General features: G+C 66.4%; 54 protein-coding genes and 1 tRNA gene (1 of these 55 running past the window's edge). 22 read left to right on the top strand and 33 right to left on the bottom strand.

The genetic code is table 11. From position 1 onward, the window contains the following. Positions 1-2,867, bottom strand: partial view of an aminomethyl-transferring glycine dehydrogenase gene (gene gcvP, locus CVV68_RS11630; RefSeq protein ID WP_110501170.1) — the 5' portion only. The gene continues 43 nt to the left of window position 1, outside the view; 2,867 of the gene's 2,910 nt are visible here — the first part of the coding sequence; the start codon lies at positions 2,865-2,867; its stop codon lies beyond the left edge, outside the window. A gap of 135 nt (positions 2,868-3,002) precedes the next feature. Here gcvP and CVV68_RS11625 point away from each other — a divergent pair, with 135 nt between their 5' ends. Next, positions 3,003-3,839, top strand: coding sequence for a ParA family protein (locus CVV68_RS11625; RefSeq protein ID WP_110501169.1), 837 nt, complete (start codon positions 3,003-3,005; stop codon positions 3,837-3,839). 645 nt (positions 3,840-4,484) lie between these two features. Here CVV68_RS11625 and CVV68_RS11620 read toward each other — a convergent pair. From CVV68_RS11620 to gcvH, 5 genes are all read right to left on the bottom strand, one after another. Beyond that, positions 4,485-5,078 carry a MerR family transcriptional regulator gene (locus tag CVV68_RS11620; protein ID WP_110501168.1) on the bottom strand — a complete coding sequence of 198 codons (594 nt, stop codon included), beginning with the start codon at positions 5,076-5,078 and terminating at the stop codon, positions 4,485-4,487. 268 nt (positions 5,079-5,346) lie between these two features. Next, positions 5,347-5,856, bottom strand: a complete 510-nt coding sequence (locus tag CVV68_RS11615; protein WP_110501167.1) for a bifunctional nuclease family protein — start codon at positions 5,854-5,856, stop codon at positions 5,347-5,349. After that, positions 5,853-6,611, bottom strand: a complete 759-nt coding sequence (ftsR, locus tag CVV68_RS11610; RefSeq protein WP_110501166.1) for a transcriptional regulator FtsR — start codon at positions 6,609-6,611, stop codon at positions 5,853-5,855. Before ftsR ends, CVV68_RS11615 begins: the two co-directional genes overlap by 4 nt. 16 nt (positions 6,612-6,627) lie before the next feature. After that, entirely contained in the window at positions 6,628-7,110 is a 483-nt protein-coding gene (locus CVV68_RS11605; protein WP_110501165.1) for an FHA domain-containing protein, read from the bottom strand. A 111-nt stretch (positions 7,111-7,221) separates the two neighbouring features. Next, a complete protein-coding gene (gene gcvH, locus CVV68_RS11600; RefSeq protein WP_110501164.1) occupies positions 7,222-7,608 on the bottom strand; it encodes a glycine cleavage system protein GcvH in 387 nt (128 codons plus the stop codon). Positions 7,609-7,848: 240 nt separating this feature from the next. On the opposite strand from gcvH, the gene CVV68_RS11595 reads away from it, so the two are divergent. The 4 genes from CVV68_RS11595 to crcB are packed head-to-tail and all read left to right on the top strand — an operon-like array spanning position 7,849 to position 10,024. Next, entirely contained in the window at positions 7,849-8,637 is a 789-nt protein-coding gene (locus CVV68_RS11595) for a hypothetical protein (protein ID WP_110501163.1), read from the top strand. Beyond that, positions 8,638-9,153, top strand: a complete 516-nt coding sequence (locus tag CVV68_RS11590; RefSeq protein WP_110501162.1) for a universal stress protein — start codon at positions 8,638-8,640, stop codon at positions 9,151-9,153. Continuing rightward, on the top strand, positions 9,150-9,644 hold the full coding sequence (locus CVV68_RS11585) for a fluoride efflux transporter FluC (RefSeq protein ID WP_211320806.1): 495 nt from the start codon (positions 9,150-9,152) through the stop codon (positions 9,642-9,644). Before CVV68_RS11590 ends, CVV68_RS11585 begins: the two co-directional genes overlap by 4 nt. Further along, complete coding sequence (gene crcB / locus CVV68_RS11580; RefSeq protein WP_110501161.1) at positions 9,641-10,024, top strand: fluoride efflux transporter CrcB; 384 nt, start codon at positions 9,641-9,643, stop codon at positions 10,022-10,024. The genes CVV68_RS11585 and crcB overlap by 4 nt, the downstream gene beginning before the upstream one ends. 388 nt (positions 10,025-10,412) lie before the next feature. Here the strand turns inward: crcB and CVV68_RS11575 are convergent, their stop codons facing one another. Further along, positions 10,413-11,051, bottom strand: a complete 639-nt coding sequence (locus tag CVV68_RS11575) for an NAD(P)-dependent oxidoreductase (RefSeq protein WP_110501160.1) — start codon at positions 11,049-11,051, stop codon at positions 10,413-10,415. Positions 11,052-11,160: 109 nt separating this feature from the next. On the opposite strand from CVV68_RS11575, the gene CVV68_RS11570 reads away from it, so the two are divergent. Then, positions 11,161-11,652: a MarR family winged helix-turn-helix transcriptional regulator gene (locus CVV68_RS11570; protein ID WP_110501159.1), complete on the top strand. Its 492-nt coding sequence runs from the start codon at positions 11,161-11,163 to the stop codon at positions 11,650-11,652. A gap of 30 nt (positions 11,653-11,682) precedes the next feature. Here the strand turns inward: CVV68_RS11570 and CVV68_RS11565 are convergent, their stop codons facing one another. After that, entirely contained in the window at positions 11,683-12,732 is a 1,050-nt protein-coding gene (locus CVV68_RS11565) for an FAD-dependent monooxygenase (protein WP_110501158.1), read from the bottom strand. Between the two features lie 472 nt (positions 12,733-13,204). Between CVV68_RS11565 and CVV68_RS11560 the strand changes: the two genes are divergently transcribed. Further along, positions 13,205-13,636, top strand: coding sequence for an SRPBCC family protein (locus tag CVV68_RS11560; protein WP_110501157.1), 432 nt, complete (start codon positions 13,205-13,207; stop codon positions 13,634-13,636). Further along, positions 13,633-13,956, top strand: coding sequence for an ArsR/SmtB family transcription factor (locus CVV68_RS11555; RefSeq protein WP_110501156.1), 324 nt, complete (start codon positions 13,633-13,635; stop codon positions 13,954-13,956). The genes CVV68_RS11560 and CVV68_RS11555 overlap by 4 nt, the downstream gene beginning before the upstream one ends. A 124-nt stretch (positions 13,957-14,080) precedes the next feature. Here CVV68_RS11555 and CVV68_RS11550 read toward each other — a convergent pair whose 3' ends face one another. Beyond that, the gene (locus tag CVV68_RS11550) at positions 14,081-14,707 is read right to left on the bottom strand and encodes a TetR/AcrR family transcriptional regulator (protein WP_110501155.1); all 627 of its coding nucleotides are present in this window, start codon (positions 14,705-14,707) and stop codon (positions 14,081-14,083) included. Positions 14,708-14,797: 90 nt separating this feature from the next. On the opposite strand from CVV68_RS11550, the gene CVV68_RS11545 reads away from it, so the two are divergent. Further along, positions 14,798-15,583, top strand: coding sequence for an SDR family oxidoreductase (locus CVV68_RS11545; RefSeq protein ID WP_110501154.1), 786 nt, complete (start codon positions 14,798-14,800; stop codon positions 15,581-15,583). 12 nt (positions 15,584-15,595) lie between these two features. On the opposite strand, the gene CVV68_RS23475 is transcribed toward CVV68_RS11545, so the two are convergent. Further along, positions 15,596-15,754 (bottom strand): hypothetical protein, encoded by a 159-nt coding sequence (locus tag CVV68_RS23475; protein ID WP_170133155.1) that lies wholly within the window; start codon positions 15,752-15,754, stop codon positions 15,596-15,598. Between the two features lie 147 nt (positions 15,755-15,901). Here CVV68_RS23475 and CVV68_RS11540 point away from each other — a divergent pair, with 147 nt between their 5' ends. After that, the gene (locus tag CVV68_RS11540; RefSeq protein WP_110501153.1) at positions 15,902-17,698 is read left to right on the top strand and encodes an acyl-CoA dehydrogenase; all 1,797 of its coding nucleotides are present in this window, start codon (positions 15,902-15,904) and stop codon (positions 17,696-17,698) included. 54 nt (positions 17,699-17,752) lie between these two features. Here the strand turns inward: CVV68_RS11540 and CVV68_RS11535 are convergent. From CVV68_RS11535 to CVV68_RS11495, 9 genes are all read right to left on the bottom strand, one after another. Next, positions 17,753-17,829, bottom strand: a tRNA-Pro gene (locus CVV68_RS11535). 104 nt (positions 17,830-17,933) lie between these two features. Beyond that, positions 17,934-19,490: a ribosome biogenesis GTPase Der gene (gene der, locus CVV68_RS11530; RefSeq protein ID WP_110501152.1), complete on the bottom strand. Its 1,557-nt coding sequence runs from the start codon at positions 19,488-19,490 to the stop codon at positions 17,934-17,936. A 2-nt stretch (positions 19,491-19,492) separates the two neighbouring features. Continuing rightward, positions 19,493-20,134 carry a lysophospholipid acyltransferase family protein gene (locus tag CVV68_RS11525; RefSeq protein ID WP_245933484.1) on the bottom strand — a complete coding sequence of 214 codons (642 nt, stop codon included), beginning with the start codon at positions 20,132-20,134 and terminating at the stop codon, positions 19,493-19,495. A gap of 83 nt (positions 20,135-20,217) precedes the next feature. Continuing rightward, positions 20,218-20,946 carry a (d)CMP kinase gene (cmk, locus tag CVV68_RS11520; RefSeq protein ID WP_110501232.1) on the bottom strand — a complete coding sequence of 243 codons (729 nt, stop codon included), beginning with the start codon at positions 20,944-20,946 and terminating at the stop codon, positions 20,218-20,220. Between the two features lie 5 nt (positions 20,947-20,951). Beyond that, positions 20,952-22,055 carry a prephenate dehydrogenase gene (locus CVV68_RS11515; RefSeq protein WP_110501150.1) on the bottom strand — a complete coding sequence of 368 codons (1,104 nt, stop codon included), beginning with the start codon at positions 22,053-22,055 and terminating at the stop codon, positions 20,952-20,954. A 7-nt stretch (positions 22,056-22,062) separates the two neighbouring features. Further along, positions 22,063-23,322 (bottom strand): pseudouridine synthase, encoded by a 1,260-nt coding sequence (locus tag CVV68_RS11510; protein WP_110501149.1) that lies wholly within the window; start codon positions 23,320-23,322, stop codon positions 22,063-22,065. 89 nt (positions 23,323-23,411) lie between these two features. Next, complete coding sequence (gene scpB / locus CVV68_RS11505) at positions 23,412-24,026, bottom strand: SMC-Scp complex subunit ScpB (RefSeq protein ID WP_110501231.1); 615 nt, start codon at positions 24,024-24,026, stop codon at positions 23,412-23,414. A 54-nt stretch (positions 24,027-24,080) separates the two neighbouring features. Continuing rightward, on the bottom strand, positions 24,081-24,989 hold the full coding sequence (locus CVV68_RS11500) for a segregation and condensation protein A (protein ID WP_245933495.1): 909 nt from the start codon (positions 24,987-24,989) through the stop codon (positions 24,081-24,083). 28 nt (positions 24,990-25,017) lie between these two features. Further along, positions 25,018-25,899 carry a ParA family protein gene (locus CVV68_RS11495; protein WP_110501147.1) on the bottom strand — a complete coding sequence of 294 codons (882 nt, stop codon included), beginning with the start codon at positions 25,897-25,899 and terminating at the stop codon, positions 25,018-25,020. A gap of 206 nt (positions 25,900-26,105) precedes the next feature. Here CVV68_RS11495 and CVV68_RS11490 point away from each other — a divergent pair, with 206 nt between their 5' ends. Next, on the top strand, positions 26,106-26,840 hold the full coding sequence (locus tag CVV68_RS11490; RefSeq protein WP_110501146.1) for an ABC transporter ATP-binding protein: 735 nt from the start codon (positions 26,106-26,108) through the stop codon (positions 26,838-26,840). 4 nt (positions 26,841-26,844) lie between these two features. Then, positions 26,845-28,518, top strand: a complete 1,674-nt coding sequence (locus tag CVV68_RS11485) for a DUF6297 family protein (protein ID WP_110501145.1) — start codon at positions 26,845-26,847, stop codon at positions 28,516-28,518. A 223-nt stretch (positions 28,519-28,741) separates the two neighbouring features. Here CVV68_RS11485 and CVV68_RS11480 read toward each other — a convergent pair whose 3' ends face one another. Next, complete coding sequence (locus CVV68_RS11480) at positions 28,742-30,103, bottom strand: cation:dicarboxylate symporter family transporter (protein WP_110501144.1); 1,362 nt, start codon at positions 30,101-30,103, stop codon at positions 28,742-28,744. Between the two features lie 132 nt (positions 30,104-30,235). On the opposite strand from CVV68_RS11480, the gene CVV68_RS11475 reads away from it, so the two are divergent. From CVV68_RS11475 to CVV68_RS23155, 3 genes are all read left to right on the top strand, one after another. Then, positions 30,236-31,978 (top strand): ATP-binding protein, encoded by a 1,743-nt coding sequence (locus CVV68_RS11475; protein WP_110501143.1) that lies wholly within the window; start codon positions 30,236-30,238, stop codon positions 31,976-31,978. After that, entirely contained in the window at positions 31,975-32,673 is a 699-nt protein-coding gene (locus CVV68_RS11470) for a response regulator (protein ID WP_110501142.1), read from the top strand. Before CVV68_RS11475 ends, CVV68_RS11470 begins: the two co-directional genes overlap by 4 nt. Positions 32,674-33,066: 393 nt before the next feature. Beyond that, a complete protein-coding gene (locus CVV68_RS23155) occupies positions 33,067-34,146 on the top strand; it encodes an endonuclease domain-containing protein (RefSeq protein WP_146238872.1) in 1,080 nt (359 codons plus the stop codon). Here the strand turns inward: CVV68_RS23155 and CVV68_RS11455 are convergent. The 3 genes from CVV68_RS11455 to CVV68_RS11445 all read right to left on the bottom strand — a co-directional run bounded on the left by CVV68_RS11455 (position 34,052) and on the right by CVV68_RS11445 (position 39,430). Further along, positions 34,052-35,317 (bottom strand): beta-ketoacyl-[acyl-carrier-protein] synthase family protein, encoded by a 1,266-nt coding sequence (locus CVV68_RS11455; RefSeq protein WP_211320805.1) that lies wholly within the window; start codon positions 35,315-35,317, stop codon positions 34,052-34,054. The genes CVV68_RS23155 and CVV68_RS11455 overlap by 95 nt on opposite strands. Next, complete coding sequence (locus tag CVV68_RS11450; protein WP_110501139.1) at positions 35,314-37,023, bottom strand: class I adenylate-forming enzyme family protein; 1,710 nt, start codon at positions 37,021-37,023, stop codon at positions 35,314-35,316. The genes CVV68_RS11455 and CVV68_RS11450 overlap by 4 nt, the downstream gene beginning before the upstream one ends. 496 nt (positions 37,024-37,519) lie before the next feature. Further along, positions 37,520-39,430: a propionyl-CoA synthetase gene (locus CVV68_RS11445; protein ID WP_110501138.1), complete on the bottom strand. Its 1,911-nt coding sequence runs from the start codon at positions 39,428-39,430 to the stop codon at positions 37,520-37,522. A 199-nt stretch (positions 39,431-39,629) separates the two neighbouring features. Here CVV68_RS11445 and CVV68_RS11440 point away from each other — a divergent pair, with 199 nt between their 5' ends. From CVV68_RS11440 to CVV68_RS11420, 5 genes are all read left to right on the top strand, one after another. After that, a complete protein-coding gene (locus tag CVV68_RS11440) occupies positions 39,630-40,271 on the top strand; it encodes a GntR family transcriptional regulator (protein WP_110501137.1) in 642 nt (213 codons plus the stop codon). A gap of 52 nt (positions 40,272-40,323) precedes the next feature. Continuing rightward, complete coding sequence (locus tag CVV68_RS11435; protein ID WP_110501136.1) at positions 40,324-41,844, top strand: MmgE/PrpD family protein; 1,521 nt, start codon at positions 40,324-40,326, stop codon at positions 41,842-41,844. Position 41,845: 1 nt separating this feature from the next. Next, a complete protein-coding gene (gene prpB / locus CVV68_RS11430; protein WP_110501135.1) occupies positions 41,846-42,775 on the top strand; it encodes a methylisocitrate lyase in 930 nt (309 codons plus the stop codon). Positions 42,776-42,810: 35 nt separating this feature from the next. Next, positions 42,811-43,950, top strand: a complete 1,140-nt coding sequence (locus tag CVV68_RS11425) for a bifunctional 2-methylcitrate synthase/citrate synthase (RefSeq protein WP_110501134.1) — start codon at positions 42,811-42,813, stop codon at positions 43,948-43,950. A 192-nt stretch (positions 43,951-44,142) separates the two neighbouring features. Continuing rightward, on the top strand, positions 44,143-44,472 hold the full coding sequence (locus CVV68_RS11420; protein WP_110501133.1) for a cupin domain-containing protein: 330 nt from the start codon (positions 44,143-44,145) through the stop codon (positions 44,470-44,472). Between the two features lie 51 nt (positions 44,473-44,523). On the opposite strand, the gene CVV68_RS11415 is transcribed toward CVV68_RS11420, so the two are convergent. Beyond that, entirely contained in the window at positions 44,524-45,006 is a 483-nt protein-coding gene (locus CVV68_RS11415; protein WP_110501132.1) for an 8-oxo-dGTP diphosphatase, read from the bottom strand. Positions 45,007-45,139: 133 nt separating this feature from the next. Between CVV68_RS11415 and CVV68_RS11410 the strand changes: the two genes are divergently transcribed. Both CVV68_RS11410 and fmdA read left to right on the top strand, forming a co-directional pair. After that, positions 45,140-45,427, top strand: a complete 288-nt coding sequence (locus CVV68_RS11410) for an FmdB family zinc ribbon protein (RefSeq protein WP_110501131.1) — start codon at positions 45,140-45,142, stop codon at positions 45,425-45,427. A 61-nt stretch (positions 45,428-45,488) separates the two neighbouring features. Then, the gene (fmdA, locus tag CVV68_RS11405; RefSeq protein WP_110501130.1) at positions 45,489-46,745 is read left to right on the top strand and encodes a formamidase; all 1,257 of its coding nucleotides are present in this window, start codon (positions 45,489-45,491) and stop codon (positions 46,743-46,745) included. On the opposite strand, the gene xerD is transcribed toward fmdA, so the two are convergent. The 9 genes from xerD to CVV68_RS24230 form a co-directional block, all read right to left on the bottom strand. Next, positions 46,742-47,722 (bottom strand): site-specific tyrosine recombinase XerD, encoded by a 981-nt coding sequence (gene xerD / locus CVV68_RS11400; protein WP_110501129.1) that lies wholly within the window; start codon positions 47,720-47,722, stop codon positions 46,742-46,744. The genes fmdA and xerD overlap by 4 nt on opposite strands. Beyond that, on the bottom strand, positions 47,719-48,405 hold the full coding sequence (locus tag CVV68_RS11395) for an NUDIX domain-containing protein (protein WP_438502632.1): 687 nt from the start codon (positions 48,403-48,405) through the stop codon (positions 47,719-47,721). The genes xerD and CVV68_RS11395 overlap by 4 nt, the downstream gene beginning before the upstream one ends. Continuing rightward, entirely contained in the window at positions 48,405-50,111 is a 1,707-nt protein-coding gene (gene pyrG / locus CVV68_RS11390; RefSeq protein WP_110501128.1) for a CTP synthase, read from the bottom strand. The genes CVV68_RS11395 and pyrG overlap by 1 nt, the downstream gene beginning before the upstream one ends. Positions 50,112-50,182: 71 nt before the next feature. Then, positions 50,183-51,913 carry a DNA repair protein RecN gene (recN, locus tag CVV68_RS11385; protein ID WP_110501127.1) on the bottom strand — a complete coding sequence of 577 codons (1,731 nt, stop codon included), beginning with the start codon at positions 51,911-51,913 and terminating at the stop codon, positions 50,183-50,185. Further along, positions 51,906-52,970, bottom strand: coding sequence for an NAD kinase (locus CVV68_RS11380; protein WP_110501126.1), 1,065 nt, complete (start codon positions 52,968-52,970; stop codon positions 51,906-51,908). The genes recN and CVV68_RS11380 overlap by 8 nt, the downstream gene beginning before the upstream one ends. Positions 52,971-52,997: 27 nt before the next feature. Further along, complete coding sequence (locus tag CVV68_RS11375) at positions 52,998-53,804, bottom strand: TlyA family RNA methyltransferase (protein WP_110501125.1); 807 nt, start codon at positions 53,802-53,804, stop codon at positions 52,998-53,000. After that, positions 53,801-54,025: a hypothetical protein gene (locus CVV68_RS11370; protein WP_110501124.1), complete on the bottom strand. Its 225-nt coding sequence runs from the start codon at positions 54,023-54,025 to the stop codon at positions 53,801-53,803. The genes CVV68_RS11375 and CVV68_RS11370 overlap by 4 nt, the downstream gene beginning before the upstream one ends. Next, positions 54,018-55,043, bottom strand: coding sequence for an HAD-IIA family hydrolase (locus CVV68_RS11365; RefSeq protein ID WP_110501123.1), 1,026 nt, complete (start codon positions 55,041-55,043; stop codon positions 54,018-54,020). The genes CVV68_RS11370 and CVV68_RS11365 overlap by 8 nt, the downstream gene beginning before the upstream one ends. Positions 55,044-55,047: 4 nt before the next feature. After that, the coding region (locus CVV68_RS24230; RefSeq protein WP_245933483.1) for a hypothetical protein at positions 55,048-56,735 on the bottom strand (1,688 nt) is incomplete at its 5' end.

Genomic DNA, 56,735 nt, shown 5'->3' with positions numbered 1-56,735 from the left:
ACCAGGTGCCGGTCGCCGTAGGCCTGGTCAACGCGGCGCACCACCGGCCAGTACTTGGCGCGCGGATCCACGCCTGCGGGGAACACTGCCTCCTCCCTGCTATACGGGTGGTCCCATTCCCGGGTCAGGCTCTGCGCCGTGTGCGGGGCGTTGGCCAGCGGGTTGTCCTCCGCCGGCCACAGCCCATCCTGCACGGCGGAGATTTCCTTGCGAATGGCGATCATGGCGTCAATGAACCTGTCAAGTTCCCCCAGGTCCTCGGATTCCGTGGGCTCCACCATCAAGGTGCCGGCCACCGGGAACGACATGGTGGGGGCGTGGAAGCCGTAGTCGATGAGGCGTTTGGCCACGTCATCCACACTTACGCCGGAGTCGGCGCTAATCCCGCGCAGGTCCAGGATGCACTCGTGGGCCACGAGGTCGTGGGCCCCCGTATAAAGCACCGGGTAGTGTTCGCTGAGCCGGCGGGCAATGTAGTTGGCGGACAGGATGGCTGTCTGGGTCGCCAGGCGCAGGCCGTCCGGGCCCATCATGCGGATGTAGGCCCAGGAGATCGGCAGGATCGACGCCGAGCCGTACGGTGCGCTGGACACCAGGCCCACGGAGGAGTCAAGGCCCAGTTCGCGCGCCGGCAGGTGCTTGGCCAGGTGCGCGCCGACGGCGACGGGTCCCACGCCGGGTCCGCCGCCGCCGTGCGGAATGCAGAACGTCTTGTGCAGGTTCAGGTGGGAGACGTCGGCACCGAACTTCCCCGGCCGCGCCAGCCCGACGAGGGCGTTGAGGTTGGCGCCGTCAACGTAAACCTGCCCGCCGGCGTCGTGCACCATGGCGCAGATGGTGCTGATGGAGGTCTCAAACACGCCGTGCGTGGACGGGTAGGTGACCATGATGGCCGCCAAGCGGTGTTCGTGGACGCTGATCCGACGCTTGAGGTCGTCGATGTCGATGTTGCCGAAGCCGTCCGTGGCGACTGGGACCACCTTGAGCCCGGCCATGACGGCGGAGGCTGCGTTGGTTCCGTGGGCGGAGGTGGGGATCAGCACCACGTCGCGATCCGGGTTGCCGTTTTCCACATGGAAGGCACGGATGGCCATGAGCCCGGCAAATTCGCCCTGCGAACCGGCATTGGGCTGGACGGACACGGCGTCGTAGCCGGTGATTTCGGCCAGCCATTCCTCGAGCTGCGTGGCCATCTCCACCATGCCCACGGTGTCCGAGGCGGGGGCAAACGGGTGCAGCTCGGAGAACTCGGGCCACGTGATCGCGGCCATCTCGGCGGTGGCGTTCAGCTTCATGGTGCACGAGCCCAGCGGGATCATGCCGCGGTCCAGCGCATAGTCGGCGTCTGAGAGCCTGCGCAGGTAGCGCAGCATCTGGGTTTCCGAGTTGTGCGTGTGGAACACCGCGTTGGCCATGTACTCCGTGGCGCGTGCGGGTGTGGGAAGGTCGACGCCGGACGCATCCGCGGGCAGGTCCGTGGCCCGTGCGCTGTTCCCACCCGAGGGGGCCCGGCCGGCGAGCAGCCCGGCCAGCGCCGCCACGTCGGCTTCGGTGGTGGTCTCGTCCACGGCGATTTGCAGGTGTCCGTGGTCGATCTGGCGCAGCAGGTAGCCGGCAGTGTGGGCGGCGGCGACCAGTTCAGCCGCTGAGTGGCCGCTGCCGGCGGCAATGCGGATCTTCACGGTGTCGAAGAAGTTCCCGTGGACCACGGCATGTCCGGCGGCCGTTGCGGCGTCCGCGACGGCCAGTGTCAGTGCGTGGACGCGGGTGGCGATCTTTCGCAGTCCCTCGGGGCCGTGGTAGACGGCGTACATGCCGGCCATGACGGCCAGCAGCACCTGGGCGGTGCAGATGTTGGACGTGGCCTTTTCGCGGCGGATGTGCTGCTCCCGGGTCTGCAGGGCCAGGCGGTAGGCCTGGTTGCCGGCGGCGTCCTTGGACACGCCCACCAGGCGACCGGGCAGCGAACGCTCCAGCCCCTGGCGCACGGCCATGTAGCCGGCGTGCGGGCCACCAAAGCCCATGGGCACGCCGAATCGCTGGGAGGTGCCCACGGCCAGGTCGGCCCCCAGGGCGCCGGGTGATTCCAGCAGTGTCAGGGCCAGCAGGTCGGCGGCAACAGCCACCACTGCCTTGCGTTCCTTGGCGGCGGCAATGACCGGGGCAAGGTCTCGGACCAGGCCGGAGTCGCCCGGGTATTGCAGGAGGAGGCCAAAAAACTCAACGTCCGGCAGGGCGCCGTCGTCCGCAAAGTCGTGGACCAGGACGGGGATGCCCATGGCCTTGGCGCGGGTGTTGATGACGGCCAGCGTCTGGGGGAAGACGTCGGCGTCGACCAGGATAACGGCGTCGGGCGCGGCCGTGCGGTTGCTGCGACGCATCAGGGCCACGGCCTCGGCGGCGGCGGTGCCTTCGTCGAGCATGGAGGCGTTGGCGGTGACCATGCCGGTCAGGTCCGCGACCACTGTCTGGAAGTTCAGCAGCGCCTCGAGGCGGCCCTGGGAAATTTCCGGCTGGTACGGCGTGTAGGCGGTGTACCAGGCGGGGCTTTCCAGGACGTTGCGCTGGATGACACCCGGGGTGTGCGTGCCGTAGTAGCCCTGCCCGATGAAGGATTTGTTGACCGTGTTCTTAGCGGCAAGTGCCTTTAATTCGGCCAGCATGGCCTCCTCAGACACCGCCGCCTGCAGGCTCAGGGGCTCCGTTGTATAAATCGATTCGGGCAACGCAGCCGCCGAAAGCTCCTCCAAAGAAGCAAATCCAAGCGTGCTCAACATATGATGAACGTGGGGCTGTGCACCAACCCCAATGTGCCGGTCACTGAAAAGGGCAGACACAAAGCTGTTTGGGTGCTGGCTGCCGGCCATGCTGTCTGGGGTGTTTGTCAATGGGTTCTCCAAGTCGCGAACGTTCCACAGCTATTGTATGTGTCACCCGGACATGGCCCGGCACACGCAAACAGCCCATGATTCAAAACGCGACGCAAAGGTAATGGTTCATCCGTGCAAGTAGTGAGCATCAGCAGCCTCAAGGGCGGCGTCGGCAAGACGTCGGTCACACTCGGCCTGGCTTCGGCAGCACTGGCCGCAGGCATCCCCACCCTCGTGATTGACCTTGATCCCCATGCGGACGCCACCACCGGCCTGGGTGTCCACCCGTCCGGGCAGCTGGACATCGGCCGCATGATCAAGGGCTCCCGCAAGGCCGACCTCGCCGCCAATGTGGTTCCGTCCGGCTGGCTCGCGGCACATAAGCACGACGGCGCGCCGTTGCCCGTGCTGGACGTCGCCATGGGCTCCGCGTTCAGCGGCATCTATGACCGCCCCGATCTGGGCCGCCGTGACCTGCGCCGGCTGGCCACCATCCTGGCCAACGCCGACCGCGACGGGAAGGCGCCGTACCAGCTGGTGCTCATTGACTGCCCGCCGTCGCTGAACGGGCTGACCCGCATGGCGTGGACGGCCAGCAGCCGCGTGCTGCTGGTGGCCGAGCCCGGGCTGTTTTCCGTGGCCGGCACGCAACGCACGCTGCGCGCCATCGAATTGTTCCGCACCGAGTTTGCCCCGGCACTGGTGCCGGCCGGCATTGTGGCCAACCGGGTCCGCAGCGGCTCCAACGAGCACACGTACCGGCTCGGGGAGATGAAGACCATGTTTGGCGAGCTGCTGCTCTCCCCCACCATTCCCGAACAGGCCAACTGGCAGCAGATCCAGGGTGCCGCGCACCCCATCCACCAGTGGCCAGGCGATTCCGCCAGGAACTCCTCGGCCCTCTTTGACAAGCTGCTCGATTCCGTACTGACCCAGGGCGCCACGAGAAGCCGCCTCCACCGCGGCTGACTCCCGAGGTTTGGCGCGCTGCGGTTAGCGGGTTGCGGTTGCTGTTGCTGTTGGCGAGCTGAGGTTAGCGGGTTGCCGTTTGCCGCCGGCGGGCTGCGACGAATAATGCGCCCGTTCCCGCTTTTCGCCACCGCATTCCGAAACTTCCAATCAACATGTGACGGTCGGTGGCCGCTCCGGCCTCCCAGCCGCGCGGGCAGACTCGCCGCCGGGCGCCATGCTGCGACCATGACGATAGAACTGGGGGTCGCCGTTGGTACTGGGGTTACAACGCCTTTTCGGGAGCTAACACCAGTCGAAACGTGATGCTTGATGCCAACTTCCGACAAGACGTCAAGACTCCGGTGTCACAAAGGGCCCGCGCGCCACATATCACTCGAAAACGGCGCACCGCCCAAGAGCTCCCCGCCCGCTGGAGAACCGCGTACGCCCGACGACCCCGCGTCCGCCCGAGAACGGCAGCCACCCGTCAACCGTGATACGTGGATGACCCTTCTATGGTTCAAGTCAAGAGGGTTTGAAGTTTTCTGAAGAGTTGCCTGGCGATGAAACGTTTGAGGCAGCGGCGGATCTCCTTGATGCCCTTGCCCTCGGCGGTGCGCCGCGCAATGTGGTGCCGGAAACCGCCACAGGCGCAGCAGCTTCTTAGGAGATCTTTCGCTCCGCGCGGCGCTTGCTGAGCTCGTCGCCGGGAAAGGACTGGACGGGAGCGTGCTCGCTGGGAAGCGCAGCGAGGCTGCCTTCAACCTCGCGCCACACACGCCCCACGGCAATGCCGAACACGCCTTGGCCGCCCTGGACCAGGTCGATAACCTCGTCGGCAGAGGTGCATTCATAGACGGAGGCTCCGTCGCTCATAAGCGTGATCTGCGCCAGGTCCTCCACCCCGCGCTCGCGCAGGTGGTCAACAGCCGAACGAATCTGCTGCAGGGAAACACCCGTGTCCAGCAGGCGCTTGACAACCTTCAGGACCAGGATGTCGCGGAAGCCGTACAAGCGCTGCGAACCGGAACCGGCTGCTCCGCGTACCGCGGGCTCCACCAGGCCGGTACGGGCCCAGTAGTCCAGCTGGCGGTAGGTGATTCCGGCCGCCTTGCACGCAATGGGTCCACGATAGCCGGCATCCTCGTCCAGAACCGGCAGATCCTCGGTGAAAAGCAGCCCCTGCGCACCTGCCCTGAGGGCGGTGCCGGGGACCGCAACGGCGTTGAGCTCGCCGGCGTCACTCTTCGGACTCACGTGGATCCTCCTGTTCGCGGTCCCCTGAACGGATAGCCGGCCAATGGGCGGGCGCAACACGATTGGTAAGGGCTCAGGGGCCCTGACCTCCAGTGTGACTGCACCAGCCACAGCTTGCAATGGGGAACTAATTACTTCGACGTTAGAACGGCGCGGGACCAAGGTCAAAGACGTCAACAAAACAATTTTGCCGTGTCGAAAGTTTCAGCCTCAGGTTTAACGTTAGGCACCCTCGGCAATATGCCGCGCGGCACAGCCAGGACCATGGCTATTTGTCGAAATCCTCGGGTTCCACGTCGTTGAGGAACTCGCGGAACTGGCGCACTTCGCGCTCCTTGGCCTCGGCGTCGTCATCCACGGTTTCGGAGGAATCGTGCTCGTCGTGGTCGGCAATGAGCACTCCGGCTTCCTCGACCAGCGGCTCGGACGCCCAGATGGAGCAGCCGGCACGCTGTGCCACGGCGATCGCATCCGAAGCCCGAGAGCCGACGGTGGTCCCGTCGTCAAACAGCAGCTCCGCGTAAAACACACCGTCTTGGACCTTGGTCAGGTTCACGCGCACTATCCGGTGGCCCAGTGCGGCCACCACGGCACACAAGAGGTCGTGGGTGAGCGGCCGCGGCGGCACCACGCCCTGTTCGGCCAGGGCGATGGCCGTGGCTTCCGAAGCCCCGATCCAAATGGGAATGTGACGTTCGCCCAGCCGTTCCTTCAAGAGGACCAGCGGCTGGTTGGACGGCATTTCAATGCGGACGCCGACGATCTCAACCTCGATCACGGGGCCTCCATGGAAGAGATCTTCGATTGCACCAGCGCGCTGTGCAGGCTCAGGCAGAGTTCGGCAATCTCCCTCGCGGCCTCCGCTGCACGCGCTGCGGAGGTACTGTCCCGGCGGGATGACAGCGGTGCCACAGCGCGTTCCACCAGGCCAAACTCACGGTCCGCCGCCGCCTGGAAGGGACGCAGATGGCGCGGTTCCAGGCCGTGCGCCGCCAGGTCGGTGCAGGCCTTGGCAACGCGCAGGGCATGGTCGTCAAAGCTGCCACCATGCATCTCCACCAAGCCGTAGCTGACCATGGCATCGAGCAGCTCGGCGCTGGCCCCGCATTCGGCCCGAAGCTGCTCCGCAGTGAGCCTGCGCGACCGGCCCTTGAGTTCGACGGCGAGTTCGTCCGAAACCATCCGGGGCGCGATGGACACACCCGGGGGAAGGTTCTTCGGCGCCTCCCCCTGGTCTATGGCGTCCAGGTACTCCCGGATCACCTTCAGCGGCAGGTAGTGGTCGCGCTGGAGTGCCAGCACGAAGCGCAGCCGTTCCACGTCCGCCTCACGGAACTGGCGGTAGCCGGCCGGTGTCCGTTGCGGGGCGATCAGCCCCTTTTCCTCGTAAAACCGAATCTTCGACGCCGTTACCGAGGGGAAGTCGTCCGTCAGCTGGGCCAGGACCTCGCCGATGTTGAAAATGACGGCAGCGCCGGGCCGGCGGCTGCTGGACTGCACGTCCACCAGCCGCCTGCCGGCGCCATGGTTCATACTCGCCACGTGGCCCTCAGGAATTCGTGGCGGCGTCTGCGGTACTGAAGTAGTACGTCAGGCGGAACTTGCCGATCTGCACCTCGTTGCCGGTGCGCAACAGCACGGAATCCACGCGGTCGCCGTTCACATACGTACCGTTCAGGCTGCCGGAGTCGGTGACTTCAAATCCGCCGTCAACCTTGAAGAACTGCACGTGCCTGCGGGATACAGTCACATCGTCGAGGAAGATGTCTGCATCCGGGTGCCGTCCCACGGTCGTCACCGCACTGTCCAGCAGGAAGCGCGCCCCGGCGTTGGGACCTGCGTGGGCAATTAACAGTGCCGAACCTGCCGGCAGCGAGTTCACCGCGTTTTGCTCGTCAAGTGCCAGGGCCGGCGTCTGGACGGGACCGCGTTGGACCGGAGGCAGCTGAATGGACGTGGTGTCTGAAGCACCCGGCTGATCCTGGGAATCCGCCTGACCATTCACTCCGGCGTCGTTACCCGTGTCAACCATTGGTACTCCTCCTTTAATTTCGTAGACAAAGACTGTGCATAAAAAGAACATAAGCCGCCCGGCTGGAAATCCACTGGGGTACCGGCACGGGCCTGCAGGCGTTCCTAACCTCTAGCCTACCTTTTCCTGATACGCGGCTGCGCTGAGCAGGGATGCGTGCGTGGTGGCGTCGGCCAGCGTGATTTCCATGAGCCAGCCCGCGCCGTAGGGATCCGAGTTGATCAGCGACGGATCGGCGTCCAGGGCGTCATTTCGTGCCGTGACGGTGCCGGTCAGCGGTGCGTAGATGTCGCTGACGCTCTTGGTGGACTCCACCTCGCCGACGACGGTGTCCGCGGTGACAGCCGTTCCGGCGTCGGGCATCTGGACGTAGACCACATCGCCCAGGGCGTCCTGCGCGAAGTCGGTGATGCCAACCCGGACCACGCCGTCCGCGTTCGGGGCACCAACCCATTCGTGTTCGGCGGTGTAGGACAGTTCTGCGGGAATGTTGCTCATGGGGCGCACCTTTCAAACGTTCATCGCGGCAGGCGAGGAATGTGAAGTTGTAAACAAGACGTTGTAGACAAGATGTTGTAGACAAGACCAAGCTTGGCCAACGGTGTTCCTTCCCTTGGCCACGTCCAGTCTTTAGTGTCGAGGCGTTCTTGACAAGTCGAAGGTTGATTCGATCCATTTTTCCTCCCGTTTCGGTGTTTGCTCTAACACGGGGCGCAATGGGGTGACATGATTTCTTATATGAGCGAATCAACCGCCCCGCTGCCGGACAAGGCGGCCCGCCCGACCGGGACCCCTGCCACCGCGGCGGCCAGGAGGAAGATGCCGGTATGGCTGGCGCGCACCATCATTGGTGCGGCGGCCGCCATCGTGCTGGTCATCGCGTATTTCATCGCATCGGTCACGGTGCCGCTGGCATGGGCCACGTCCATCAGGGACCAGACGGGCGGGAAGCTGGGCAACGCCATTCCGCTTGGCATGTTTTATGGCTTCGTATTTTCATTTGTTCCGGTATTGGTGGGCTGGCAGTCGCACCACAAACGGCTGAACAAGGGCGTGCGCATCGCCCTGCTGGTGGTCGCGGTGTTGTTGACCATCCCCAATCTGCTCACATTGGCCGTGCTGTACGGCACCACTGGCTCGGCCACTGATGCACGCTCCATCTGGACCACCGGGGGCGCCAACTGGTTCGGCACCTGGGGCCAGATCTTCATGGTGGCCGGCGTGGTTTGCGCGGTGGCCGTGATTGTCCTTGGCCGCGCTTGGGTGCGCCGGGGGCGGAAGATCCGGCAGATCAAGGCCGCGGAAAGGCTCGTGCGCCAGAACGAAGAGGCCAAGGCCGGCGCAGCCCGGGACGCCGCCCGCGCAGCGGAGAAGCGGGCGCGCGGGGACGCGCGCACCGCGGAGAAAACCGCCAGGGCAACCGCCCGTTCAAGCCGCCGCAACCCCTTTGGGACGTCCGGGCCCGTGGACGCCTCCGGCGTCTCCGGCAGGCCGGAAACCCCACCGTCCGACACCCCGCGGGCATAGATGGAGCTGCACCAGCCCCTCCCCGCCTCCATGCTGGCGGCCGTGTTCCCCGGCCAGTCCCCCTCCGTGGTCCGCGAGGCCGGCACCCTGGCCGCGGCCCTGGGCCATGAACTGGTCTGTGCCTACGTCAACCCGGGCCGCTACGTGGTCTCGGAGGCGAGCAATGGCACCGTGTTCTCGGCCTCCGTAGACCCGGACTTTGACGACGGCGCCGAGGCGTCCTTCCCGGCCGGTCTCACCGCGGCCTTGGACCAGCAGCTGGCCCCGCTGCACATCCGCTGGCGTCCCCTGTTGCTGGCCGGCGCCGTCGCCGAAGCCCTGGCCCATTGCGCCAACACAATTGACGCCTCGTTGATCGTGGTGGGCACCCACGGGGATTCCCACACGACCATGCACGAACTCTTCAATCATTCCGTGGCCACCCGCCTGGCCCGCCACCAGCACCGCCCGGTGCTGGTGGTCCCAACGCACCACGGCGATTCCTCCCGGCAAAAGCCGGAGGCCGGCCGCCAGTGACAGCGTCTTCACCGCGGCCCTTCCTGCGCCCGCAATCGTTGGCCCTGGTGGCGCTGGGCGGGACTTTTGGTGCTGCCGCGCGGGAGGGCCTGGTCCTGTCAGTGCCCGACGCCGGGCATCTTCCCTGGGCGATCGTCATTGCGAACCTGGCCGGTGCCTTCCTGCTGGGATTGCTCTACGAAGCACTGAACCGGAGTATTCCGGGCCGGGCCCGCGGACCGAGGCTGCGGCTGCTGCTGGGCACGGGTTTCTGCGGCGGCTTCACCACGTACAGCACCTTGGCCGTGGGGGCCGTGGCGCTGGCCGGATGGGGCGGTGGTCCCGCCGCGCCCGGGCTGGGGTGGGCTGCCGGGTATGCGTTTGGAACGGTGCTGGCCGGCGCCTTGGCCACTTGGTGCGGGATCCTCGCCGGCTCCAGGCGCACCGACACCAGTGCGGCGGCATCACCCGGAAGCAACAGCACGGGCGCGAACGCCGGTGACGTCCGGTGAGCCCGCTTGTTTTCGTAGCACTGGCCCTGGCCGGCGGTGTGGGCGCCGCGGCCCGGTTTGTGGTGGACGGACTCATCCGCACCCGGTTCAAAACTGTCTTTCCGTGGGCCACGTTTGCCATCAACGTCTCCGGGTCCCTTGCGCTGGGCGCCCTGACGGCGTTGACTGCCGGTTCCGTGCTCCCCGTGGAGTGGAGCTTTATTGCCGGCGCAGGGTTCCTCGGCGGCTACACGACGTTCAGCACGGCCAGCTACGAGACCGTCAGGCTGCTGGCCGAACGCCGTTACGCCGCGTCGCTTGGCAGTGCATTTGGCACGTTGCTGGTATGCGTCGCCGCTGCAGCCTTGGGCTACTGGGCCGGCTCCGCCTGGACCGGCTGAGGACGGCCCGGGCTGCTTCGGACCGGTCTGAATCGGTCCGGTGGAAGCCGGCCGGGATGTTTCCCGCCTTGACACATCGTTTTCCAGTTGTAAAGGCTGGTGGCCCAGCGGCAGCTGAGCAAACCGAGGCGGCTCCCCGCCGCGTCAGCGCCGCCGTCAGCAAGCTGCTGCCGGAGGTCATTGACGTATGGAGACAGGTAATGACGCCAGTCTGATGTCGTCATGGTGTCATGTCAGGGGTGCGTCGGTACAGGGTACTCGTTAAATAGGACAGCCTGTACAGAGACGGCGAATCGCTGTACAGGCCTAACCTCGACCTACTTTGAGAAAAGAGTCTTGGCTACCAGGAACTCTACATGGGCGGCAGCCAAAGCTTCGCATCGAACGGTCAGTAGGCGATACCCAGCGGCTCTCCAACCGTGGCGGCGTTGGCAAGGGCGGCCAGCATGGCGTGCGCCGCATCAGCCCGGGAAATGAACAGGCCGCGTGGCACGTTTGAGCCCACCGCCGTCCGGTACCTGCCGGTCAGGGGTCGGTTGACCAGTTTCGGCGGCCGCAGCACGGTCCAGTCGGTGGAACTTTGCCGGATCTCCTCTTCCATCAGGGAAAGGTCGGCATACACGTCATGCAGCAGCAATCCGATAAATGGCATCAGGATGCGGCGGTTGAGGAAGCTGTCCCCGTCTGGAACGGCTCCAACCGGCGCCGCGCTGACGGCCACGAACCGCCGGGCGCCGGACACCGCGAATCCCTGCAGAATCCCGCGGGTGGCGCTGGAGGCCACGGGACCGTCCTTCCGCTTCCGCGGCCCGACGGCGGACAAGGCCGCGTCGCTGCCCGCAAGCGCGGCGGCCACCGCCCGCACGTCATCCAGCCCGCGCACTGTGACGAGTTCCAGGCCGGGTCGCCGGAGTGTCAGCCGGGCCGGGTCCCGCACCACGGCGCTCACCTGGTGCCCGGCGTCGAGCGCCTGGTGCACCACGTGCCCGCCAATGCCGCCACTTGCGCCAAAGACCGTCAACTTCATTGCAGTCCCTTCCGTCGCCGGCACAATCCGGCCGCTCAAGCAAAGCGAATATAATCATCTTAAGTGACAATCACAGTTCTTGACAATCATCGTTTGCTACAGTGCTTTCATGACCAAGGACACCGACGCCGCCAACGCCACTACCCTAAGCGGCCGGGCAGGCTTCCTGCTCTCGGAGCTTGGCAGCCGGAGCGCAGGGCGGTTTGCAGTGCGATTGGGTCCGCTGGGCATCGCGCCGAAGCACTATGGGCTGATGGAGCTGCTGTCAAGGAATGAGGGCTTGACCCAGCAGCAGCTCGGAACCACGCTGGGCATCCACCGCAACGTCATGGTTGGTCTCGTGGACGATCTGGAGAAGCGCGGTCTCGCCGAGCGTCGGCGCCACCCCACGGACCGGCGGGCGCACGCCATCCACCTCACTGAGTCCGCACGCGGCCTGTTGCCTCTTGCCCGATCCATCGCCGATGAGCACGAGACGGAGCTGCTCAGCGTACTGGACGGCCCGGAACGCGCCCAGTTGCTCGCCCTCCTGCAACGCCTGGCGGCCCAGCCCGGCAGGCCGGCGGACGTCCACCCGGGACTCCGCGGCAGCCGCCCGTAACAGAGCCAGGGTTCAGCAACAGAAGGACGGTTAGCGGTGCCGCAGGGACGCCCCCAGCCGCAGCACTCCACCGGCGGCCCCCAGCGCCACATTCCGCGCCACGAAGCCGTGCCGCATCATGGCGAGCCGGCCCATCCGGCGGGACATGGCCGCCATGCGCTGGGTTTTCGCCCGCCGCAGGCGGTCATACGCCGCCAGCCCCTCGGCCACGGTGGCCGCTTCGCCGAGACAGCGGCCCAATGCCGCACCGTCAACCAAGGCTTCGCAGGCCCCGCGCCCCAGGAACGGCGCCATGGAGTGCGCGGCATCCCCCACCAGCGCCGTGTTGCCGTTGACGTAGGACGGGAGCGGCGGGATTTCAAACAATTCGTGGTGCAGGATCGACGCTTCATCGACCCGTTCCAGCACCTCGGCGACGCCGGACCGCCACGAGCCAAACACGTCCTGCAGGTGCTGTCGGTGCGGTGGCTTGAACGTCCCTCCGGCGTCAAGGCAGGCGTACCAGTTGCTCGAGTCGGGGCCGGCCGGCGTGATGCCGAACATGGCCCCCGGCGCCCATGTTTCGCCGTAGCTGCCAACTGTTCCATCCACCGTCCCGCGCCAGACCACGGCCCCGAGGGTGCGTGCCCCGTACCGCTCCCCGAAGACCATGCGCCGGGTCGCGCTGTTGGTGCCGTCGGCGCCGACCAGGAGATCGACGCCGGCCAGTCCGCGCTGGTCGGCCACCTCGTCGCCAAAGTCAAGGTCCACGCCGTCGGCCAGCACGGCAAGCAGGGCCGGCCGGGAGATCAGGTGCAGCCCTCCTCCGGCGTTCATCGAGACCAGGGTGCGCCCTCCCGGCGTGCGCAGGCCAGCCGTGCCGGCGTCAGCCACACGGGCGCTGGCGCTGCGGACCTTCTCCCCCACGCCCAATTCGTCGAGCGCTGCGAGAGCTTCGGGCCACAGGCCCAGGGCAGTTCCGGTTGCGGGCAGGGCCGGGGACCGCTCGCGCACGGCGACGCCCCACCCCTTGAGCGCAAGGGCCCTAGCCGCAGCCAGACCTCCCACTCCCCCACCAATGACCACTGCGTTTCCCTTCATGGCTAAGAGCCTACGCCCGTGATTTTCATGAGGGGGCCATCCATGTTCCTGTGATGCCTCGGGCCCGGCATGGATCCACTCCGCCACTTGGTGCCGGATCCGGACCGGAAAACGAGCAGGCAGCGATCTTTTTGGGTGCAGGGGGTAGCCGGGGTCAGTCGCCCCTGGTGCACCGTGCGCGAATGGTAATATCCACCCCCGCAACCACCAGGGGTGTCCGCAACGCCAAAGAATGACCACAACGCACCCTGCCCCCCCACCTTGACGACATCACGGCACACCCACCAGGCGACAAGCCCGCCCACCGCGGCCAAGCAAGACACTCACATCACGTCGGACACATGGAAGCCACTTGACGCGAATCGACTGCCGTCCAGACCTGCCAACACGCCGCAACCTGCAACCAATCTGTTGCGCCTCGGCTTTGAAGGTGCAACACTATGATTGCAGGTAAAAACCCTAGGAGACTGTCATGGAAACAAGCACGGACCGGATTGAACGCGAGATCAGCATCGCCGCCAGCGCGGAGAGGGTGTGGGAGCTCATCCGCCGCCCCGGCTGGTGGATCAACGAAGGCGAAGTGCTGGACCAGGCCTTCGATCCAGATAGCGAGGTCAACGTCATCACCCACCCGGTGCACGGCACCTTCCGAGTCAAGACCGTCGCCCTGGACGCGCCCCGCTATGCGGCCTTCCGTTGGCTGGGTGACGTTGACGGCGCGGCCACCACCCTTGTCGAATTCTGGATCGACGGCGCCGATTCCGGCGTGACCTTGCGCGTGTCGGAGAGCGGCTTCGACTTGCTGAGCGTCAGCGATGAGGAGCGGCGTCAGCAGGTTGAGGGCAACACCGAGGGTTGGCGGATTGAGCTGGACGCGGCCTTAAAGTGGGCACTGCAGTCATGACAGCAACCTCCACGGCGCCGGTGTTCGCCGCACTGGGTGACCCTCACCGGCAGCAGTTGCTCATGATGCTTGCGCGCGGAGGCGCGGCATCGGCATCGTCGCTGGCGCCGTCGCTTTCCGTATCGCGCCAGGCGGTGGACCGCCACCTGCGGGTGCTGTCGACTGCCGGGCTGCTGGAGCCACGACGCTCGGGGAGGGAGGTTCTCTACTCTGTCCGGCGCGATGAGCTGGACCGCTCCGCGGACTGGCTCCGGGAGTTGGCCGACGGCTGGGACAAACGACTCTCCGCAATCAAGTCTGCTGCGGAGGCGCCGAACTAGGTGGGCCACCCGGTCGGCGCATGCGAGCCGGACGGAACCCAGCCGCGGAAGGCGTTGCGACGCTGCGCCTTCGCCGGCACGCCACCGCCATGCCCGGCAGTGATACCGGCCGCACCAGCCCGCGCTAGTCGCCTTCAATTTGCGGCAATGTCCACAGTGAACGGACGACGCCGGCCACCACCTCGGCCGCAAAGTCGCGGATGCGCTCCTGCGTGGGCGGCGCGTCCCCAGCTCCGGCATGAAAGCTCCACAGGAATGCCCGGTGCATCGCGGCACCGGTCAGCGCCATGGCGACGCCACCCAGCGGCGCGTCTTCACGGATGCGTCCTGCCGCCTGTTCCTCCGCCAGGTAATTCCTGACCCCGTTGCTGATGTCCTCCGGCCCTGTTCCGTGGGACTGCACGGCGTCGCGGTGGCGCGCCAGCAACTCGTTGTCGGAAAAGATGGACATCCCAATCGGCAGCACCGTCAGGTAAAAGGTCGTTACCTCGGCCGCCACCAGCCGCAGATTGCCTTCCAACGTTCCGTGACCAATAAGGCCGGCACCCCCGCCGCCAAGCACTCCTACCGGAGGCAGCCGCTCGGCAAGCACGGCCAGAAAGAGCCCAATCTTGTCCTCAAAATGCCGGTACAGCAGGGGCTCGGAACAACCGCTGGCACGCGCAATCTCTTTGGTGGTGGTGCGCGCCAGCCCCTTCTCCCGCATAACCTGGAACGCCCCGTCCAGGATTGCCTCCCGCGTTGAATTCATCGCGCCCCCTTCCCTGTTAGTAACTACTAACCTACACTTAGTGAACACTAACAGCGACGTCCTGATGGGACGTTGATGCGGAGGAAAGCCATGGCACTGGCAATTTTGGTCACCGGCGGCACAGGGCGGCTGGGTTCACGGGTGGTTACCCGACTCGTAGAGGCCGGCGCCACGGTTCGGGTGCTCACGCACAGCAGGACCGGGCCCGACGGCGTCGAGCTCTTTGCGGGCGACCTCGCCACGGGCGTTGGGATCGACGACGCACTGGCCGGTGTGGGGACGGTTGTCCACTGCGCCGGGAGCGCCAAAGGCGACGAGGTCATGACCCGAACCCTCGTTGCGGCGGCGCAGAACGCCGGCGTGGGGCACGTGCTGTACATTTCCGTGGTCGGTGCGGAGCGGGTACCTGTGGTCAGCGGCCTTGACCGCATGGCGTTTGGCTACTTCGCGGCCAAGCGGGCCGCGGAGCTCTTGCTGGAAAATTCCAGACTTCCCTATTCAATCCTGCGCACCACGCAATTCCAGGAGTCGATGTTGGCCGTGGCCAGGCAGATGGCGAAGTCTCCCGTGATCCCGACGCCGACGGGATCACGCTTCCAGCCGGTCGCCGTCGATGAAGTAGCTGCCAGGCTGGCCGAGCTGGCCCTCGGCGAACCGGCAGGGTTGGTTGCGGAAATGGGCGGCCCCACTGCCTACCTCACCGGCGAACTGGTCCGTGGCTACCTGACTGCCACACACCGGCGCCGCCTGTTCGTGCCCGTGCACATGCCCGGCAGGGCTGCCGGTGCGATCCGGGCGGGAGCGAACCTCACACCGAACCAGGCCGTGGGTGTCCAGACATGGGAGGAACTGCTGGCCTCCGAGGCCGGCGTCTGAAGCCGACGGGCGCTATTTGTTCAACGCGTTGCGCCGTATCCAACCGATGACGCCCGTGGCCACGAACAGGATGATCCCGATCACCGCGAGCCAGAACAAGCCCTTGATGACGAACCCCAGAATTGCCAGGACAACCCAGATGACAAGCAGAGCAACTATTAATCCAATCATTGGCCCAAACTACACCCCCTGCAACGTGATTTCACACCTTGGCCCCCGGCGCGCCGCACCTGCCTGAAGTGCTGTAATCCAGAAAACATTACTGACAAGTAACAAACTCCTGTTGCAACGCCGCCCGCCCAAGGTACGCTGACAATCATGGACCACTACCAGCCTCCCCTTGCCGACATATCGTTCGCCCTGAAGCATGTTGTCGGGTACCCGGACATCGCCGCCCTGCCCGGATTTGAACACGCAGACCTCGGCACCGTGGTTGAGCTTCTTGAGCAGTGCGGTGACTTCATGTCAGTGGCCGTGGCACCAACCAACCGCCAGGGCGATATCCAGGGTTCGCAGCTCCAGCCGGACGGCACGGTGGTGACGCCGAATGGTTTCAAGGAGGTGTACCGCCAGTACGTCGAGGCCGGCTGGGGTTCCGTGCCGCTGCCGGAGGAATATGGCGGAGGAGGTTTTCCCCGGACCGTCGGAGTGGTGATCCAGGAGCTCATGACAAGCGCCAATATGGCATTCTCGCTGTGCCCGCTGCTGACCCAGGGAGCCATCGAAGCTCTCGTGCACTATGGGGACGACGCGCTGAAGAAACGCTATCTGCCCAAGATGGTGACCGGCGAGTGGACCGGCACCATGAACCTGACCGAGCCCCAAGCGGGTTCGGACGTTGGTGCGCTGACCACCCGCGCCGTGAAGAACGAAGACGGCAGCTACGCCATCACGGGCCAAAAGATCTTTATCACCTACGGCGACCACGACATGGCTGAGCAGATTGTTCACCTGGTGCTTGCCCGCACGCCCGGTGCCCCCGAAGGCACCCGGGGCATCTCCTGCTTTATTGTTCCCAAGTTCCTTGTCAACGACGATGGCTCCCTGGGCAGACGCAACACGGTGGAGACGCTTTCACTCGAACACAAGATGGGCATCCACGCCTCCCCCACGTGCGTGCTCTCCTACGAGGACGCCACCGGCTACCTCGTCGGCGAAGAGAACCGCGGCATGCGCATCATGTTCGTCATGATGAACAGCGCCCGGCTCGGCGTCGGCGTGCAGGGCCTGGCAGTGGCCGAACGTGCCTACCAGCAGTCCCTGGCCTACGCCCAGGACCGCAGGCAGGGGCTGGCCACCGGCGCCACGAACCCCAGCTCCGCCATCATCGACTTCCCCGATGTGCGCCGAATGCTGATGACGCAGCATGCCCACATTGCCGCCCTCCGGTACCTTATGCTGCTTGACGCCACCTATGTTGACCGCAGCACCAACGACCCGGACCCGGCCGTACGGGCCCGGGCGGACGAAATCGCGGGAATCCTGACACCCATCTGCAAATCCTTCGGCACCGACCTTGGCAACGAGCTGACGTCCCTGGCGCTGCAGATCCACGGCGGCATGGGCTTCATCGAGGAAACCGGGGCCGCGCAGCACCTGCGCGACATCCGCATCGCCGCCATCTACGAGGGCACCAATGGCATTCAGGCCGCGGACCTCGTCGGCAGGAAGCTCGGCGTGCGGGGCGGCGCCTCGATGCTGGAGTTCCTGGCCGACATGCGCGAAATCGAGTTTGAACTGACCAACGCAGGAGCGGAATTCGCTACCATCCGCAAGGAACTCAGCCGCCAGTTCGACGCCCTCGAAGAGGCCACCCGCTGGATGCTGGCCACCGGACAGGCCGACCCTGACGGTGTTCTTTCAGGCTCGACGCCGTACCTGCGCATGTGGGGGCTTTGCGCCGGGGCGTGGATGCTGGCACGTGCTGCGCTGGCGGCGCCCGCCACCGGTGACGCCGCATTGGCTGACAGTCAGCTGGTCCTGGCCCGCTTCCATGCCGAGCAGCTGCTGCCGCAATGCGCCAGTCTTCTAGGTGCCGCCACGGCCGGCTCCCGTGACTTGTTCGCGCTGGATGCTGACCAACTCGCGGGGGCGGCACGGCGCGTTCGCAGCTAGCCCCCAACTTAAAAACTTCAGGCAGCGTCCGAATGGACGCTGCCTGAAGTTGTTTGGTCGGGCTGACAGGATTTGAACCTGCGACCCCTTGACCCCCAGTCAAGTGCGCTACCAAGCTGCGCTACAGCCCGAAAGTTCAGCGTTTGGGAGGCATCTCCCGTGGCCGAACCACCTGAAAAAGCTTACCCCATAAATTTCACGGCAAAGACCATTTCCGGCCCAACTGTGAGCCCCGTTACTTCTTCCGGCTGCGCTTTTCACGCACGCGCATGCTGACCTCGATGGGCGTGCCCTCGAAGCCAAACGTTTCACGAAGCCGGCGTGTAATGAAGCGGCGGTAGCCGGGGTCCAGGAAGCCGGTGGTGAACAGCACAAATTTCGGCGGCCGGCTCGAAGCCTGCGTGCCGAAGAGAATGCGCGGCTGTTTGCCTCCCCGCACGGGGTGCGGGTGCTCCGAGACCAGCTCCCCCAGGAACGCGTTCAGGCGGCCCGTGGGGATGCGGCGGTCCCAGTTTGCGAGTGCCAGGTCCAGGGCCGGCACCAGCCTGTCCTTGTGCCAGCCGGTTTTGGCCGAGATGTTCACGCGCGGCGCCCACTCGACGTGCGCCAGGTCCTGCTCGATTTCACGTTCCAGGTACTTGCGGCGCTCGTCGTCCAGCAGGTCCCACTTGTTGAAGGCCAACACCAGTGCGCGGCCGGACTCGATGGCCAGCTGCAGGATGCGCACATCCTGCTCGCTGAGGATCTCATCGACGGCGAGCAGCACCACGGCCACCTCAGCCTTTTCCAGCGCGGTCTGGGTGCGCAGGGACGCATAGAAGTCCGCGCCCTGGGCCATGTGCTGGCGGCGGCGGATCCCGGCTGTATCCACGAAGCGCCAGGTGCGGTCGCCCAGCTCAATGAGTTCGTCAACAGGGTCCCGCGTGGTACCGGCAACATTGTCCACCACCACACGTTCGGTGCCCGCAAGCTTGTTCAGCAGCGACGACTTTCCCACGTTCGGGCGGCCGATGAGCGCGACGCGGCGCGGGCCGCCGGTGCGGTCCACTCCGGCGACGGCGGAGAACTCCGGCAGCACGTCCATGACGTGGTCCAGCATGTCGGCCACACCGCGGCCGTGCACGGCGGAGACCGGGTACGGTTCGCCCAGGCCCAGCCCCCACAAGGAAGCGTTGTCGGCTTCCTGGACAATGTCGTCCACCTTGTTGCCCACCAGGACCACGGGCTTGCCGGCCTTGCGGAGCATGCGCACAATGGCCTCGTCGGAGGCGGTGATGCCGACAACGGCGTCCACCACCAGCAGCACGACGTCGGCCATTTCGACAGCAATCTCAGCCTGTTCGGCCACGCGGAGGTGGATGCCGCGGGCATCGCGCTCCCAGCCGCCGGTGTCCACCAGCGTGAAGTTGCGCCCGTTCCAGTCCGCCGTGTACTGCACGCGGTCGCGCGTCACGCCGGGGGTGTCCTCCACCACGGCCTCGCGGCGGCCCAGAATACGGTTGACGAGGGTTGACTTACCGACGTTTGGCCGTCCCACAATGGCCAGGACGGGGTCCTGGCGCAGGGCATCCTCGGAGGTGCCGTCGTCGAACCCGCCGGCGAGCAGCGCGGCGTCTTCGTCATCAAGTTCATAGCTGGCCAGGCCAGCCAGAAGCCCGGCGGCACGGGTCTCGGCGTCCTCGTCGGTGATTTCCGCCAGCCGCTCGGCAACGCGGTCAGTACCCGTGGGCACGTAGTCCTGGTGGCTAAGCTCACCCTCACCGGGGTGCGCGGCAGACTTGGAGTCGCTCATGGTTACTGTCCTTTGTGCTTTGAAGGTAGGTGGTCATCCGCAGGCAATTGCTGCCCGGTGGCGGCCGTGGCGCCCAGTATGTGCCCGGCCAGTCGGAGCCGGATTCTTTCGGTTGCCCTGTCCATTGAAACACGGCCTGTAACTCCGGGCTCGCGCGCAATTTTCAGCGGTTCCCCAAACACCACGTGCAGATGCCGTCGGGGCTTGGGAATTGAGTTGCGTGGTTCGTGGCCCACGCGTGTGCCCAGAATGGCCACTGGCACGACGGCGGCGCCCGAGTTGAGCGCCAGCCACGCCACCCCGGCATTGACATGGGCGGCGTCGCCGGTTCCCCGGGTGCCTTCGGGCAGGATGCCCACGCAGTCCCCGCGGTCCAGCACATCCTTGGCGAACTGTAGGGCGCCGCGGTCGCCGTCGCGGTTCACGGGGATTTGCCCGGAGGTGTGCAGCACCCAGCCCAGGAAGCCCGTGAAAAGGTCGTATTTGACCATCACGTGCATGTACCGGCTGGCGGCGCCCACCATCACGGGGCCGTCCAGGAAGCTGAGGTGGTTGGCGGCGAAGATGACAGGGCCGTCAGCGGGGATGTTTTCACGACCGGACACGGTGGTGCGGTACACCACGTGGTCCAGCACCCTCCCCACCGGCCGGCTCCACCGCGTTTTCCACCGTGGAGGCGCCGCCGCCAGAACGCGCAGCGGCCTGCCTCCAGCCTTATCGCCGGGCCTCATGCAGCCGGGCCCTCGTTGACCGAGCGCCGCACCACATTGATCACGGCGTCCACCGTTTCCTCGAAATCCAGCTCGGAGGAATCGACAGTGTACACGCCGTCCGCGGCCCTCTGGAAGTCCACCACGGTGGCATCCTTCGCGTCGCGGCCCACCACCTGTTCGCGCAGCTGTGCCTGCGTCTGGGATCCACCCAGCTGGAGTCCGCGGCGCCGCAGCCGGGCCTCCTCACTGGCTGTGAGAATCAGCCGGGCCTCGGCGCGGGGTGCCACCACGGTGGTGATGTCGCGGCCCTCCACCACAATCCGGCTTCCGCACTGGGCAATGATTTCCTGCTGCCGGCGCACCAGTTCGCGGCGTGCACCCAGGTTGGTCGCCACGGCGCTGACGGCCTTGGAGATGTCCGGCTCGCGAATCGGTCCGGTGACGTTGATGCCGTTGACCCTGACAAAGTCCCCGTCCGGGGTCAGGCTCTGCTCAATCTTCACGGTGCGCGCGGCCGCCTCGACGGCGGCGGCGTTTTCCAGGTTGATGCGCCCGTTCAGGCAGTGCCACGTCAACGCCCGGTACATGGCCCCGGTGTCCAGGAACGCCAGGCCCAGCCGGCGCGCAACAGCCTTGCTGATGCTCGACTTGCCGGAGCCGGAAGGCCCGTCCACTGCCACCACCAGGGACTTGCCCAGGCGCAGGCGCTCCGGGATCACCGGCTCGGGAAAGGTCACAAACATGTCCGTCACAAAATTACCTTCCATCCACGTTCCGTCAGGTCCTCCACCAAGCTCACACGCTTGGACGGCAGCACCGAAATTTCCACCATGCCCACCTGCAGTCCGGCGGAGTGGTCCATGCGCAGGTCCTCAACATTGACGCCAATGTGGCCGATCTCTGTCAACAGCTTCGCAATCTGCCCCGGCTTGTCATCCACCAGTACCGTCAGCCACGTGTACTGCTGCGCCGGGCCGCCGTGCTTGCCCGGAATCCGGGTCTGCCCGGCATTTCCCTCAGCCATCAGCTGGGCCATGTCAAGCCGTGCGCCCGGCGCCGTCGGGGCGCTGAGCGTAGTGATCAGCCGGTCCAGGTCCGCCCGGACCCCCAGCATGATTTCCAGCAGCTTGGGTGCGTTGGCGCCGAGAATCTGCACCCACAAGGCCGGATCGCTCGCGGCAATCCGCGTCACGTCACGCAGTCCGTTGCCGGCCAGGGACAGCGCGTGGGGCGGCGTTTCCTGCAGCCGGCTGGCCACCAGCGAGCTCATGACCTGCGGCAGGTGACTCACCAGCGCCACGGCCGCGTCATGTTCATCAGGGGTAAAGCGAAACACCACGGCGTTGAGGTCGATCGCCAGTGAATGCGCCACCTTCACCGCGTGCTGGGAGCTCACCTCCGACGCGCACAGCACCCACGGCATCGAGTTGAACAGTTCCCCGAGCGCTGCCACCGGACCGGATTTCTCCCGCCCGGCCATGGGGTGCGTGCCCACATAGCGTTCCAGCATTCCCCGGTTCGGGCCCAGGATGTCCGCGAGTTCGGCGGCCACGGCCACCTTGACGCTGGCGATGTCAACCACGACGGCGGACGGGTACGTTTGCAGTGCCCCCGCCACAACGGCTGCGGTGACGTCCGGCGGGGCGGCAACCACCACGAGTTCGGGCTCGAGGTTTTCGGCGTCGTCAAAACCGCGGCCGGCACCGATGTCCACGGCCACGGCCTGCGCCGACGGCGAGGGATCGGAGACCACCACGTCAATGCCGTGCGCCCTCAGCCCCAGGCCGATGCTGGCCCCCAGCAGCCCGCTGCCAAGGACCAGCACGGGTCCCGCCAGATGCGTTGGATTCATCCGCTGCCTACATCCCCACTTCTGCGAGCAGGTGGCCCACCTCATGGCGGCCCAGGACACGGATGCTGCCCTGGCGCTGGTCGCCGAGGGCGATGGGGCCGAACTTCACGCGGACCAGGCGCTCCACCGGGTAGCCCACAGCGTCAAACATGCGGCGCACAATGCGGTTTTTGCCGGAGTGCAGAATGACCTCGGCCAGCACGTGGCCGGGGGTCGAATCCACGAGGCGGAAGGAGTCGACTTTTTGCCAGCCGTCCTCCAGTTCCACGCCGTCCTTCAGCTGCGCGCCAATGCCCTGGGCCATCGGCCCGCGGACTTGCACCAGATAGGTCTTGGGCACCGCATACTTGGGGTGGCTCAAGCGGTTGGAAAGCTCGCCGTCGTTGGTCAGGAGCAGCAGGCCCTCGGTGTTCGTGTCCAGTCGGCCCACGTGGAACAGGCGCTCCCGGGTCTGGCGCTTCTTGAGGAAGTCGCTGATGCAGGGACGGCCCTCCGGGTCATCCATGGTGGAGACAACGCCTTTGGGCTTGTTGAAGACCATGTAAACCATGGAGTCGTTGGTCTGGATGGTCATGCCGTCCACGGCGATGTCCGCCGTTTCCGGATCCACGCGCAGCCCCAGCTGGCTGACCGTCACGCCATCCACCTGGACGCGGCCCTCGAGGATCATGTCTTCGCACAGGCGGCGGGAGGCCACGCCGGCCATGGCCATGACCTTTTGCAGGCGAACGCCATCGGCGTTGTGGATGTCGACGTCGTCCGTGGTGGTCGCAGGGCGGCGGTTCTGCTCCGTGGGACGGTTTTTCACGGGACCCAGATTGCGGCCGTACTGCTCATTCTTGTAGGGGCGGGCGCCGGTCTGCGAGGGCTTGCGCGGTCCTGACGGGCGCTGGCCGCCTGCACGGGCGTCCGCACGGGCGGCAAACTTTCCCGCACCCGCCGTGGCTGCGGACTTGGGGCCGCCAAACTTGCCGCCGGTCCGCGGGGCGCCGGAGCGGAAGCCGTCGCTGCCGCCCCTGTAACCCTCGGAACGGGGAGCGCCGGAGCCGCCTGCGCTGCCGCCCCTGTAACCCTCGGAACGGGGAGCGCCGGAGCCGCCTGCGCTGCCGGAGCGGAAGCCCCCGGACTTGGGCGCGCCGGAGCGGGGCGCGCCGGACTTGTAGCCGCCGGTCTTCGGGGCGCCTGAGCGGGGCGCGCCCGAGCGGGGGGCGCCGCCTCGCGGCTGGTTCTGCCCGGACGAACTCCCGGAACGGGGCGACGGTGTCATTGATTAGTCCTTAATGCTGCAAAGTCGTGTAGCTGAAAGTGGGTGGGCCTGAAAGTTCAGGGGCGGTGCAGGGGCTGGGATCGGGCAGGCTAGAGGCTGGCATCATCGAAATCATGAAGGTTTTCCAGGCCAGGCAGATGCTGTGCAATTTGCGGCAACTCTTCCACGCTCCCAATCCCCAACCGTTCCAAAAAGTACGCTGTGGTGCGGTACAGGAATGCCCCTGACACCGGGTCGGTGCCCACTTCCTCAATCAGGCCGCGCTGCGCCAGCGTCCTCACCACCGAGTCCACATTGACGCCACGAATGGCGGAAACGCGGGCCCGCGAGACCGGTTGGCGGTAAGCTATCACCGCCAGGGTCTCCAAGGCCGCCTGCGTGAGCCGGGCCGTTTGGCCGTCCACAACAAACTGTGACACGATCCCGGAATATGCGGCCCGTGAATAAACACGCCATCCCCCGGCAAGTTGCCGAAGTTCAAAGCCGCGCACCGGTATGGTGCCACCGTCCCTAGTATAGCCGTCGTACTCCCTTGCCAGTTCGTTCAGTAGCTTACGCACCGCGGCGGTGGGCAGGCCCACCACGGCGGCCAAATGCTCCTCAGGCACGGGTTCATCCACCACCATCAGCACTGCCTCAAGGGCTGCGCGGACCCCGCCGGGACGTTCCAGGGCTTCCCGGGTGTCCAAACTCTCACCCATCATGGGTTCTGGCTGCCGGTTTTCAGCTTCCACAGGGCAGCCTCCAAAGGTTCATTTTCATGGCTGGCCGGTTGCCATGGCTGGAATGTCTTCATCGTCAAAGTCGCTGTCGGTCAGCAGGTTGTCCCGTACGCCGGCGCTCCAGCGCACCAGCAGCTCCCCCAGCGGGCTTGCCTGGTCGAAGGAAATGACGGCATCACGGAACAATTCCAGCAGGGCCAGAAAGCGGGCAATGACCACCAGGTTGTTCCCGGCGTCCACCGTCAGGGCGCGGAAGGACAAAGGGTGCCCGGTCCACCCCCTGGCGGCGGCGGATCCGGCGTCGGGCATGCCGGCAGTCAGCATGGCCGTGAGGATCGCCGCCTGTTCGCGGACGCTGACGGGCGCCATGTGCAGGTGGGCCAGCCCAACCTCGGTGGGGATGGCTTCCCTGGGCTCCATGGCCTTGGCCGCCAGTTCGGCAAACTGCTCAGGCGTGTGTCGCCAGACGAGCTCCGGCAGCAGCGCGGCAAAGTGCGGTTCCAGGCCCACCAGGCGCGGGAACCGCATGGCCTCACGTTCCAGCTCGGCCCCCATCAAGGTGGCCACTTCCTTGAACGCCTTGTACTGCAAAAGTCTCGCGAACAAGAGGTCACGGGCCTCCAAAAGGGCCAGGTCGTCGTCGTTCTCCACCTCGCCGGCGGGCAGCAGGCGGGCGGCCTTCAGATCCAGGAGGGTGGCGGCAAGTACCAGGAATTCGCTGGCTTCATCCAGTGCCCACTCCCCGCCAAGTTCCTGCAGGGTCTTGAGATAGCTGATGAATTCGTCAGTGACCGTGGCGATTGCCACATCCGTGATGTCCAGCTCGTGCTTGGAGATCAGGCCCAGGAGCAGGTCAAAGGGACCCGTAAAATTCTCCAGCCGGACCTCAAAGCGCGCCTTCCCCTCCGTCTTTTCAGGATCGGAACCAACCGGGGCTGCCGCGATCCCCGCGACGTCTGCCGGGCCGTCCAGCTTAGGGTGCGCCGCCACGGGCGATCAGCTCTTTGGCCAGCCGGCGGTAGGAGTCGGCGCCCTGGTGGTTGCTGGCGAAGGACGTGATGGGCTCGGCCGCCACGGAGGCATCGGCGAACTTGATGGTGCGCTTGATGACGGTCTCGAAGACCTTGTCGCCAAAGGCTTCCACCAGGCGGGCCAGGACCTCGCGGCCGTGCAGGGTGCGGGCGTCGTACATGGTGGCCAGGACGCCGTCCACCTGCAGGCGCGGGTTCAGTCGGTCCTGGACCTTTTCGATGGTTTCCACCAGCAGCGCCACGGCACGCAACGCAAAGAACTCGCAGATCAGCGGGATGATGACCCCGTGCGCGGCAGTCAGCGCGTTGACGGTCAGCAGACCCAGGGACGGCTGGCAGTCGATGAGTACCACGTCGTAATCGTCCTCGACCTTGCGCAGCGCACTGGCCAGGACCTGTTCGCGGGCAACCTCGTTGACCAGCTGGACTTCGGCGGCCGAGAGGTCAATGTTGGCCGGAAGGATGTCAATGTTGTCAATTTCGGTGTGCAGGATGGCATCACGGATGTCCACCTTGCGGTCCATCAGCACGTTGTAGACGGTGATGTCCAGCTCATGCGGGTTGGTGCCCAGCCCAGCGGACAGCGCGCCCTGCGGGTCAAAGTCCACCAGCAGGACCTTGCGCCCGGCCTCGGCAAGGGCTGCACCCAAGTTGATGGTCGACGTCGTCTTGCCCACCCCGCCCTTTTGGTTGACCATGGCGATGACGCGGGCAGGACCATGGGAAGAGAGGACCGGAGGCTCGGGGAATTCGGTGACCGGCCGTCCGGTGGGTCCCAAAACGTCCTCGCCCACGAGTGCTGTTGCACCCTGATCGTTGCTCACCTGTAAGTCCACACTTTCGCCGCCGTGTTAAATCGATGGAGTTGATTCTGTTCTTGTTCTTCCGCTGCCAGCTTCTAGGCTACCGGGTGGACGCTGCATGTTTTGGACATTTGCGGGCTATGCATTTTGAGCCTTTACCCTCAAGTTGAGGATGAACGTTCGCTCCACTCCCCCGGTTCCAGCTCGCCCGCATATACTTCGAATTGATGAGCACCCCCAAGAAACCCTCCCCCAAAAGTTCCGAACGGCGCAAGGATGTGGTCCGCGCTGAAAAGCTGCAGGCAGGCTACGGCACCACCGCCGTCTGCGGCGTGGTCAGCTTCAGCCTTCACGCCGGCCAGGCACTTGCCCTGGTTGGCCCCAACGGCGCCGGCAAGTCAACCGTGGTGAAAACCGTGGTGGGCCAGCTCGAGGCCGTCTCCGGCACCACACTGATCAACGGTGACAAGGTTGACGACAGGACCCTGGACTTCCGCCGGGAGGTGGCCGTGGTGTTCGACGACGACGCCTTCTTCCCGGCCCTGACCGTGGAGGAACACCTGGCCATCGTCTCCGCCGGGCACGGTGTGCATGACGTGGAGGACGTAATTGCCTCCGAGCTGGAATTCTTCGGACTCGCCGCGCTCGCCAAGTCCCGCCCCTATAATTTATCGTCCGGGCAGCGCCGCCGCATGCTGCTGGCCTCCGCCTTTGTGCGGCCGCGCTCCCTGTTGGTCCTGGACGAGCCGGAGCAGCGCCTGGACACCGGCATGCGGCACAGGCTGGCCGAACGGCTCCGCGCCGAGGTGGATGGCGGATTGGCCCTGCTGGTGGTCACCCACGACCCTGACTTTCTCTCCACCGTGGCCACGAAGGCATTGTTCATTGCGGACACGATCCATGCAATGACGCCGGCCCAGGCGGCTGTGGCGATCTCCTCCGAGAACCCCCACGTGGACTAGCCCCATGACGATGGAAACCAGCGAGCGCTTCAGCGCCAGGGAAATACGGCAATACACGTTCAGGGCCGGTCTCAGCCGCACCGAGGGCGGCGTCATGGAGCTGGTCTCCGAGGCCTACACCTTTGTTTTGGGCGGACTGACCCTCCTCACCATGGCCGGAGCCATCATTGTCGGCCTGCGCAACAGCCTGGGCGTGGGCCACGAATCAGCGCTGGCCGCTACGGTGGTGGCTCCCGGCTTCCACTCCGTGACATTGCTCCAGGCCAGCGCCATGGTGCTGCTCACGCTCGCCGCCTCCCTGCTGGCTGTGGAAATGACAGTGGGACCCATCACCATGACACTCCCACAGACCGCCTGGTGGCTGGGCCTGCCTGTGAAGAGAAGGGGCTTCATCCAACCCGGATTCTTCAAGTCCCTGATCTGGCCGGCGGTTGCCGCCATCGTGGTGGTGATTCCTGTCTCCCTGGGCATGGCCTCGGCCCCCACCACGGGCCGGATAGCCCTGGCTGTGCTGTGCGGGATCGGGGTGGCCTGGCTGCTCTACGGGATCGCCGCATGGTGCCAGATAACGAACACCGGGTCCTGGTTGAAGGTGCTGACCGCAGTGGTGACGCTGGTGGCTCCGTTGACCCTTGTGGCCACGGCGCTGTACAACAACACGGCCGGCGCGGGTGCCATCACCGGCGCACAGACGGCCTGGCTCGAATACCTGCCCACGAGCTGGCCCCTGCTGGTTGCCGACGGCGCGCTGTGGCCGTTGGTCATGGTGTTCTTCGCGCTGCTCCTGCTCGGCGCCGTCTATTGGAACCTGGAACGAATCACGACGGCGAAGCTGAAAGAGGCTGCAGCGGCGGGCGCCTACGTGGCGGGTTCGCTGATGTCCATGGATGCCTCGGAACTCTCCCGTTCCCTCGGCGGCGGACAGTCCACCGGAACATCCAGGGTGCGCCTGCCATTGGTCTTCCACGGCGGCACGGTCTTTTCCCGCAGCGTCAAGACCCTGCTCAGCACCCACGCCACCATGGCGCTGCGCTCCCCCATGTCGCTACTGCGCGTGCTGGTGCTCGCGGCCATTCCGGCCAGCCTGGCGGCGGTACAGTACCTGGGCAATTCGGTGTTGATTGCGGTGGTGCTTTACTTCTGCGCTCACTTTGCCGCCACCTCACTCGGTTCCACGGCACGCTTTGCCAATGGAAATCCGGCCGTGGACATGCTCATGCCGCTGCCGGCCAAAATTGTCCGCAGGGTTCACTACGTGCTGCCTGCCGCGGGAATGACGCTGTGGGCGCTGATTTGTTTCGCATTGCTGCTGGCCTTGGGCGTCGGCTCGCCGGCGCTGTTGCTGCTGGCCGTCCTGGCCGGCCCCGGTCTGGGCGCCGCCACCTTGCGCGCGGGGTTCCGACCGGCACCTGACTGGAACATGCCCGCTGTCGCCACGGCCTCCGGCCCCATCCCGACGGGGGCCGTGCGGGCGTTCCTGGTGGGCCCGGATCTGACATTGATAGCGCTGCTGCCCGTTCTGATCAGCTTGATCTCCGGCGGCGTGCCGGCCATCATGTTCCCGGCCCAGCTGGGCCTGACCCTGCTCGCCTATACGTGGGGAACCCATGTTCGCAAGCCCAAGTCCGCCAAGTCCGGCGGTTTGTTCGGCACGCCCCCGGTGCCCGTTTCCAAATAGCGGTCCTGTTCTGCACGCGGCCCGCTGCGGGCCCGGCGCCGGACAGTGTGCACACATGCGGGCCCACGAGCGGCAAGCATGCGCAAAACCGCCATCTGGTCCAGTGCATGCCGAAGGGTGCCGGACGGCGCAAGGCGCGTGACGGCGTCGTACTTCCCCTGGAAACGGCAAAGCGGGCGGCCACCCCCGTGGAGGGAAGCCGCCCGCCTTTTAGCAGGAAACGCTATACCGAAGCGGGGACCCGCTCGTCCTCGCGCGGAGCCGTTACGTTGGCGTCGTGCTCCGCGGCGTGGCCGTCCGGCTCCAGGGACAGCTCGTCGAAGGGGCTGCGGCCGGAGAGGACATCGCGGGCCTGGTCAATGTCGAGCTCGTGCGTCCACTTGCCCACCAGCAGGGCGGCCACGGCATTGCCGGTGAAGTTGGTGAGTGCACGGCACTCGGACATGAACTTGTCGATGCCAACAATCACGCCCATGCCATCGAGCAGCACCGGCCGGTGCGCCTGGAGACCGGCGGCCAGCGTGGCCAGGCCGGCACCCGTGACACCCGCGGCGCCCTTGGAGGCGATCACCATGAACACCAGCAGGCCGATCTGCTCCCCGAGGTTCATCGGCATGCCCATGGCGGTGGAGATAAACAGCGAGCTCATGGTCAGGTAGATGGCGGTGCCGTCAAGATTGAAGGAGTAGCCGGTGGGGACGGTGATGCCGACCACGGGCTTGGAAACGCCGACGTGTTCCATCTTGGCGATCAGGCGCGGCAGGGCGGATTCGGAGGAGGACGTGGCGAAGATCAGCAGGTATTCGCGGCCCAGGTAGCGCATCAGGGCGAAGATGTTCAGCCCGGTGACCAGACGCAGGATGGATCCGAGGATGACCACGATGAACAGGGCACAGGTCAGGTAGAACGCACCCATGAGGATGGCCATGGACCCGATGGCGGCCCAGCCGGTGGCACCGACGACCGCGGCAATGGCACCGAACGCGCCCACCGGGGCCACCCACATGATCATCATCATCAGCTTGAAGACCACCTTTTGGATGTTCTTCACGGCGTTGAGGACGGGCTCGCCGGCCTTGCCCAGGGACTGGAGCGCAAAGCCGACCAGCAGCGCCAGGACCAGGGTGGGCAGGACCGGAATGTCGCCGGGGATCAAGTCCAGCAGGAACTTCACCGTGGCGTTGTCCGCGGATGCGGCCGTCGTCTTGTAGGGCTGCAGGTGCAGGCCGGCACCGGGGTGGATGAGGTTGCCCACCACCAGGCCGATGGCGAGGGCCACGGTGGACATCACCATGAAGTACAGCAGCGCCAGGCCGCCGACCTTGCCCACGGTCGCGGCTTTGGCGATGGAGCCCACGCCCAGCACGATGGTGCAGAAAATGATGGGCGCGATGATCATCTTGATCAGGGCTATGAACATGGTGCCGAGGGGCTTGAGTGACTTGCCAACGTCAGGGGCCAGGAGGCCGATCGCCGCGCCCAGGACCACCGCCGCAATGACTGCTACGTACAGCCAGTGGGTCTTATCCATCCTGCGGCGTGCGGGCTTGGCCATGGTGGCTGTCCCTCCCCGTTGAGAGCTCATTGTCACTCCTTGTGATCTTCGGTGGTTAGCATTGGTAGGTGCGGCGTGCGATCCGCCTCACACAAGAGTGCCCGCCGGCGTGATTTATCTCACCGTTGCGTTCATATTGGTCGCACGAAAGGAACCCCCAAGATGTCTTCGCGGTTCTGGCGGGGCTGGAGCATTGCCAAGAGGCTGTTCACCGCCAACCTGCTCTTCGTGCTGCTATTGACCGCGGGAGTGGCCTCCGTGATGGTGTACGACGCCGGCTCCCGCACCTATGAGCAGACCCGCCAGCGCATGCTGTCCGTCGCCACGGCGCTGGCCGACTCCCCCCTGGTGCTTTCAGCCGCGGAGAAGCCCAACCCCTCCGCCGTCCTGCAGCCCTATGCCGAGGCCGTCATGCACGATGCCGGCGTGGACTTCATCACCGTCATGGACCCCCGCGGCATCCGCTGGACCCATCCCAACCCGGCCGAAATCGGCAAGCCGTACGTGGGATCCATCGCGCAGGCGCAGGCAGGGCACACCTATTTTGAGACCACGGAGGGAACGCTGGGCCCCTCAGTCCGCGTGATTGTGCCCATCAAGGACGCGGACGGGACCGTCAGGGGCATGGTGGCCGCGGGCGTGACGGTCAGCAACGTCCAGGTGCTGGTTTCCGCCCGGCTACCGGTGGTACTCGGACTTGCAGCGGCCCTGCTGCTGGGCGGATCCCTGGCCGCATGGCTGCTGGGCCGGTACCTCAAGCGTGTCACGCTGGGCTGGGGCCCGGAACAGCTGGCCCAACTGTTCGCCTACTACGAATCGGTGCTCCATTCCGTGCGCGAGGGCCTGGTCCTGGTGGACACCCGCGGCTCGATGGTCCTCTACAACGACCACGCAGCGTTGCTGCTCGGCATCGACGCCCCCACGGGGGGCCCGGCCGGCAGCTCCTCCGGGGCTCCTGCGAAGAGTTCAACCGCACATCCGATGCCGGCCACCAGACTCGCGCGTGCAGGCGTCGGACACAGGCGCGCGGGCCGCGGGCCGGCTTCCCACGGCCCGCCGCAGCTGGAATTCCTTGCCCTGCCGGAGTCGCTCAGGGAGCTGTTGCGCAGCGGCCGCGCCGCCACCGACGAGGTCCATGTCGCCGGCGACCGCCTGCTGGTGGTCAGTCAGCGCCCGGCCCTGGCCCCGGGCGGCAATGCGCCCACCGGCACGGTGGCCACCATCCGGGACCACACCGAACTGACCGCCCTGGCCGGCAGCCTCAGCAGCACCCAGACCCTGGTGGAGGCGCTGCGGTCCCAAACCCACGAACACGCCAACAGGCTCCACGCCATCATTTCGCTGATCGAGCTGGACCGCGCCCGCGAAGCCCTGGAATTTGCCACGGCCGACCTCTCCGAGACTGTCCGTCTGGGCGGGGAATTTGTGGGCACCCTGGACGAACCCTTCCTGGCCGCCCTGCTGGTGGGCAAGCGCGCACAGGCCGACGAACGCGGGGTGAAGCTTGAACTCAGCGGCTCCGGAACGCTGCCGCCGGGCGTGTTGGACACCCGGGAGCTCGTGACCCTTCTGGGCAACCTGGTGGACAACGCCATCGACGCGGCCTCCGGTGCCTCCCCCGGCCCCACCATCTGGGCGGACCTGCTGGTGGCCGACGACGCCCTGACCATCACCGTGGCGGACAACGGACCGGGCCTTCCCACCACGGACCTGGACGTGCTGGGCCGGATCGGCACGAGCGGAAAAACGTCTGTGGCCCCCGGTGGGCGCGGCTATGGAATTGCCCTGATCCGCCGCGCCACCGCCGCCCTCGGAGGCACCATCACAGCCGAGAACGACGGTGGCGCCGTCATGACCGTCGTCGTACCCCTCCCCACTGCTGTGGATGCAAAGGAAGAATCATGAGCGGACCGATGCCCATCCGGTTGCTGGTGGTGGACGATGAACCTATTGCCCTGGCTGCCCACGCCGACTATGTGCGCCGCCTGGACGGCTTTGAGGTGGCCGCGACCGCGGGCGGGATGGGGGCCGCGCTTGCCGTACTGAACGACCCCGCCACCCCGCCCATCCAGCTGGTGCTGCTGGACATGAACCTGACCGACGGGCACGGCCTGGACCTGCTGCGCCGCATCCACGGGCTCGGGCTGGTGCCGGACGTTGTGGCCATCACGGCCGTGCAGGAAATCCAAGTGGTGCGCTCGGCCATCGCACTGGGCATCACCGCCTACCTGATCAAGCCGTTCACGTTCGCCGCGTTCCGGGAAAAGCTGGAAAGCTACCGGGGCTACCACTATGCCTTGGCGGACCGGTCGCACACCAGCCAGGATGCCCTTGACCGTGCCCTGTCCACATTGCGGCCCAGCGGGAAGCTGCAGCTGCCCAAGGGGATGCTGCCCGAGACGCTCGGGGCCGTGGCCGACTGGCTGCGGGCCCAGGGCGCGCCCGCCTCAGCCACCGAAGCTGCCGCGGGACTGGCGATGTCCCGGGTCACGGCCCGGCGCTATCTGGACCACCTGGTGGAAACCGGATCCGCGGCGAAGGCTCCCCGCCACGGATCGCCCGGCCGGCCGGAGCTTGAATACCGCTGGCTTCGCCGTTGAGATTGGAGATAACCACCGCTCCCCGCGTTGACATTGGAGATAACCACCGCTCCCCGCGTTGAGATTGGAGATAACCACCTCCGCAACCGTTGACATTGGAGATAACCACCGCTCCCCGCGTTGAGATTGGAGATAACCACCTCCGCAACCGTTGACATTGGAGATAACCACCGCTCCCCGCGTTGAGATTGGAGATAACCACCTCCGCAACCGTTGACATTGGAGATAACCACCGCTCCCCGCGTTGAGATTGGAGATAACCACCTCCGCAACCGTTGACATTGGAGATAACCACCGCTCCAGCAGACGTTTTTTTGCGATGCCATCTTCACGCCCGACGGCACACTGTGGATAACTCAAGAAACCAAAGCAAATTCCGGCCAGACTGGAGGAATGATCAAGGCCCAGCCCCTCCCCGATTCGTTGAGCGGACGATCCTTCACACTGGGTGAGTCCGATGACTACGGCATCAGCCGGCGCCGGACAGCTGGCCGTGACCTGTACACGCCGGGCCGCTGCATCCGCGTGCCGTGGGGAGTGCAGGAGCCGTTAGCCGACCGCGTCCGGCCGCTTCTGGAGCTCACGCCGGGCGGAATGGCAAGCCACAGCACGGCCGCGCTGCTATGGGGCGTCCCGCTTCCGCCGTGGCTGGCCGGCAGCTTTGAAATCCACATTTCCAAGGTTGCCTCCAGCGCTCCCCCGTGGCGGGCAGGCGTAGTCGGGCACCACACGCGATTCAAGCCGGGCGAGGTCGACCTGCTTGGCGGGATGCCGGTTACGTCGCCTCTGCGGACCTGGCTGGATCTGGCTGCAATGCTCGAACTTGATGACCTTGTCGCGGCCGGCGACTTCCTGGTCTGCGAACATGATCGGATCTTTGGGCCGAAACGGGTGGCCCTGGTGAACCTTTTCGAGGTGCGGGAGTCCGTGCGGCATGAGTTCCACCGACGGGGAATCGTCAAGGCGCGTGAGGCCGCCGACCTGCTCCGGGTCGGCGCGAACTCACCCCCGGAAAAGCGGATCCGCCTGGCGCTGGAAAGGGCGGGCGTCCCGGGCTTGACCCTCAACCACGTCGTCGTGGATGCCGATGGGAGCGACGCCTCCTGGCCTGACCTTGCCCTTCCGGAATGGAAGATCGCCTTGGAATACGACGGCGCGCATCACCTGACGGCACGGCAAAAGGCAATTGACGAAGCTCGCAACCGGCTCATGGAACGGCTTGGCTGGCAGCAGCTGAGGATCACCAAAGCCATGCTGGACAACGACGGCGACAAGGCCGTCGTCGCGCTTGTCCGCAATGCTCTCCGCGTGCAAGGGTGGACAGGCCCGTTTTTTGAGCGGGCGTTTCCTCCAACCTCAACAGTGGGAGCGGACGGGGTCAAACGGCGGAGAAGGCCACCACGCAGTTTTGGCCGCCGAATCCGAAGGCGTTGGTCACCGCGTGCCGGACGGCCATGGCGCGGGCCTCGTTAGGTACGTAATCGAGATCGCATTCCGGGTCCGGGCTGGTGTAGTTGATGGTGGGCGGTACGGCCGAATCCGTGATGGCGCGCACGCAGACCAGGGCCCCCAGTGCCCCTGCCGCCCCGATCAGGTGCCCGGCCATGGATTTGGGCGCCGTGACGGCGAGCGCAGGGGCATGGGCGCCAAACGCCTGGTGGATGGCGGCGGTTTCCGTTTTGTCGTTGGCCCTGGTGGAGGTGCCGTGGGCACAGACAAGTTCGACGCCGGACGCGTCCAGCTGCGCTGTTTCCAGCGTCTTCGTAATGGCCCGGGCCGCGAAGGTTCCGCCAGGGTCGGGGGCGACGATGTGGAAGGCATCGGCCGTCATGGCCCCGCCGGACACCTCTGCATAGACCCGGGCGCCGCGCGCCCGGGCGCTGGAGAGCCGCTCCAGGGTGAACACGACGGCGCCCTCGCCAAACACGAAACCGTCCCGTCCGGCGTCGAACGGGCGGGAGGCCTCCTGCGGGCAATCATTGTTCCGGGACAGCCCGCGCATGGACGAGAGCCCGGCAAACATGACGGGCGTAATGGCGGCGTCTGCGCCGCCGGCCACCACCACGTCCGCATCGCCCTCGAGCAGGATCCGCCGCGCCTCCAGCAGCGCATGCGTGCCGCTGGCGCAGGCGAGTGCGCTGGCGTTGACCCAGCCGTGCACGCCAAGGTCGATGGCAACCTCGCACGCTGCCATGTTGGTCAGCGACGACGCCACGAAACTGGGGCTGACGTACCTGGCGCCGCGCGCCTCCAGCACGTGCACGGCCTCCTCAACCTCCGGGAAGCCGGCCACGGCGCAGTTGATGACGACGGCTGCCTCGGTGCCTTCGAGCGTGGAGCCCAACCCGGCGTCGGCCACGGCCTCTCGGGCCGCGGCAATGGCCAGCTGGGTGCAGCGTGAGGACCGGTTGAGGCGTTTGACCGGCAGCAGTGCGGACGGGTCGAAGCCCTTCACCTCGGCGGCGATGGTGGTGGGCAGGCCGGCGGGGTCGAAGGCCGTGATGGTGTCCACGCCGCTGCGCCCGGCCAACAGTGCCTCCCAGGTCTCCCCCGCCGTATTGCCCAGCGGCGTCAGTGCCCCGATGCCGGTGATGACCACGCGCTCCCGGCCGTCCCGCCGTGCACCGTCCCGCCGGCCGCTCACCGTCTCTCCCCGTCGCCGCCGTCTCGCGCAGCCGGTTCCTCAAACAGCCCGGCGGCGTGGTCGCCCACGGCTTGTTCGGCCAGTTGGTAGTGAATTTTCTTCCCGGTGGCGGTCAGCGGCACGCTGTCGACAAAAGCGTAGGCCCGGGGCCGCTTGAAGTCGGACAGCTCCACGCTGGCCAGGCAGTGCCGCTCCAGTGCCTCGGCCGTGGCGGCGTCTGCGGCACCGACAGGGTCGCGGCGGACCACGTACGCCACCACCTTGGCTCCCCAGTGGTCGTCGGGCAGGCCCACCACCACACTGTCCCGCACACCCGGGTGCGCGCCGAGCACCTCCTCCACCTGGACGGGGTGGATGTTTTCGCCGCCGGAGATGATCATGTCGTCCCTGCGGCCCGCAATGGTGACGAAGCCGTCGTCGTCCCAGGTGCCCAGGTCCCCGGAGTACAGCCAGTTGTGCACGAACTTTTCCTCGTTGATGTCCGGCAGGTTCGCGTAGCTGAAGCCGGACTTGGGGGTCCGCATGATGATCTCCCCCAGCTCCGTGTTGTCCCGGGCCGCCAATTCGTCCGGCTCGGCGCGCCGGTCCGGGAAGAACTTCACGAGGGCAACGTCGTCGTCCGTGCAGGCCCGGCCAGCCGTCCCGGCATGGGCGGGCAGGTCCTCAGGGCGCAGGAAGGTGTTCCAGAACGCCTCGGTGGTGCCGTAGCCGTTGAAGATGCGCGGTGTGAGCAGGCTTTGGTAGCGCAGCACGGCGGCCTTTGTCAGCGGTGCGCCCATGGTGACGATGCCGCGCAGCCCGGACAGCTCCTGCGGGTTCCTTTCCTGTTCGTCGGCGAGCATGGCCAGGGACACTGGCGCGCCGATCAGGAACGTCAGCCCGTACCGGCCCACCCAGTCCAGCACCGTGGCCGGGTCGAAGGCACGCATCGGCACCACCGAGCCGCCCACGTAGAACAAGGGGTTCGGCCCGCCGGAATACAGACCGCCGCGGTGGAACCAGGGCGTCATGTTCAGCGTCCTGTCCTGCGGGGTGAGCGGAAAGTGCATGATGACGTCGTGTGCGCTCATCACCTCCACGATCGAGGGCAGGGACACCCCCTTGGGCCGGCCGGTGGTGCCGGAGGTGTACAGCCGGGTGGTTTCCTCGTAGGTCGAGGCCTGTCCCTGCCGTTGTGGCGGTGCGTCGGGGGCGGCGGCCACGACGTCGGCGAAAGATCGCACGAAGTCCGGCCGCCCGGCGTCGTCCGTGCCTGCCGCAGCCCGCTCCCCCACGGTCAGCACGACGGCGGACGAGCCTGCCGCTTTCACGGCGGCGAGCGCCGCGCCAGCCACCGTGGCGTCGACGATGAAGACGGCCGGGTCGCTGTCGCGCAGGATGAGCGCGGTTTCGCCGGAGGCCAGGCGGTAGTTCATGGGCACCCCGACGGCGCCGAGGCGTTGGGTGGCCAGGTAGAGCCAGGCGAATTCGACACAGTTGAACAGCTGGTAGGCGACGTGGCTGCCAACGCCCACGCCCAGCCCCGCCAGGGCGGCGGCCACCTTGTTGACGTCGGCGTCAAGCTCCGCGTACGTCCATTCACGCCCGGCCCCGGGGTCGACGATGGCCACTTGCCGGCCAAACCTGCCCACATTACGGCGGAAGCCGGCGTCGTAGGTGAAGTCGTGTTCGAAGTAGTCCTTGAAAAGGCTCGCGTCGTACGCCATGGAACGTCCCCTTCACCGGGCCCTGCCGCCTCCACAGCGGGCTGTGCCATTGCGCCCCCGTCATCGTCACCGATGCGGGGGCCTTGATATGCACCCTACTCCGGCCCGCCGGGGCGTCAAGGGGGCCCGGGCCGGCGGGCAACTGGCGCCGGCGTTTTCCATGCGCAACCCCGGCACCCCACCCTTGCGCACAAAGAAACGTTACTTCCGCTATGCGCAACCCCAGAGTGCTGGGGCTGCGCCAGTGAACAAGTTGCGCAACGTCAACACTCCAGCCCTGCGCACAAAGAAACGTTACTTCCGCTAAGCGCAACCCCAGAGTGCTGGCAGTGCGCATAAGCGCCACGCCGGCCGCCGGAAGCGTCAGGGGGTCCCGCTCCCCATGTTGAGCCTTTAGATCAGCACCGATCCGCAACGAAGAGCACGTCGTTATCCCCAGCCGCCCGCGCTCCCCAGCCACTCCCACCGCTCGCGAGCCCGCAGCGGGCCCAGAACCTCACCGTGCGGAGAGGATGGGGACCAGGTTCTCGATGACGGAGGGGTCCTCAATGGTCGAGGGCACCGTGTAGTCGTCGCCGTCGGCGATCTGGCGCATGGTCTTGCGCAGGATCTTCCCGGAACGAGTCTTGGGCAGCGCGTCGACGATGGTGGCGTTCTTGAAGTCCGCCACCGGACCGATCTCTTTGCGGACCAGGGCCACCAGCTCCTTTTGAAGGGCATCCGGATCGATGGACACGCCGCTCTTGAGCACCACGTACCCCACGGCCTTCTGGCCCTTCAGTGCGTCCGCCACGCCGATCACGGCGCATTCGGCCACGGCCGGGTGCTTGCCCACCACCTGCTCGATGGCGCCGGTGGAGAGGCGGTGGCCGGCCACGTTGATGACGTCGTCGGTGCGGCCCATGACATACACGTAGCCGTCCCCGTCCACGTAGCCGGAGTCGCCGGTGGCGTAATACCCGTCAAAAGCGCTGAGATAGGAGTCCACATAACGTTGGTCGTCGCCCCACAGGGTGGTCAGCGTGCCCGGCGGCAACGGCAGCCCCAGCACGATGTTGCCTTCCTCCCCCACACCCACCGGGGCCCCGTAACCGTCCACAATGCGCAGATCGTAGCCGGGCATGGGCAGGGTGGGCGAACCGGCCTTGATGGGCAGCGGGTCCAGGCCGCGCGGGTTGCCCACAATGCCCCAGCCCGTTTCGGTCTGCCACCAGTGGTCCACCACGGGCACGCCGAGCACCTTCGAGGCCCAGTGGAACGTGGCCGTGTCCAGCCGCTCCCCCGCGGTGAACAGCGTTTGGAGCGAGCCGGCGTCGTACGCCTTGAGCAGTTCCGCCTCCGGGTCCATCTTGCGGATGGCGCGCAGGGCGGTGGGCGCTGTGAACAGGGCCTTCACGCCATGCTGTTCAATGACCCGCCAAAACGCGCCGGCGTCCGGGGTGCCCACGGGCTTGCCCTCGTACATGACCGTGGTGGCGCCGGCCAGCAGCGGCCCGTACACAATGTAGGAGTGCCCCACAACCCAGCCCACGTCCGACGCCGTCCACCACACGTCCCCGGCGTGGATGTCGTAAAGGTTCGCCATGGTCCACAGAAGTGCGACGGCGTGTCCCCCGTTGTCGCGGACCACCCCCTTGGGCGTGCCGGTGGTCCCGGAGGTGTACAGGATGTACAGCGGGTCCGTCGCCTTGACCGTCACGGGGCCCGCTGGCTGCGCAACGGCGAGCGCGGCGTCCCAGTCCACATGGTTCCAGCCGAGGGCGGCAGGATCCGTGGCGAAGCCGTCACGGTGCTTGACGATCACGGGCAGCTCCGGTGCGCCGGCCGTGGCGAGCGCTTCATGGACGGTGGGCAGGTACTCCACGTGGCGGTTCGGTTCCAGTCCGCCCGAAGTGGTGACGACGGCCTTTGGTGCGGCGTCCCTGATGCGCACGGCCAGTTCGTTGGCCGCAAAGCCGCCAAAGACCACGGAGTGGATGGCACCCAGGCGGGCGGTGGCCAGCATGGCGATGGCTGCCTCCGGGATCATGGGCAGGTAGATGACCACGCGGTCGCCCCTGCCCACGCCCTGGGCACGGAGCACGCCGGCGAAGCGCGCCACCTCGGCGGTGAGTTCGCTGTACGTGTAGGTGGTGACTGTGCCGACCATGGCCGAATCGTGGATCAGGGCCAGCTGGTCTCCACGGCCCGCGGCCACGTGCCGGTCCAGTGCGTTCCAGGCGGTGTTGAGTTCGCCGTCGGGGAACCAGCGGGTGAGCGGTGCGTCCACACCGCTGTAGGCGCTGGTGGGTTCGGTGACCCACTCCACGGCTTGGGCCGCTTCCAGCCAAAACCCCTCGGGGTCGCCCAGGCTGCGTTGGTATTCGTCACTGTATTTCCGGCCGTTCGGGGAGTCGTTCAGGGACATGCGGTCCTCCATCTGCGCTGATGTGATGAGTGTCATGCTAACGGGTGGCAGCGTCCCGAGGCAAGCTTTCTGTATACACAACCCTTTATTAGTTTGAATATTCAGGGAATTATTCGCCATGAAATGGTTCTATGTATACAATGATGGAACCGGTGGCAGTCAGCCGCCGGAGGCGGCAGGCGGGCGGAGGGAAGAGCTGATGCGGGCAAGCGAGAAGGCATACACCACCCTGCGCAGCGACATCGTGGACTGGCGGCTTCCGCCGGGAACCGTGCTGGCCGAAGTGGAGCTGTCCGCACGCCTGGGCGTCTCACGCACCCCGGTCCGGGAAGCACTTGCCCGGCTGAGCGCCGAGGGGCTGGCCGAACCGCAAAGCGGCCGCGGCACCGTGGTGAGCGGGATTTCCCTAGACCACGTGGATGAACTGTTTGAGCTGCGTTCTGCACTGGAATGCCGGGCCGCGGAGCTGGCTGCCAACAAACGCGACCCCGAGGTGTTCCTCGAGCTGCACCGCCAGCTCGGCGACGCCGGACGGCTCATCACCGATGCGGACCCCGCGCGGCACGACTACTACCGGCTGGCCGGGGAGCTGGACACGGCGATCGACACCGCCGCCGGCAACCACTACCTGGCCCAGGCCCTGAAAGGCCTGCGCGTGCACCTGGTGCGCGTGCGCCGGCTCTCCAAGGACAACCCGGCTCGGCTGCGCGACGCCGCCCGGGAACACGCGGACATTGCCCTTGCCATCGCCAACGGCAACGCCGTCGTGGCAAGCGCCGCCACCACCGTCCACCTCGACAACAGCCTCCGCCGCCTGTTGGCCGGCCGCGCCGCACCCTGAAAGCTCCAACACCGGCTACGATTTGTTCACTTCGTCGAAAAAAGGAATCCCCATGGTTATCCAGCACAACGTCCGCGTTTACAAGAGCGAAGAAAACCTCCCCCGCGAGAATCAACTCGCCTACAAGATCGCCAAGGTTGCCGCCGATCCCGTCGCCGTGGACGCCGAGGTCACCGACATGATCATCAACCGCGTGATCGACAACGCCTCCGTGGCCATCGCGTCCCTGAACCGCGGACCCATCGTCGCCGCCCGCGCCCAGGCTCTTTCCCACGCCCCGTCCACCGGCGGAACCGGCGCCAACGTCTTCGGCATCGCCGAATTGGTCTCCCCCGAGTGGGCCGCCTGGGCCAATGGCGTGGCCGTGCGCGAACTCGACTACCACGACACCTTCCTGGCCGCCGAGTACTCCCACCCGGGAGACAACATCCCGCCGATCCTCGCCGTCGCACAGCACACCGGTGCCTCCGGTGCCGAGCTGATCCGCGGCATTGCCACCGGCTACGAGATCCAGGTGAACCTGGTCAAGGCCATCTGCCTGCACAAGCACAAGATTGACCATGTGGCCCACCTCGGCCCGTCCGCCGCGGCCGGCATCGGCACCCTGCTGGGGCTGGAGGTGGAGACCATCTTCCAGGCCGTGGGTCAGGGCCTGCATACGACGACGGCCACCCGCCAGTCACGCAAGGGCGAAATCTCCACCTGGAAGGCGCACGCCCCGGCGTTTGCCGGCAAGATGGCCGTTGAGGCCGCGGACCGTGCCATGCGCGGCCAAACCTCCCCGGTCCCGATCTACGAGGGCGAAGACGGTGTCATCGCCTGGATGCTGGACGGCCCGGACGCCCAGTACACCGTGCCGCTGCCAGCCGACGGCGAGGCGAAGCGTGCCATCTTGGACACGTACACCAAGGAGCACTCGGCCGAGTACCAGGCACAGGCGTGGATTGACCTGGCCCGCAAGCTGCACGGCGAACACCCCGAGGCCACCGACCCGGCCAACGTTGCCAGCGTGCTGATCAAGACCAGCCACCACACGCATTACGTGATCGGCTCCGGGGCCAACGACCCCCAGAAGTACGATCCCACCGCATCGCGGGAAACCCTTGACCACTCGATCCCGTACATCTTCACGGTGGCCCTGCAGGACGGCTCCTGGCACCACGTGGACTCCTACTCCCCCGAGCGTGCCGGCCGGCCCGACACTGTTGAGCTGTGGCACAAGGTCACCACGGAGGAGGACGCCGAGTGGACCCGCCGGTACCACTCCCTGGACATTGCGGAGAAGGCCTTCGGCGGCACCGTGGTAATCACGCTCAACGACGGCACGGTCATCACGGAGTCCATTGCCGTGGCCGACGCGCATCCACTTGGCGCCCGGCCGTTTGCCCGCGCGCAGTACATCAACAAGTTCCGCACCCTGGCCACGGGCCTCGTCGAGGAAGCCGAGATTGACCGCTTCATCGCGGCAGCGGAGAATCTGCCGAAACTGGCCAGCGGGGAACTGGACCAGCTCAACATCACCGCGGCGCCCGGCGTCGTGAATCCGGCCGATGCACCGAAGGGGCTGTTCTAGCATGCTGTACTCCAAGAAGACTTCGGAGCAGAAGCGCCGGGAGCTGCGCGCCATGCTGGTTCCGGGCGCGGCCCGCCAGTTCCCCGGCGCGTTCAATCCGCTCTCGGCCCGGCTCATTGAGGAAAAGAAGTTCGCCGGCGTCTACATCTCCGGCGCGGTCCTCGCCAATGATTTGGGCCTGCCCGACATTGGCATGACGACGCTGACCGAAGTGGCGGCCCGCGGCGGGCAGATTGCGCGCATGACGGACCTGCCCTGCCTCATCGACGCGGACACCGGCTTTGGCGAGCCGATGAACGTGGCCCGCACCATCCAGGAACTGGAAAATGCGGGGCTGGCCGGCTGCCACATCGAGGACCAGTTCAACCCGAAGCGCTGCGGCCACCTGGACGGCAAGAACATGGTGGACCTGGACACGGCCGTCAAGCGGATCGCCGCCGCCGCCGACGCCCGCCGCGATGAAAACTTCCTCATCATGGCCCGCACCGACATCCGCGCCGTCGAGGGGCTGGACGTGGCGATTGACCGGGCAAAGGCCCTGGTTGACGCCGGCGCGGACGCCATCTTCCCGGAGGCCATGAAGAGCGTCGCCGAGTTTGAGGCCGTGTGCAAGGCCGTGAACGTGCCGGTGCTGGCGAACATGACGGAGTTTGGCAAGAGCGAACTGTTCACGCGGGACGCCCTTGCCGCGGCCGGCGTGGCCATGATCATCTACCCCGTAACCCTGCTGCGCAGCGCCATGGGCGCTGCCGAGCGCGTGCTCGACGCAATTTCCGCCGACGGCACCCAGCTTGCCGCCGTGCCGGAGATGCTGACTCGCGCCCGGCTCTATGAACTGGTTGACTACGAAGCGTATAACCAGTTTGATACAGGCATCTTCAATTTCCAGGTCCCGGGCCTGGACATCAGCACCAACAACGCGAACCTCTAAGCAATGGTTCATTTTGAAATTAAGGAGCACCCACTGTGAGCGACGAAGACGTACGTAGGGGCCTTGCCGGCGTCGTGGCCGACTACACGGCCATCTCCAAGGTGAACCCGGAGTCCAACTCCCTGCTGTACCGCGGCTATCCGGTGCAGGAACTGGCCGCCGGCAAGTCCTTTGAGGAGGTGGCACTGCTGCTGTGGACCGGCGAGCTGCCCACCGAAGATGAGCTGACGGTGTTCGAGGCCTTTGAGCGGGCCAACCGCGCCCTCGATGCCAATGTGCGCGCCGCCATTGACCTGCTGCCGCTCCACTGCCACCCGATGGACGTCGCCCGCACCGCGGTCTCCGTGCTGGGTGCCAACCACGCACTGGCCGAGGACTCCTCGCCTGCGGCCGAGCTGGAGAAGGCGAAGTCCCTTTTCGCACACTTCCCGGCCGTCGTCGCCTACGACCAGCGCCGCCGTCGTTCGCAGGCCTTGGTGGAACCGCGGGAGGACCTGGACTACGCGCAGAACTTTCTGTGGATGACGTTCGGCGAGGAAGCGCCGTCCGAGGTGGCGGACGCGTTCCGCGTGTCCATGGTGCTCTACGCGGAGCACTCCTTCAACGCCTCCACGTTCACGGCCCGGGTCATCACGTCCACGCTCTCCGATCTGCACTCGGCCGTCACCGGGGCCATCGGCGCCTTGAAGGGCCCGCTGCACGGCGGCGCCAACGAGGCCGTCATGCACACCTTCGACGAGATCGGGATCCGCAAGGAGGAATCCCGCGAGGAGGCAGCCGCCCGCGCCAAGGCGTGGATGGAGGACGCCCTGGCCCGAAAGAAGAAGGTCATGGGCTTCGGGCACCGTGTTTACAAGAACGGCGATTCCCGCGTGCCCACCATGAAGGGTGCGCTGGACAAAATGATCGCGTACTTTGACCGGCCGGAAATGCTGGGCCTCTACGACGGACTGGAATCGGCCATGGCCGAGGCGAAGAACATCAAGCCGAACCTGGACTACCCGGCCGGGCCCACGTACCACCTGATGGGCTTCGACACGGACATGTTCACGCCTATCTTCATTGCCTCGCGCATCACCGGCTGGACGGCACACATCATGGAACAGCGCGCCGCGAACGCGTTGATCCGCCCGCTGAGCGCGTACAACGGAGTGGACGAACGCCACGTGGGCTGACGCCTATAAGGGACGAATAGGTGGGCCGCCGGCCGCGAGGGACCCGCTGCGGGCTTGCGGGCAGTGGGAGCGGCAGGGGATTATCTCCAACCTCAACAAGCTTTTTTCCTTTCGGGTTCACCGGTGTCATCCCGTGATTGCAGGTAGTGTAAATGGGACCTGGCTCACACCCGGAACATTTGAAGGAGCATCGTGGAAAAATCATCTTTAACTGCACTGGCCCGGGAACTGCTGGGAAATGCCAAGGCCGGCACCAGTGGGCGCAGCGCGCGGACCGTTTACGGCGGGCACGAGCGGGTGCTGCGCCAAACGGTGGTCGCGTTGACGGCCGGTTCCATGCTGGACGAACACGACAACCCCGGCGAAGCCACGGTCCAGGTCCTCAGCGGGCGCCTGGTGCTGGCCACCGGGGAGGTGTCCTGGGAAGGCTCCGCTGGGGACCACCTGGTGGTGCCCAACGCCCGCCACTCCGTCAAGGCCCTGGAGGACTCGACTTTTCTGCTGACTGTCGCCAAGCCCTGACCCGTTGCAGTTTCCGGCTCACAGTTGATTGAGGGAGCAGGGTGCCGGCGGCTACTTAAGTGTGCGGGTGCTGGCGGCGACGGTCTCGTTGTCCGGGTTCATTACGATGCGCCAGTGTGCCCGGTCCCCGGCGAGGAATGCCGGCAGCCAGCGGACGGCGTCGGCCCACATCTGGGCTTCCGGCAGTTGCCCCACCCCATACCACCGCGGGGCGATCTCATCGCTTTCCTGTTCGACACCGGCAAAAGTGCGGCACAGGTACACCACAGTGTTCATGTCCCATTCAGGCCGGGCGGGGAAGACAAAGTCCACGACGCCGGCCGGGATCAGGTCCGCCTCCAACACCGCAATGCCGGTTTCCTCTGCCACCTCACGGCAGATCGCCTGTCCGGTGGTCTCCCCCGCTTCCACATGTCCGCCGATCCCGACCACCTTGCCCGTGCCAAAGCCCGTCTTTTTAAGGCCCAGCAGCACCTGCTCACCGCTGTCGGCGGTGCGGAGCAAAAAACACAGGGTCACGGCGGCGGCAGTCATACGGCCAGCCTAAGCCACCTTCGGGTCCGCGCGGGACGGCCCGCGAGCCATTGACGGGCTCTAATGCGCAGGATAGCTTGGCAGGGAAGACGCCCAATGACCTTGGGGAAATTCCACATTTTGGGAGTGGTCCATGCCGCTGTATGAATTCCGTTGCACCGACGGCACAACGTTTGAAGCCGCCCACTCCATGGTAGAGGTGCCCGACAGCCTCAACTGCCCGGACTGCGGCGCCCCGGCCCGCAGGCGCATTTCACCGCCGCGGCTCTCCATCGCCGGCACCGCAGCATATTCGCTGATCGACGCCACCAAGCGCAGCGCCCACTCACCGGCGGTCGTATCGTCACCTGGGCCGGGGAAGCCCGGCCGTCAGCGCGCCTATTCGCCCAACCCGCTGCACCAAAAGCTTCCCCGCCAGTGACACGCCCGGCCAAGCACCAGCCTGCCCCATCCGACCCGCCGCGATCGCAAGGAGAAAGACCATGCCTGATGTTTTGTTCCCGCTCGATTCCGCCAAAAAATTTGAGGACCAGGAAAAGTTGGGCCATAACCGCTGGCACCCGGAAGTCCCGCCGGTGGCGACGGTCAAGCCGGGCGACTCCTTTCGGGTGGACTGCCGGGAGTGGTTTGACGGGGCCATCGTCAATGACGACTCCGCCCAGGACATACTCAACGCCCCGCTGCTGACCGTGCATAAACTTTCCGGACCCTTCGCCGTCGAAGGAGCCAAGCCCGGGGACCTGCTCATTGTGGACATCCTTGATGTGGGTCCCATCCCGCAGGAGGACTCCGGACCCTTGGCCGGTCAGGGCTGGGGCTACACCGGCATCTTTTCCCGCAACAATGGCGGCGGCTTCCTCACCGAGCAATTCCCCGACGCCTACAAGGCGGTCTGGGACTTTACGGGCCAGGTGGCGACCTCCCGCCACGTGCCGGAGGTTCGCTTTGAAGGGCTGATCCATCCCGGGCTCATGGGCACGGCCCCCTCAGCGCAATTGCTGGCCACCTGGAACAAGCGCGAAGGGGACCTTATTGCCACCGATCCACTCCGCGTGCCCCCGCTGGCATTGCCTCCCGAGGCCGAACATGCGGTGCTCGGGGGACTCCCCCGCGATCAGTGGGCGCGCGTCGGTTCCGAGGCCGCCCGGACCGCCCCACCACGCGAGAACGGCGGAAACCAGGACATCAAGAACCTCTCCAAGGGTTCACGCATCTTCTATCCGGTGTTCGTCGACGGCGCCAATCTGTCCGTGGGTGACCTCCATTTCTCCCAGGGCGACGGCGAGATCACCTTCTGCGGCGCCATCGAGATGGGCGGGTTCATCGACCTGCGCGTCGACATCATCAAGGGCGGCATGGACACCTACGGGGTCAGCGAGAATGCCATCTTCATGCCGGGGCGGGTGGAACCGCAGTTCAGCGAATGGCTGGCCTTTTCCGGCACCTCCGTCACGCTCGACGGCGAGCAGCGCTACCTCGATTCACACTTGTCCTACCAGCGGGCTTGCCTGCACGCCATCGACTACCTGGTCAAGTTTGGCTACAGCCCGGAGCAGGCCTACCTGCTTCTGGGCGCCGCACCCATCGAGGGGCGCCTGTCCGGCGTCGTGGACATCCCAAATTCGTGCTCCACCGTCTACCTGCCCACGGCCATGTTTGACTTCGATGTCCGGCCGTCGGCAGCAGGTCCGCATCAGGTCAATCCAGGCATCGGTGCACCCAGGGCCGCCAACGGCTAGCCAAGTGCCCGCGGGTGCGCTGCGGCATAAACTTCCCGCAGGGTTTCGGCCGTGACCAGCGTGTAGACCTGCGTGGTGGTCACGGAGGCGTGGCCGAGCAGTTCCTGCACAACGCGCACGTCGGCGCCGCCCTCCAGCAGGTGGGTGGCGAAGGAGTGGCGCAGCGTGTGCGGTGAGACGTCCGCGGCAACGCCGGCCTTGTCCGCGGCAACTTTCAAAATGCTCCAGGCGCTTTGCCGGCTGATCCGCCCGCCGCGGGTGTTCAGGAACAGGGCCGGGGTGCCCCTGCCCTTGGCGGCCAGCGATCCCCGCCCCCGCACCAGGTACGACTCCAGGGCACGCACCGCATACGAGCCGATCGGCACCAGGCGCTCCTTGGAGCCCTTGCCGAAAAGCCGCACCAGGGACGGGCCGTCGTCCTCCGAACGCGAAAGGACCAGGTCGTCCACGTCGAGCCCGACTGCCTCGCTGATGCGGGCACCGGTGGAATACAGGAATTCCAGCATCGCGGTGTCGCGCAGGCCCGGGGCACTGTCCGAGCCGGCGGCCTCCAGGATCCGGGCAACATCGTCAACACTGATGGCCTTGGGCAGGCGGCGCCCGGCCATGGGCGGGTGAACGTCGGCGGCGGGGTCGGCCTCCGTCAGCCCCTCCAGCGCCCAGAATTTGTGCAGCCCACGCACCGCCACGATGGTACGCGCCGCGGACCGAAGGCCCAGCGCGGAACCGCCGTCGCCGCCGTCGGACAGGGCCTGGGCAAACGCGCTCACGTGGTGGCGGGTGACATCCCCAGGGGCCGCCACGGGAATCCCGGACAGGAAGCGTCCATAGCGCAGCAGGTCGCGGCGGTAGGCCTGCAGGGTGTTGGCGGCCAGGCCCCGCTCCACGCCGACGTGCTGCAGGTAGTCCCCGATGGCCCTGCCCATCTCGGTGCTTGCGGCGGTGGAGGCGTCCGCCGCAGCCGCGCCGGCTTTCATTTGCCGCGTTGGCTGGGGTGCTCCGGCCAAGGGGCGCCGGCTTCACGCAGGGTGGCGAAGCCGCTCCGGGCCGCCGCCGAGGCTGCCAGGATGCCGACGACGGCGGACGGGTTGTGAATGCGCCCCTCCAGCACGGCGGCGGCTGCTTCCTCGAGGTCAACCCAGCGGAACGCGATCTCCGCTTCCTCCTCCGTGCGCACGTGCCGGTCGGCTTCGGGCACCTCGGACAGCCCCCGTGCCAAGTAGATCCGGATGGCCTCACTGGAAGAGCCGGGGGTGGTAAAGAAGTCGGTCAGCACGTGCCACTCGGCGCAGGCAATGTCAGCTTCCTCCGCCAGTTCGCGCGCGGCTCCCACCACAAAGTCCTCACCCTCGATGTCCAGCAGGCCGGCCGGGATCTCCCACAGGACCATTTGGACGGGGTGGCGGTACTGGCTCAGGAGCAGCACCTGGTTGCGGTCATTGAGCACCACCACGGCCACGGCTCCCGGATGCGCGATGTAGTCGCGCGTGAGCGGCGCAGCGCCCGGGGTCAGGCTGAAGGTGTCTGAGACGACGTCCCAGATGCGGCCCCGGTACACCGTCGATGATGACTGCAGGGGCCTGTGGCTGGGAACATCAGCCACCGGCTCCCCCGCCTGGTGCAAGGTGTCCACCGTCGGCGGTGTACCGGGCGCGGTCACTAGACCTCCAGCAGCCGGGTGGCGTTCTGGCGATCCAGCGCTGCGGCGATCAGGCCGGCAAAGAGCGGGTGCGGGCGGGTCGGGCGCGAACTCAGTTCCGGGTGGGCCTGGGTGGAGACGTAGTACGGGTGCACCTCGCGGGGCAATTCAACAAATTCCACGAGCTTGCCGTCCGGCGACGTGCCCGAGAAGACGAGCCCTGCCGCAGCAATCTGCTCGCGGTACTTGTTGTTCACCTCGTAGCGGTGGCGGTGCCGCTCGGCAACCTCGGTCCTGCCATAGGTTTCGGCAATGACCGAGCCCTTGGTGAGAACGGCCGGGTACAGGCCCAGGCGCATGGTGCCGCCAAGGTCGCCCTTGCCGTCCACAATGTCCAGCTGCTCTTCCATGGTGGCGATGACCGGGTACTTCGGGTTCGCATCAAACTCGGAGGAGGACGCCCCGTCCAGGCCCACCACGTCGCGGGCATACTCGATGACCATGCACTGCAGGCCAAGGCACAGGCCCAGGGTGGGAAGCTGGTTTTCGCGGGCATACTTCAGGGCGCCGAGCTTGCCTTCCAGGCCGCGGATGCCGAAGCCGCCGGGCACGCAGATGCCGTCCACATCGGAGAGCGCATGAATGGCACCCGCTTCCGTGGCGCAGTCGTCGGAAGGGACCCAGCGGATCTTGACCCTCGTGCTGTTGGCAAAGCCGCCGGCGCGCAGGGCCTCGGTCACGGACAGGTAGGCGTCAGGCAGTTCGATGTACTTGCCCACCAGGGCGATCTCAACGTCGTGGGACGGGTTGTGGACGGCCTCGAGCAGTTTGTCCCACTTGGTCCAGTCCACGTCCTTGAACGGCAGGTCCAGCGCGCGGACGATGTAGGAGTCCAGGCCCTGCGAGTGCAGCGTTTTCGGGATGTCATAGATGCTCGGCGCGTCCGGGCAGCCGATCACGGCTTCCACGTCGACATCGCAGGCACGGCCGATCTTGGCGTGCATCGCTTCGGGCAGGACGCGGTCGGAGCGCAGGATGATGGCGTCGGGCTGGATGCCCAGGGAGCGCAGTGCGGCCACGGAGTGCTGCGTGGGCTTGGTTTTCAGTTCCTGCGACGGGCCAATGTAGGGCACCAGGGACACATGGGCGAAGAACACGTTGTTGCGGCCCACGTCCTGGCGCACCTGGCGTGCGGACTCCAGGAACGGCTGGGACTCGATGTCGCCCACGGTGCCGCCAATTTCGGTGATGATGACGTCGGGGGCGTCGGGTCCCTCGGCGGGCAGGCGCATGCGGCGCTTGATTTCATCGGTGATGTGCGGGATGACCTGGACGGTGTCGCCCAGGTATTCGCCGCGGCGTTCCTTCGCGATCACCGTGGAATACACCTGGCCGGTGGTGACATTGGCGGAGCCTTCGAGGTTTTCGTCCAGGAAGCGCTCGTAGTGGCCGATGTCGAGATCCGTTTCGGCGCCGTCGTCCGTGACGAAGACTTCACCGTGCTGGAAGGGATTCATTGTGCCCGGATCCACGTTGAGGTAGGGATCGAGCTTTTGCATTGTGACCGAAAGGCCGCGTGCACGGAGAAGATGGCCGAGGCTGGACGCCGTCAACCCCTTGCCGAGCGATGACGCGACACCGCCGGTGACGAAGATGTGTTTGGTCGTCTTGGACTGACCACTGAACCGGGAATTTGATCGTTGCACCACGGAATTCGAGCCTATCATCTATTGAGCCAGCATGGGTTCTTTCAAGGTCTGCCACCATGGTGCCAAACACTGCGTAAAACGGGTTCTTCCTACGGTGTTGCCGCACGGGCGTCCGCCAGCAGTTCCCTGGCGTGGGCCTGTGCCGTTGCCGAATCCTCCTGCCCTGCCAGCATCCGGGCCAGTTCACGCACCCGCTCCCCATCATCCAAAAGCCGCACATTGCTGGTCGTGATGCCCCCGGAGGAGTTATTGCCCACAGAGCTTTTCGTCACCAAAATGTGCTGGTCCGCAAACGCCGCCACCTGCGGCAGGTGGGTGACCACCAGGACCTGGACGTGCCGGGCCAGCATGGCCAGCCGGCGCCCAATTTCAACGGCGGCCTTGCCCCCCACCCCCGAGTCCACCTCGTCGAACACGAACGTGGGGACGGGGTCGACGGCGGCCAGCACCACTTCCAGCGCCAGCATCACCCGGGAGAGCTCGCCGCCGGAGGCCCCCTTGCCCAGCGGCCGCGGCGAAGCGCCGGCGTGCGGCTGGAGCAGGAACGTGATGTCGTCGGCGCCATGGATGCCGCGTTCGGCCGGTGCCAGCTCAATGACAAGCCTGGCGTCGGGCATGGCCAGCGCCTTCAGCTCGGCGCTGACCTGTCGTGACAGCTTGTCCGCCGCGGACCGGCGAAGCTTCGTGACATCTGCAGCGAGCGTCTCCAGCTCAAGCAGTGCGGCCGCAACCTCGGCCTCCAGCGTTTCTATCCGGCCGGAGTCGTCGGTGAGCTCCGCCAGCCGTGCACGGGCCGTGTCCGCCCACACCAGCACCTCGTCAATGCTGGGTGCGTACTTGCGGACCAGCACCGCCAGTTCACCGCGGCGGTCCTCCAGCTCGGCGAGCCGGCCCGGCCCCTCAGTGTCCAGCGATGTCGCATAGCCGGCCAGGTCCCGGGCAATGTCTGCCAGCAGATACCCCACCTCGGAGACGCGTTTTCCCAGTTCACCCAGTGCGTCATCGGATTCGGCCGCGGTCTCCAAAAGGCGCTTGGCCGTGTCCACCAGCGTTACGGCATCCGCCCCGTCGCCATAGTCCTCGGCAATCAACGCCTCATGGGCGCCCAGGGAAGCCCGGCGCAGCTCCTCCACGTTGCCCAGCTTTACGGTCTCGGCCTTCAGGAGCTCGTCCTCGGCCTCCAGAGGCTCCACGGCGTCGATCTCCGCCAGCGCTGCCGTCAGCGACTCGGCCTCACGCAGCCGCTCCCGGCTGGAGGTGCGCAGCAGTTCCAGCTCCACCTGCGCTGCCCGCCACCGCTCAAAAACGGCCCGGTACTTCGCCATCGCGGCGGGAAACGACTTTTGCGCCTCGGCGGCAAACTTGTCCAGCGCTTCACGCTGGGGACCGGCACCCTTGAGCCGGATCTGGTCCGACTGCCCGTGCACCGCCACCAGGGTCTCCCCCAGCTCGGCCAGCACGCCAATCGGGGCACTGCGGCCACCCACATGCGCCCGGCTGCGCCCGTCGGCACCCACCGTGCGGGCCAGGATCAGCTCCGCGCCGCCGTCGAACTCGTCAATGTCGGCGCCGGCCTCCAGGGCACGTGCCAGGGCGGCATGCCCGGCGGGGAGGGTGAGCGTGGCCTCGGCGGAAGCGCTCTTGGCCCCGGTGCGCACGGCTCCCGCATCGGCACGGTTTCCCAGCAGAAGTCCGACGGCGGTCACCACCATCGTCTTTCCGGCGCCGGTTTCACCGCTGACGACGCTCAGGCCCGGGCCCAGGGGCAGCGTGGACTCGGAAATGACCCCGAGGTCGCGGATCCGTATTTCCTCAATCATGAAGTGGCGCGACCCCCTCAAGGTTGTTCGGCTCGTTGGTGACGGTCAGGTCCGGGACCAGCGGCGGCGGTCCGGTGGGAGGCCCTTCCAGCTGCGACTTGGGCTTGGGCGTCCTGATGATGGGCAGCTGGGTGGTGGGCGGCGGCGTTTCCTCGGCGCTAGGCCCGCGCCAGCCCTGCACGGGCAGCTCAAACTTGCGCACCAGGCGCTCGGAGAACGGGGACTGCTGCGTGCGTGCCAGTTTCACCGGTTTGCTGGAGCGGGTCACCTCGATGCGGGCGCCGGGCAGCAGGTCCACGGTGCGGCGGCCGTCGCACCAGATCACGCCGTAGGCTCCGTTGCGGGTGAGCACCTCCACGGCGAGCGTGGACGTCGGTGCCACCACGAGCGGCTTGGCAAAGAGCGCGTGGGCGCTGATGGGCACCATGAGCAGGGCCTCCACCTCGGGCCACACCACGGGCCCGCCGGCGGAGAAGGCGTAGGCCGTGGACCCGGTGGGGGTGGCCATGACCACGCCGTCGCAGCCAAAGGAACTCAACGGGCGGCCGTCCACTTCGGTGACCACTTCGATCATGCGTTCGCGGTTGCCTTTTTCCAGCGCCACCTCGTTGAGCGCCCAGGTGTGGGTGACCACCTTTCCCTTGACCCGGACCTTCACGTCCAGGGTCATTCGCTCCTCCACCGAGTATTCGCGGCGCACCACCCAGTCCACTGTTTGGATCAGATCGGCCCGTTCGCTTTCGGCCAGGAATCCCACATGGCCCAGGTTCACGCCCAGTAGCGGGAGGTCATGGTCGCGGACCAGTTCGGCCGCACGCAGGATGGTGCCGTCGCCGCCAAGCACCATGACCAGTTCAATGTCGGCCAAAGTGACGTCCCGGTCCAGGATCTCCATGCTGACGTCGGAAACGCCCAGATAACCGGTCATGTCGGCCAGTTCATCGGCGTACATGACCGGCACAATATTGTTGGCATGGAGCTGCACGCACGCCTCAAGGGCGGCAATCATCGATTCCTCGCGCCCCGTGTGGGCCAGAATCAAGACGCGGCGTGTCATGTGCTTGGGTTTCCTCAAAGGTAGGCGTCAGGGCCAGAGCTGTGCCAGCAGTTCCTCGACGGCACTGCCCTGTTCTTCGATCTTATGTGGCTGCGCCGACAGTTCACGGCTTGCCCACAGAAAATACTCAACATTTCCCTCCTGGCCGGGGAGTGTGCTGGGGCCCAGGCCGCGCAGCACGAGCCCGTTGGCGACGGCGGCCCGGGCCACGAGTTCCACGGCGCGCCTGCGTTCGTTTTCGCTGCTCACAACGCCGGTCCTCGCCAGCCGTTCCCGGCCCACCTCAAACTGCGGTTTCACCATCAGCAAAAGGTCACCGCCCGGGCGTGTCGCGAGCGCGAGCGGTCCCATGACCATGGTCAGCGAGATGAAGGAGAGGTCGCAGACGGTCAGGTCTGCCTGGCCGCCTATTTCCGCGGCCTCCATGTACCGGATGTTCACGCCTTCATGGACGTCCACGCGGGTGTCCTCGCGCAGTTCCCGCACCAGCTGTCCGTGGCCCACATCGACGGCGGCCACCCGTGTTGCGCCCTTGCGCAGGAGCACGTCAGTGAAACCGCCGGTGGAGGCCCCGGCGTCAAAGCAGAACTTGCCGGCCACAGTGACTTCCGGGAAATGCGAGAGGGCCCCGGCCAGCTTGTGCCCTGCCCGGGAAACGTAGTCCGGGCTGGCGGTGGCGGCCAGTTCAATGCCAGTTTCCGCACTTACGGCTTCGGAGGCCTTCGCCGCCGTCGTGCCGTTGACGTTTACCTGCCCGGCCTTGATCAACCTCGCCGCCAGCGTGCGCGACCGCGCCAGCTTGCGGTTCACCAGTTCCTGGTCGAGACGGGTCATGCGGCCCCGCCCTTGGTGCCGTTGGCGGGGCCGCCGGCCATGCCCGCTGCGGGATCGGCGTCGAGTTCGCGCTGCAGCTGCTCCATGAGCGAGGTGTACAGGCCGTTGTGGTCCGCGGTGGGCAGCGAGGTTGCTTCCCCTGCGCGGGTCACGATGGCGTCCACAGCGGGGTCGGCCGTCCCGGAGGCGCCATCCGCAGAAGGGTCCGGATTCTCACTCACCGGAGTCCGCCGTCTCGTTCACCGTCATCTTTTGCGCAAACGTCAGCTGCGGCTCGGTCACCGTGTCCGACTCCGGCACGGCGGCCCACCAGGCGGCACACACGGCGCGCCACCCATTGATTTCGCTGCTCTGTGACTTGGATAGAGTGATGGTGCCGTTCTCAACGGTGGCCGATTCGCTGCCACACGTGAAAACGCCGTCCGTCTCCGTGACTTCCGGATACGGCTGGTACAAATCCTTGAGCGTTTCAATGATGAACCGGGGCCGTTCGGCGGACCTTGCCTTGAGCGCTGATTCGGCGGTGTCAATCCCCGTGAGCACCAGCGCGGTGGCCATGCCGGCGTTGTTGCCGCCGAGGATGTCGGTGTCCAGTCGGTCTCCGATCACCAGCGGGGCGCTGGCGCCGAGGCGCTTGGCTGCCGTGTGGAACAGGGGCGCTTCCGGCTTGCCGGCCACCACCGGGTCATGATCGACGGCGGCACGCACTGCCGCGACGAGCGTCCCGTTGCCGGGGGCGATCCCCCGGTCGCGCGGAATGGTCATGTCGGTGTTGGTCGCGATCCAGGCGGCGCCGCCGTTGATGGCAAACGCAGCCTCTGCAAGTTCCGTCCAGACCAGGCTGGGTTCAAAGCCCTGGATGACGACGTCGGGGGCGTCCTTGGCGCTTTCCACGGACTTCATGCCCACCAGTTCGATCTCGCGGACCAGCGCCTTGCTGCCGACGACGAGGACCTTGCTGCCCTTCGGGAACTTTTCCGCCAGAAGGGCGGCGCCGGCCTGGGCCGAGCTGACCACCTGATCGTCGTCGGCGGGTGCGCCGAGTTCGCGCAGATGCGCTGCCACGTGGGCCGGGGTGCGCGACGCATTGTTGGTCACGTAGCCCAGCTTGACGTTGACGCCTGCCAAGCCCACGAGGGCGTCTATGGCGCCGGGGATGGCGCTGGGTCCGGCGTACACCACGCCGTCCAGATCAGCCAGCACGGCGTCAAATCCAGTGAGCAAAGTCTCCCGGAGCAAAACGCTAGTCCTCCTGCTGATCGTGCTCGCCGTCCACGGGATCGGCCTTGTCGTCGCGGTCGCTGGCCTTGTCGAGATCTTCGTCCCGCTCTTTGGGCTCGTCGAGATCGTCGTCGGCACTGTCTTCGTCGGACTCGGCGTCGTCGGATTCAAAGTAGTCCGATTCGGCGTCGTCGACCTCGGTCTCAACGTGGTCGTGGTCCGCTTCGTCCTGCTGCACGGCCGTCGGCGCGGTGGCCGGGACCATGACATCGGAGACACGGACACGCGGTGCATCCAAGGGAATATCCTCGTCGTCACCCAGATCGACGATGATCGAGTCAGTGCTGTCATCCAGGCCAAGGGCTTCCTCAGCCACAAGTGCCTGTCGTTCCCAAGTCTTGGCCTCATCCTTGCGGCCGGCGGCGCGCAGCACCATGCCGTAGGCGCGGAAGAGGCGCGGACTGAAGGAGAAAGCGCGGTTGATGTCCAGCTGTGGGATTTCCAGGGCGGACAAGGCTGCGTCCAACTCTCCCAGGTCGCCGCGGGCACCGGATTCAACAATGGCCAGCTCCACCTTGCCGGCGGTGTCCAGTGATGCGGCGTCCTCGGACTGAATCAGGTCAAGTGCCTTGTCGGGACGGCCCAGCCCCCGCTCACAATCGGCCATGAGCGGCAAGTGCACGTTTGAGCCGCTGATGCGGCGGTAGGTGCGCAGTTCGCGAAGTGCCTCGGAGTAGTTTCCGGCCGCGTAGGCGGTCATGGCGACGGCTTCGCGGACGCAGGCCAGGCGACCGCCACGGCGGCTGGCCGCCAATGCGTGCTCAAAGGCCAGTTCTGGCTCGAAGTCAATTAGGCGGCCGGCCATGACCAGGTGCTTGGAGACCCATTCGTTGTTGCGGGAGTCCAGAATGCGCAGCTGGGCACGCGTAACCTTGTCGAGCTCTTCGCCGGTGACGTCGTTGTCGATCTGCGGTGAACGCTCCCGGTCAGGGCGGTTGGAGCTGCGCAGGTCCGCTGCATTGCGTGCCGGCGGCGTGCGCGGTCCGCTGTCCTCGCGGCCGCCTTGCGGGCGGCTGTTGTAGGGGCGGTCGCCAACCGAACGGGCTGGACGGTCGCCGTAGCTGCCACCGCGGCTGTCGCGGTCGCCGGAGGGCTTGTGGTCATCCCGGTTGCCGTAGGGGCGGTCGCCGCCGTGGTTGTCACGGTCGCGGTCGCGGTCGCCAAAAGGCTTGCGGTCTTCGCGGCGGCCGTTGACAATGGGGCGGTCGGCGCCGCGGTTGTCACGGTCCCCGCCTGAACGGGCCGGTCGGTCACCGTAGCCGCCGCGGTTGTCGCGTCCGCCCTGGCCGCCGCGGTCGTCACGGTTCCCGTAGGGACGGTCGCCCGCAGGCTTCCGGTCACCATAGGGGCGGTCCCCGCCCGAACGGGCCGGACGGTCACCGTAGCCGCCGCGGTTGTCGCGATCGCCGGCGGGGCGTCCGCCCTGGCTGCCGCGGTCGTCACGGTTCCCGTAGGGACGGTCGCCGGCAGGCTTCCGGTCACCATAGGGGCGGTCCCCGCCCGAACGGGCCGGACGGTCACCGTAGCCGCCGCGGTTGTCGCGATCGCCGGCGGGGCGTCCGCCCTGGCTGCCGCGGTCGTCACGGTTCCCGTAGGGACGGTCGCCGGCAGGCTTCCGGTCACCATAGGGGCGGTCCCCGCCCGAACGGG

The sequence above is a fragment of the Arthrobacter livingstonensis genome, from assembly GCF_003219815.1.
In the GTDB taxonomy this organism is placed as follows: domain Bacteria; phylum Actinomycetota; class Actinomycetes; order Actinomycetales; family Micrococcaceae; genus Specibacter; species Specibacter livingstonensis.
The sequence above is the reverse complement of the archived record's forward strand: the minus strand, read 5'-3'. Positions and strand labels throughout refer to the sequence as shown.

Excerpts from the sequence above, each read along its gene's own strand:
- ftsR (WP_110501166.1), bottom strand. The coding sequence starts at position 6,611 with ATGAACCATGGCGCCGGCAGGCGGCTGGTGGACGTGCAGTCCAGCAGC.
- CVV68_RS11605 (WP_110501165.1), bottom strand. The coding sequence starts at position 7,110 with ATGGTTGACACGGGTAACGACGCCGGAGTGAATGGTCAGGCGGATTCC.
- gcvH (WP_110501164.1), bottom strand. The coding sequence starts at position 7,608 with ATGAGCAACATTCCCGCAGAACTGTCCTACACCGCCGAACACGAATGG.
- CVV68_RS11595 (WP_110501163.1), top strand. The coding sequence starts at position 7,849 with ATGAGCGAATCAACCGCCCCGCTGCCGGACAAGGCGGCCCGCCCGACC.
- CVV68_RS11590 (WP_110501162.1), top strand. The coding sequence starts at position 8,638 with ATGGAGCTGCACCAGCCCCTCCCCGCCTCCATGCTGGCGGCCGTGTTC.
- CVV68_RS11575 (WP_110501160.1), bottom strand. The coding sequence starts at position 11,051 with ATGAAGTTGACGGTCTTTGGCGCAAGTGGCGGCATTGGCGGGCACGTG.
- CVV68_RS11570 (WP_110501159.1), top strand. The coding sequence starts at position 11,161 with ATGACCAAGGACACCGACGCCGCCAACGCCACTACCCTAAGCGGCCGG.
- CVV68_RS11565 (WP_110501158.1), bottom strand. The coding sequence starts at position 12,732 with ATGAAGGGAAACGCAGTGGTCATTGGTGGGGGAGTGGGAGGTCTGGCT.
- CVV68_RS11560 (WP_110501157.1), top strand. The coding sequence starts at position 13,205 with ATGGAAACAAGCACGGACCGGATTGAACGCGAGATCAGCATCGCCGCC.
- CVV68_RS11555 (WP_110501156.1), top strand. The coding sequence starts at position 13,633 with ATGACAGCAACCTCCACGGCGCCGGTGTTCGCCGCACTGGGTGACCCT.
- CVV68_RS11550 (WP_110501155.1), bottom strand. The coding sequence starts at position 14,707 with ATGAATTCAACGCGGGAGGCAATCCTGGACGGGGCGTTCCAGGTTATG.
- CVV68_RS11545 (WP_110501154.1), top strand. The coding sequence starts at position 14,798 with ATGGCACTGGCAATTTTGGTCACCGGCGGCACAGGGCGGCTGGGTTCA.
- CVV68_RS23475 (WP_170133155.1), bottom strand. The coding sequence starts at position 15,754 with ATGATTGGATTAATAGTTGCTCTGCTTGTCATCTGGGTTGTCCTGGCA.
- CVV68_RS11540 (WP_110501153.1), top strand. The coding sequence starts at position 15,902 with ATGGACCACTACCAGCCTCCCCTTGCCGACATATCGTTCGCCCTGAAG.
- der (WP_110501152.1), bottom strand. The coding sequence starts at position 19,490 with ATGAGCGACTCCAAGTCTGCCGCGCACCCCGGTGAGGGTGAGCTTAGC.
- cmk (WP_110501232.1), bottom strand. The coding sequence starts at position 20,946 with ATGTTTGTGACCTTTCCCGAGCCGGTGATCCCGGAGCGCCTGCGCCTG.
- CVV68_RS11515 (WP_110501150.1), bottom strand. The coding sequence starts at position 22,055 with ATGAATCCAACGCATCTGGCGGGACCCGTGCTGGTCCTTGGCAGCGGG.
- CVV68_RS11510 (WP_110501149.1), bottom strand. The coding sequence starts at position 23,322 with ATGACACCGTCGCCCCGTTCCGGGAGTTCGTCCGGGCAGAACCAGCCG.
- scpB (WP_110501231.1), bottom strand. The coding sequence starts at position 24,026 with ATGATGGGTGAGAGTTTGGACACCCGGGAAGCCCTGGAACGTCCCGGC.
- CVV68_RS11490 (WP_110501146.1), top strand. The coding sequence starts at position 26,106 with ATGAGCACCCCCAAGAAACCCTCCCCCAAAAGTTCCGAACGGCGCAAG.
- CVV68_RS11485 (WP_110501145.1), top strand. The coding sequence starts at position 26,845 with ATGACGATGGAAACCAGCGAGCGCTTCAGCGCCAGGGAAATACGGCAA.
- CVV68_RS11480 (WP_110501144.1), bottom strand. The coding sequence starts at position 30,103 with ATGAGCTCTCAACGGGGAGGGACAGCCACCATGGCCAAGCCCGCACGC.
- CVV68_RS11475 (WP_110501143.1), top strand. The coding sequence starts at position 30,236 with ATGTCTTCGCGGTTCTGGCGGGGCTGGAGCATTGCCAAGAGGCTGTTC.
- CVV68_RS11470 (WP_110501142.1), top strand. The coding sequence starts at position 31,975 with ATGAGCGGACCGATGCCCATCCGGTTGCTGGTGGTGGACGATGAACCT.
- CVV68_RS23155 (WP_146238872.1), top strand. The coding sequence starts at position 33,067 with ATGATCAAGGCCCAGCCCCTCCCCGATTCGTTGAGCGGACGATCCTTC.
- CVV68_RS11450 (WP_110501139.1), bottom strand. The coding sequence starts at position 37,023 with ATGGCGTACGACGCGAGCCTTTTCAAGGACTACTTCGAACACGACTTC.
- CVV68_RS11445 (WP_110501138.1), bottom strand. The coding sequence starts at position 39,430 with ATGTCCCTGAACGACTCCCCGAACGGCCGGAAATACAGTGACGAATAC.
- CVV68_RS11440 (WP_110501137.1), top strand. The coding sequence starts at position 39,630 with ATGCGGGCAAGCGAGAAGGCATACACCACCCTGCGCAGCGACATCGTG.
- CVV68_RS11435 (WP_110501136.1), top strand. The coding sequence starts at position 40,324 with ATGGTTATCCAGCACAACGTCCGCGTTTACAAGAGCGAAGAAAACCTC.
- prpB (WP_110501135.1), top strand. The coding sequence starts at position 41,846 with ATGCTGTACTCCAAGAAGACTTCGGAGCAGAAGCGCCGGGAGCTGCGC.
- CVV68_RS11415 (WP_110501132.1), bottom strand. The coding sequence starts at position 45,006 with ATGACTGCCGCCGCCGTGACCCTGTGTTTTTTGCTCCGCACCGCCGAC.
- CVV68_RS11410 (WP_110501131.1), top strand. The coding sequence starts at position 45,140 with ATGCCGCTGTATGAATTCCGTTGCACCGACGGCACAACGTTTGAAGCC.
- fmdA (WP_110501130.1), top strand. The coding sequence starts at position 45,489 with ATGCCTGATGTTTTGTTCCCGCTCGATTCCGCCAAAAAATTTGAGGAC.
- xerD (WP_110501129.1), bottom strand. The coding sequence starts at position 47,722 with ATGAAAGCCGGCGCGGCTGCGGCGGACGCCTCCACCGCCGCAAGCACC.
- pyrG (WP_110501128.1), bottom strand. The coding sequence starts at position 50,111 with ATGATAGGCTCGAATTCCGTGGTGCAACGATCAAATTCCCGGTTCAGT.
- recN (WP_110501127.1), bottom strand. The coding sequence starts at position 51,913 with ATGATTGAGGAAATACGGATCCGCGACCTCGGGGTCATTTCCGAGTCC.
- CVV68_RS11380 (WP_110501126.1), bottom strand. The coding sequence starts at position 52,970 with ATGACACGCCGCGTCTTGATTCTGGCCCACACGGGGCGCGAGGAATCG.
- CVV68_RS11375 (WP_110501125.1), bottom strand. The coding sequence starts at position 53,804 with ATGACCCGTCTCGACCAGGAACTGGTGAACCGCAAGCTGGCGCGGTCG.